Here is a 47,769-nt window from a genome sequence, read left to right on the forward strand (position 1 = left end):
GCGGCTCTTGCCGATGTAGTCGGCGAAAGCCTTCAGATTGGCCGGGTCGGGAAGCGAGGCGCTTTCGCGCGAGGCGACGCGGCCCATCTGCCCGCGCAGATTGTCGAAGCGCAGCGTGTCGAACTCGCCCCGCCCGTCGGGCATGCGCCGGCCCAGTGCGGCCAGCGCTTCGGCCCCCTGCGGCGGCAGAACGGCGCTTGCCTTCTGAACGGTGGCGAGGCGCTCGGCCTCGCCGTCGCAATTGCCGAGAATGTAGGAATAGGCCTCGTAGGAATGGGCGGGGTCGCCGCTGCGCGCCAAGGCCTCGCCCAGCGTCCAGAGAATGTCGATATGGGCGCAGGTGAGAAGGCCGGGGCGCTGGCGCGCCTGGTCCACCACCACCTGCCACTGGCCGCTGTCGGCGGCGGACGCGATCGCCGCGCGCGCCTGAGCGTCGCCCAGCTTCTCGGTGAGGTCGGCCGAGGGCTCCCAGCCGGCATTCTCGGCCCGCAGCTTGCGCAGCAGGGCGTCGGCCCCGGCATAGTCGCCGGCCCCGAACAGATCCCAGATCGGCTGCTCGTTGATCTTGACGCCGGTGGCGAAGAGATCGGCCGGCGGCTGCCAATTGGGGTAGAGCGACTTCAGACGGCGGATTTCCGTGCCGACCCGCGCCATGTCGCGCTGCGAGGCGTAGTAACGAAGGCCGCTCTCGTCCGGGCCGCTCGGCGCGGCGCCGGCGTCCTTGGCCGTCGCGTCCGGCGCCTGAAGGGTGAAGGGCGAAGCGGCGCCTGCGGCCGGCTGCGGCACGGGCGCGGCCACCGGGGCCGCCTCAAACGGATTGGCGCCAGGGCGGGCCGGCGTGGCGGCGTTGGGGATCGCGGCCGGCGCGGGTGCGGCTGTGAAGTTCGGCGCGGCGGGCGCGCCGCTCGCCAGAACCGGCATGGCGCCGACGGGCGCTGACCGCGCCATGGGCGAGGTGCCGCCGAAATTGGGCACGGATATCTGAGCATGGGCCGGCGTCAGGAAGACGACGAGCAGGCCGGCGGAGCCCAGGAGAAGCGATTTCACAGGCATCGGGGATACCTTTCTGCAAAGGCCAAGAGGCTCAGGAGGTGAAGCGTACTGGGATAGTAGGTGGTCGGCACGAAGTTGCGGGTCTCGGCGCGGGCCGGCCTCTCGCCGCTGGCGCAGGCCACGAGATCGGCGATGGCGCCGTAGCCCGGCGCCGTCATCGGTTCGAGCGTCGCGCCCGTCGGGAGGTCCACCGTGCCGAGCGCGCCCGGCCCTTGGGCGGACCAGCTGTCGGCATAGGACTTGAGAAGCGCGGGATCGGCGTCCTGGCTCCAGGCGAGATACAGGGGAACGCGCACCGCGTTGTAGCCGAAGCTCGCGGGGAAGGACCGGGCGGGCGCGGGATCGGAGGCCCCGAGCGAGACCCAGTCGCTGGGAAGCTTGGCCGGGCCGAAGCGCGCCTTGCGCAGGAGCCAGGTTCCGCTCTCGTCGAGCTTGGCCTTGGCCAGCGCCGGGGAGATCGTGGCGAGCTCCGCGATCGCGGGAAAGATCCAGTAGGACGCATTGACCACCGGCCCGTCCGGCTGCTCGCCCTTGGCGAAGCCCTCCGCCGCCGGCATGAGCATCTTGCGCCCGCGCACGTCGGAGACTGAGTGGGCCGCCAGCGCATCGCTGATCGCGCGCGCCCGCTTGCGGAACTCCGGCACGTTCCAGCGCTCGGCCGCCCGCAGCAAGGCCCAGGCGACCAGCATGTCGCCGTCGCTGGCATTGTTCCGGTCGGTGATGTGGGGCGAGGCGGCGGGGTCCCACCGCCAGGCGGCGAGCCCGTCGTCTCGGATGAACAATTCCTGCTGGGTCCAGGACCAGAGCTTATCGAAATTCGCCCGGTCGCCGGCCGCGACAGCTAGAAGCATGCCGTAGCCTTGGCCTTCGCTGTGGCTGATCGAGCCGTTGTCGTCATCCACCACGCGCCCTTCGGGCGAGACGAAGCGGCTGCGATAAAGCTCCCAGGCGCCGATCAGATAATCCTGCGGCTCGACCGCCAGCGCCGCTTGCGGCGCGGCGGCAAGATCGGGCGAGGCCGCGCCGGTCAAGGTGGCCATGCCCGCCATGGCAGCGAGCAGAAGTCCGCTCACCCGGCGTCTCACTTGCTCTTCTCCCCGACGCGGCGCAGCAGGAGAAAGGTCGAAAGCGCCAGCAGGAGCGAGGCCCCCATGACCGAGCCCGCATAACGCTCGCTGTGGCGCGAGAACCAGCCGGCCAGAACCAGACGGGCGTTGCCGACCGTCCAGCCCTGCGTCTCGAACAGGCGCTCGTCGGCACCCTGAGCGATGCGCAGCGCACCGTCCGCCGCGCTCGGGATTTCCGTGCGCGCCCCCGCGACCATGCGCCAAACACCGGGCTCGCCGAGACGGCGCGAGCCCTCCGTCAGCGCCTCGCGCGTCGGCGCGGCGAGCACCGTCCAGGCAGCGCCGGGCGCGACGGGCGCGGCGACCTGGGCCAGCACGAACGCGTCGCCCGGAAGCGGCAGAGCCTGCGGCGAGGCCGCCGCCGACCATTTCTGCGCCGCGCTGGCGATCGGCGCGACCAAGGGCTGCACGATCTCGCCCGCGCGCCCGAGCAGGTCGCCCGGTTGCGAGAAGGCGGACAGGAACCCGTCCGCTCCGGCCGGGGCCTTGTCCATGCTCTTCAGGATGTCCATTGGCGAGGGCTCGGATCCGCCGCCGGCGGCCTCCGCCGGCAGGATCGAGGCGAGGCTGGCGAAGAGCCCGGCCGAGCCTGCGTCCGCGCTCGCGCCGCGCCGCTCTACCGCCGAGATCAGTTCAGGCGGCAGCGCGGAATAGGTGCCGACGGCCAGGAGATCGCCGCTTTCCTCATGCGGCATGGCGCGCACGACCTGCACCCTGCGCACCGTGCCCGACGCGCCGGCCATGCGGGCGAGCATGGTGGCCGCCGCCTCCAACGCCACGGCGTCGCCGCCCGGCGCGTAGACCGACAAGGGCTGCTGCGCCTCGCCCTTGTCGGACAGGCCGGCCAGCGTGGCGGACAGGTTGGGATAATGGCCGATGCGCGCGAGCGAGGGAATGTCGATCCGCGTCGTGCCCAGAAGCGCGAAGCGCGGCGCCTCGTTGCTGGCCGTGCCCTCGCAGGTCGCGTCGCCGGCGCGGGGAACCAGAGCCTCGAAGGAGATCCGGTTGGCGCCAGGCTTCAGCACCTCCAGCGGCAGGCGCAGACGCTGGTCCTTGATCTGGCCGGCGCGCGGCGAGGAAAGATGGAGCGTCGCGACGATCTGATCGTTGGCCCGCACGAAGAGCATGGCCTCGGAGGAGAGACCCGCCGCATAGACAGCGTTCAGCACCACCGTCGCCGTGTCGTAATTGGCGGGGTAGAAATCGGCCGGCAGCGTCAGCGCCACCTCGTCGCGGTAGACATGCCCCGGAAAGGGCCGCGTGTCGCCGCCGAACTCTGCGAAGCTCGCCGACTGGCCGGCGTCGATCGGCCTGCCTCGGCTGTTGGCGAGGGCCGTGAGACCGGGCACCGACCCGTTGGGTCGAGCCTCCCGTGCGCCCTTGGCGAGCGCAGCGAGCGCCGAGTCGACATCGCCCTGCCCCGCGCCCGTCACCACCAGGGCCGGACGGCCGGTGGAGGGGGCAGTGGGAAGAAAGAAGACGCCGGACCAGGGCGTGTTGGGCGCAAGCTTGGTCGGCGACAGGAAGGCCAGTTCCTCGAACGTGCCGACCATGACGTCGATCCCGCCCGCAGGGGTGCCCCCGAGATGGACGCGCGGATTGGCGAAGCGGCCGAGTAGCGCCAGGGACTGGACCGCCGAAAGGGCGCGCCCCGTCGCCTCGGTGGTCGCGCCGGGCTGCGAGAGGACGTTGAGCGCGACCTCGCCGTCGAGACTGCGGGCGAGCGCCGGCAACTCGCCGAGATCGGACGGTCGCGAGGCGGTCTGGGCGAAGTGCAGGCCCGTGGTCGCTGGGTCGAGCCGCGTCCAGAGTTCGTAGGTGCCCGCCGCGCTGCAATCGACGCGGTGGAACTGGCGCACCATGATCTGGACGGCGTTGAACCCGGCCTGAAGCAGGCCGGCGGGAACCGCCACGCTGAAGCGCTGGTCGCTGCCCACCGTCAGCGGACGCTCGGCCACGACCTCGTCGTTCACCAGAACGGTGATCGAGGAGCTTTCCGGCGCGATGGTGACGGTGCTGGAATAGCCCACCGTCAGCTCCGCCGGCTTGGTGCTTTCCTCGCCGGTGACGAAGACGGGATAGGTCCGATGCGGATTCTCCTGGTTGAAGGCGAGTTCCGAGGCGCCGACCGGCAGGCGCACCAGACCCGGCGCGCCCTCCGGCCTCGCGGTGGCGGCGCCCGATGGGGCCACTGATAGGTCGAAGGGTTGGGCGGCCCCGGCCAGCGCCGGGGCTGCGGTGGGGGCGAGAAGAGCCAGGGCGGAGGCGCCGAGAAGGGCTTTCCAGCGGGGTGTCGGGCGATGCGTCATGAGCGGGGTTCCCAAGGATCAGGACTGCGCGGGCTGCGCGTCGACGGACACGGACGAAAGGGCGGGCACCGGCGGGACGGCCAGCACATCCTGAGCGGCCACCGCCACCGGCGCGGCCGAGGGCTTGTCGAACAGGAGGTGGCGGAACGCCCGCAGGGGGTAGGCGAGCGCCCAGACCAGAAGATTGGCATTGGCGAGGACCAGGGCGCGGCGGCGCTGGCGGGCCGAGCGCTGGTCGCGCACCGGGCTCATGTCGGCGAGCATCAACTCGGCGATCAGCGGATAGTCGCTATAGGCCGCGCGATAGCCGAGACCGACCACGGTCGAGGCATGGCCCTGGCCTTCCACGGCGCGGATCGCGACCGGCAGCAGCCCGGCCAGCGTTCCGTCGAGGCGCGTGACCCGAAGCGAGGCCTTGCTGCCGGGGGCGAGCGTGTCGAGCGAGCCTTCGATCTCGACGCGCACGCCGCCGGTCGAGATGTCGGTGACGCGCACCGGAAGGGAGCGTCCCTCGACCTGCAGTTCGGCCGTGCGATTGGTCAGGATGCGCGGGGCGCCGCGCCGTTCGCGCCGCTCCGTCACCACGCCGAGCGCGGCGGCGGCGAGCAGGAGGTTGATGACGTTCCAGATCGTGACGACGAAGAGGATGCCGCCGATCTCCGGCTCGGTCTGGTAGCGATAGAGGCTGTAGCCGGTGGCGCCGAGCAGCACGGCGAAGATGGCGAAATAGGGCCAGGCGATCTCGGACAGGCGATCCTCGGCCAGCGTGTCGCCCTTCGAGGTGACGTTGAAGGTCGGGCGGCGCGGATTGACGATGACGCTGAGGACTGCGCGGAAGAGATAGACCGACTGGACGTATTCGTAGAGTTCCGACATCCAGGGCCAGCGCACCTGACCGTAGAGATAGTTGCGGATCAGGGAGGAGACCGCGAGATAGGTCAGCGCATAGGCGACGAATTCCTGCGTCGACACGTCGTAGATCTTCAGGTCGAAGAAGATGAAGAGCAGGGGCGCGACCATGAAGACGACGCGCATGATCGGGAAGAACCAGACCAGGGCCGACGAGAGATAGCAGATGCGCTGTGCGAGCGAGAGGCCGGGAATGAGCGCGGCGTTCTTCAGGAACAGGATCTGCAGCATGCCCCGGCACCAGCGCGAGCGCTGACCGATGAAGCTGGACAGGGTTTCCGGCTGCAGGCCCGTGACCATGGACCGGTCGACATAGACGCTCTTCCAGCCGCGCGAGTGCAGGTCGAGCGCGGTTTCGCAATCCTCGGTGATGGTGATACCGGAGAAGCCGCCGACCTCCACCAGTGCCGCGCGGCGCAGCACCGCCGCCGAGCCGCAGAAGAAAGCCGCGTTCCACTTGTCGAGGCCCTTCTGGATCGTGCCGTAGAACATCTCGTTCTCCGAGGGCATGCGATCGAAGGTCTTGAGGTTCTTCTCGATCGGGTCGGGATTGGAGAAGAAATGCGGCGTCTGGACCAGGAAGACCTTGGGATCGGCCACCATGTAGCCGACGGTCTGCCGCAGAAACTCGCGCGCCGGTGCGTGGTCGGCGTCGAAGACCACGATGAGATCGCCGTCCGAGGCGGCGAGGCCCGCGTTCAGATTGCCCGCCTTGGCATGGACGTTGCGCGAGCGGGTGACGTAGGTGACGCCGAGCCCGGCGCAGAGGGCCTGAAGCTCGACATGCCGGGCCTGCGCCTTGGCCGCCTTGGCGGGATCGCGCGCCGTGCGCTTTTCCTGCGTGCCGCCGTCGTCGAGGAGGTAGACCTGCAGCTTGTGGGCGGGATAGTCCAACGCCTTGGCGCTGGACAGGGTGAGCGCCAGAATCTCGGCGCTCTCGTTGTAGGACGGCACGAAGATGTCGACGCGCGGCAGGGCCTCGTCGGGAACGTGGGGCGCCGGCGGGCGCTTCATCGGATCGGCCACGACGAAGAGGTTCGTGCCGAGCAGCACGATGTAGTACATCTCGGCGAGGTAGAGGATGATGGCGGGGATGAAGTTGAGGAGGTCGTCGGGCGAGGGAAGCGTCGTCGTGGTGCGCCAGTAGGCGTAGCGCAGGACGACCACCGTCGCGATGGCGAGGAACACCGTGCGCCAGACGCCTTGCAGGCGCAGGAGGTAGATCACCAGCGAGACGGAAATCGCGCAGGCCGCCAAGGCGAGCTGCGTGTCCACGCCCACGGGTTGGGCGATCAGAAAAAGGCTCAAGACGGCGGTGAACAGCCACAATGCGCCAGTTGCCATGGTACGCATTCAATGATCTCCGAGGGGTTGGGCTGGCACCGGGTTCGATCCGTGCAGCACGTCCTGAAGTCATAAGCGCTCCAATGTGACCCTGGGTTAACTAGGCTTATTCCGTATAGCCTGGGCGTCCCGGATAATTGTCTGAACGTACAGAACTGCTTGATATATGGGAACCGTGCAGTACTTGACGCAGAATTTGAAATATTGATTCTTAATTTAGCACTGAGATTAAGCGCTCCTTAATAGTAAATACTTGTGCGTGGCATCACTGCGTTAGGGATAACAGGCGCTTCTGATTGGAGGGGATCTCCGGTGTCTCAAGGCGCTGAAAGGCATCGACTGGGAAATCATGTCCAACTCTATAGGGCAGCACAGCGGAAGCTGAGCCGACGGCTTTTGCTCGCCAAGCCTTTGGGGCCGATGGGCAGCGGGGGACGGGCGAGCGTATACAGCAGCAAGAAATTTGTCCAGCTAATGATAAAATCAGAGCTGAAGGTTATACCTCTGCTGCCTGCCGCCAATGCTATAAGAACTGCCGATGATAACTGACTTGACATCGAAGAGGACTTGCAAAACTTAGCGGTCCGCACAATTATATTCCATGATTTTAATTCTAAATACAAAATATCGCAGTTGCTCCATCAGTGAAAATCGTCGCCCTTTTGCAACTTCGACAGTCTAGCCGATCGACTCCGCCTTCCCCTTTTTCGGGATTGAGCGATAGGATCGCGTGTCAGCGATCGGTTGCCCATGCGATACGTCTTCGACAGTTCCAGCGTGGATGTGTCCGACCCGATTGGGCAGCATCACGACCTCTATGCCGGCGGGACGGATGTCCGGCAGGCGGGTCCGCGCTTTCGCGCGCGCATCGAGGTGTGTCGTCTCGCTCCGCTGGTCGTGTTCGACCGTCGGCTCGACGATGTCCTTCATGAGCGCACGATCGACGGCGCTCGGCGCGACGGCTTTTCGCATTTCACGCTGCAACTCGTGGTGTCGGGCCGGATGCGGATCGAGCATCCCGGCGGCCAGGCGGAAGCGGGCCCGGGCGAGATCGTCCTGTTCGACCTGACGCGGCCGCAGCGAACGCTGGCCCAGGACGCCCGCATCCTGACTTTCGCGGTGCCACGCCACCTGATGGAACGCGCCACGATCCATGTCACCGCCCTGCACGGCACCGTGCTCGGGCCGCAGCAGTCCGGCCTCCTCGCCGACATCATGATGTCGATCGTCTCGCGCCGGTTGGACGAGGCGGGCACCGATCCCGCGTCCGTCGTGCGAATCTTCGAAACGGCACTGGCGCTGGCGCTGCGGTTCGACAGGGACGCCGCCGACCCCCCGATCGACACGCCGGCCATGCTGGACCGCGTGCGCGTCGTCGTGGAAGCTCATCTAGGCCGGCGCGAACTGACGCCCGCGCTCGTGGCCAAGCTTGCCGGCGTGTCGCGCACCCAGCTTTACGCCGCCTTCAAGCCGGTCGGCGGGGTGTCCCGCTATATCCAGGAGCGGCGCGTGACGCGGCTGCGCAGCCTTCTGCAAAGCCCGGAAAACCAAGGCTCCAGCATCGCGCAACTGGCCTTTCAGGCGGGCTTCGCCTCGGCCAGCCATGCCAACCGTTCGTTCTGCGAGGTCTATGGCACCACCCCGGGTCGATTCCGCCTCGCCCAGGACAAACCCCTGCCCAGCGAAGCCGGACAGCCGCCGTTCTATCACTGGCTGCGAGGTCTCAACTGATGAGAAGGGAGTGGGCCGACGCCTGCTCTCCCTACTGGCATAATCGCGCGGCGCAGGGCTCAAGGCGTGGTCTTCACTGCTGCCAAAGCAGGCGTGTGAAGGGCGCAGTAGCGCGCTGTCCCCCTCGGCTTAGATCAGCCAGTCGTCGCTTCGACCTTCCCCAAATCCGTTGCGGATATAGTGGAGCAAGGCTGCGTCCTCGTCGTAACCACCTTGCCCGTCTGCAAAGGCGGCGCGCAGGTCGGCGTAGCGGTTGAGATAGGCGTCGACGTCGAACCCTTGCGTCGCCCGCCCCTCGCGATAACCGATCGCCTCGTAGTGCTGGAGCCCCTTGGCCGCAACGCTTTCATGGCTCGCGCTCACCCCGCCGAAAGCGCGCGTGAGATCTTCGGAAGAGGCGACGTAGCGAAGCGGATCGCTGGCGAGGCGGTGCTCGGCGGAGCCGCGGTTGATGTAATGCGCGGTGCCCGCCTCGGTGTCGGCGCCGAAGGCCTGTCGCAGGTCGGCGTAGTTTTCGAAATATTGCTTGGCGTCGAAGGTGATGGCATCGCGACGCCCTTCTGCAAAGCCGTTCGCCTGATAATGGCCGAGCCCGCTGGCCGCCAGGCTCTCGCGCGAGCCGCCATGGAAGGCGGCGATGAGATCGGCAAAGCTTGCGATATAGGCGAGCGGGCTTTCGGGAAGCCGGTGCTCGTCCACGCCATGCGACAGGAAATGCCGCGTCGCCCCGGCGAGATCGTCTCCGAAGACGACCTTCAGATCACCGTAGGATTTCAGATATTGCGCGGCGTCGAAGCCCTGACGATGGCGGCCCTCGGCCGCGCCATGCGCGATATAGTGGGCGGTCGCGGCTTCGCCGTCCGTGCGCAGGGCTTGGGCGAGATCGTTGTAGCCGGCGGCGTAGGTCAGCGGGTCGAACCGCGCCACATGAGCGAGATCGACGGCCTGCTCCGGCGCCGCGAAGATTTCCGCTTCTACGATCGTGTCGACGAAGCCATGCCGGAGGTCGATGGCGTAGACCGTGTTGGCGCTTCGGAAGAGCTGGAAGCCGGCCCCGTCCAATCCATCCAGCACGATCCGGTCCGTGCCGGCGCCGCCGTCGATGCAATCCGACCCGGCGCCGCCGATGATCGTGTCGTCACCGTCCTGACCGAACAGGAGATCGTTGCCCGCGCCGCCGTCGATCCAGTCGTGGCCACCCCGCGCATAGACCTTGTCGTCGCCGCCCGCCATGACGAAGCGATCCCCTGCATCGCTGCCGATCGCCTCGTCGTCCGCCGCCAGCCCCTTGGCGCGAGCAGTGGCGGTCAGCTGATCGTATTGGAACTGCGCGTAGGAGTGGACCAACCCCGTCGCGGGGTCGCGCATCCATTCCACCGACTGCGAGGCGGCCAGCGCGGTTTCCGGCGTCAACTCGTAGCCCCGGCCCGACGGATCGGGCTGCACGAGGCCGACGAACTGGAAGCCGGGGTTGGCCGTACCCGTGGCGGCTTCCACGTTGCGCCATAGCCCCGTCACGTAGGTCCGATCCGCCATGCCCCTCTCCCTTTTCCCGCGCCAGGAGCCTCTCACCGCCCCAACCGGGATCGCGACTGATCAACCGGGCCGGGGCGAAGACAGGTCTCGGGCCTGAGCGCTCGCACCTGCCGAGCATAGGCAGACCCGGGAAGGAAGTAAGCCAGACGAAAGCATAACACTTGGTTGCAGTTAACGGGCTGATCTATCGACGGAACAGGTTGGCGTCGGCCAGTTCCACCACCTCGCCGCCCCGCCCGCTCATGATGGCGCGCAGCGAGTAGAGGCTGAAGCCTGCGGCGTTCGCGAGCTGGATCTTGGGCGGCAGCGCGAGTTCCAGCGTTTCAGTCACCACGTCCACCAGCGCCGGACCATCATGGGCGAAGGCGGCCTAGTGGCTGACGAGATGAGCTGGAGTAACGTCAGCTTTCTGGACGTCGAGAGTTCCTTCTGATCGACGGGAATGGGGGCAAAGCCGCCGTCCCCTCCCGATCGCAGCGCCGTAATTAGTCTTGCGTCGCCACCTCATCCATTTCGGCACTGCCCATCAGACCCTTGGCTTCGTCTCGAGCCCTTTGAATGGTCTGCCGGCTGACGCCATAGTCGCGAGAGAGCTTCGATACCGAAGCCCCATCCCCCAGCTTTTCACGAACCACCTGCTTCTGCGCCTCGGTCAGGCTTCGCGGGCGCCCCAGGACCTTACCCTGCTCCTTCGCTCGGCTTAGACCCGCCTGGGTGCGCTCGATCAGAAGGTCGCGCTCGAACTCGGCGACCGCGTTGATGACGCTCATGGTCATGCGACCGGTCGAGCTCGTCAGATCGACGCCGCCCAGCGCCAAGCAGTGAACCTTCACGCCCATGCCAGCGAGAAGCTCGACAGTCGTTCGCACGTCCATCGAGTTGCGGCCGAGGCGGTCCATCTTGGTGACGACCAGAATGTCGCCTTCCTCCATGCGATCGATGAGCCGAGCGAACCCCTCTCGCTGGGCGGCGGAGACCGAGCCGGAGACGGTTTCGGAGACCACCCGTCGCGCGTGGATGTCGAAACCGGCCTGACGGATTTCACCGATCTGATTTTCCGTAGTTTGGCCGTTGGTGGAGACGCGGACATAGGCAAAAGTTCGGGACATTGGGGCTCGAAACCGACCGAAAACGCCACGATCTTATAGGGCATGTCCGATAGGCGCGATACCTATTATTTGGCCAGGAGCGCACAAGCCTGTCCAAAACCGATCAATTTAGCACATGGATGCCACGAATAGATGCGCCCTCGCAGGCAGACGGTGACAGGATTGTCGTCGGAGGGCTAGCTGTCTTGGGTTTTACAAATTGACTGAATATGCCATTTTACAGAAAATTTGGCAGACCCGGCGTGATAGTTCGCCCATCCAGCGAATGTCAGCATGGTCAAAACATTAGGTACAGTCCCTCATAGGGGGAATCCTGATTATATCACCCATCTTTGAGGTTATGTGATGGTCGTCTACGAATTGCCACTGCAAGATAATGGGCGCGTCGTCCTACCAGCAGCCCTTAGAAAGGCCCTTGGGCTGATGAAGGGGGATAAGGTTTTAGTCGAAGCTGAGGGCGATCAGGTCACTCTGACCACGGCGCGGCTTAGACGCAAACGGGCCCAAGAGATTGCCAAGAAGTACGCTCAGCCTGGCGTCAGTATCGTGGAAGAGTTTCTGCAAGAGAAGCGAGCCGAGGCTGCGCGTGAGAACGAGCAGACCGCATCCTCACACGAGGTGTCAGGTTCGTGACGGCTTGCGTGATCGACACCTCCGCTATCCTCGCCTATGCCTTCGCCGAAAAAGGCGCGACAAAGGTCGAGAAATGGATCGATGAGGGAGCTGCGGTTTCCACTCTGACGGTTCAGGAAGCGATCTCGAAGCTCTGTCAAACCGGTATGAGTGTGGAGGAAGCCGAGCAACTCGTTTGTGCCCTCGGCCTCGTCGTTCATCCTTTGAATTTCGATCTTGCCGTGCGGGCAGGCGGCATGTTTGCTCTCACCAAACCGTTTGGATTGAGCCATGGAGATCGTGCTTGTTTGGCGCTCGGGCAAAAGCTTGCAGTGACAGTCGTCACGGCTGACAAAGCTTGGTCGAAGGTCGCACGTGATCTCGGACTGCGTGTCGAGCAGTTTAGGTAGCTGCCTAAGTGGAGAACGAATTTCCTAAGGACAAGGGAAGCGGTGTCGCTCATGACGAGACGGTCACCTCAGCCGGTCATATGACCCACCCTCGCAGCGACGAAGAAGTCAGATTACGAGCTTGCGACGGTGCGTTAGAAGGCCCAATAAATAAAACAATTCCGGTGGAACGCTAAGTGGAATCTCTCTCGCCAGGAGCTGGAAACCGAGGTCATCCGTCTGCGTGGCCAGGCAGTCGAGTCCGAACGCTTGCTCCGCCGCGAGGCCGTGTTCGACAGCGCCGTCGACTTTGGCATCGTCGTCACGGACAAGTCGGGCATCGTCACTGACTGGAATCGCGGCGCCGAACTGACGATGGGCTGGTCGGCAGGCGAGATGGTCGGCCAGTCCGCCGAACGGTTCTTCACCCCAGAGGACCGCGCCATCGGACGCATCGAGACCGAGATGCGAACCGCCCTGAGCGATGGGAGCGCCGCGGACGAGCGCTGGCACCTGCGCAAGGATGGCTCCCGGTTCTAGGCATCCGGGGAGATGATGCCCCTTCGCGATGACGAGGGAACCCACCGTGGTTTCGTCAAGATCCTACGCGACCGCACCGCCCAACGACTGGCGGGCGAGCGCCTGCGCGTGTCGGAGGAACGGTTCAGGACGCTCCTGGAGACGATCGACACGGCGTTCACGCTCGTCGAGGTTCGCTTCGACGCCGACGACCGCCCCGTGGACTACCGCTTCCTCGAAGCCAACCCGGCCTTCGAGCGGCAGGCAGGCGTCAACCTTCGCAGCAAGTGGGTGACAGAGTTCGCGCCGAACCTGGAGCAGTTCTGGTTCGACACCTACGGGCATGTGGCGCGGACCAGGGAAGCCGCGACCTTCGAGAACTATGCCGAGGCATTCTCACGCTGGTTCGACGTTCGCGCCATCTGCGTCGGTGACCCGGCCGAACGGCAGATCGCGATCTTCTTCAACGACGTCACCGCACGCAAGGAGGCCGAAGCGGCGTTGCGCGCCAGCGAGGCGATCGCCCGCGAGAACATCGAGCGGGTGCAGTTGGCGCTCGACGCCGGCACCATCATCGGCACGTGGTTCTACGATCTCGTGAACGACCGATTTACGGTGGACGAATCCTTTGCCCGTGCTTTCGGCCTCGACCCGGACTTCGGCCGAGTGGGGTTGAGCATGGCGCAGGTCATCGACACCGTCCACCCGGACGACCGCGAGGCGCTCGCGGCTGCCATAGCGGCTCCTATGCCCACCAATACCGCACGCGGCGCGCCGACGGGAACTACTACTGGCTGGAGGCCAACGGGCGCGTGAACTCCGCGTCCGACGGTACGCCGCTGAGCTTCCCCGGTGTCCTGATCGACATCGAGGAGCGGCGTGCCGTCGAGCCGTTGACGGCATACTCAGATGTTTCAGGCAAGTTGACCCGATGACCCATCAGCTCCTGCATCTCGCCTCCCTGCATTCCGGTGGATTCGTCGTAACGGCATTGGTCATCTGCGTTGTCGCGGGATGGCTCCTCGCCGCACTGCGAGGAAAGGTCGGCGAGGTGACCGCAGTTCATCGCCGGCACTGGTTGCTGGGGACAGCCCTGGTCGCCGGCCTTGGTGTATGGACGACACATTTCGTCGCCATGCTCGGTTATCGGCCAGACATGATGCTGTCCTATAATGGACCGATCACCGCAGCCTCGGCCTTGGTCGCCGTCCTGCTGGTCGGGCTGCCGCTGGCGTTCTCAGCGATCGCTCCCTCTTGGCAAGTGCGTGCCACGCTTGGTGCTGTCGGAGGGGTTGGCATCGGCGTCATGCACTACGCCGGGATGTTGGCGATCCAAGGTTGCCTGCAAAGCCATTCGATCCTTACGGGAAGCTTAGGCGTTGCCATAGGAGCATGCTGCCTCGCGTTGGCGTGCGGCCCCTCCGCACGGTTCGCGTCGCCGCGTTTCGTCTGCGCGCTGTTCACACTCGCCGTCTGCGGCACTCACTTTACGGCTGTCGCAGGGACAGAGTTGGAGCAGATCTCCGGACAGACGGTGTTCGCGCATGAGAACGTTACGCTGAGCGTGTTCACCGCCATCGGAGCAGCCGTGCTCTTCCTCGGCGCGTTCTTGACGATCCTCACAGTTAGACGCTTCGATGCCCAGGAAAGGGCGCATTCAACCGTTCTTTCGACGGCGCTCAACAACATGTCGAATGCCTTAGTTTATCTCGATGCGGAGGACAGAGTGCGCCTTTACAACAGGCGCTATCTCGACCTCTACGGCTTTGACGATCAGGCCAATCTCATCGGGAAGTCGGCCGACGAACTCATCCAACTCGTTGGAGACCGGCAAGCGTGGACGGCGGAACGACGCGACCAAGCTCGCCGCCGTCTCGACGAATGGTGGAGCGTCGGGAGCTTTACGCAAATTGACTATTCCATGGACGACGGGCGTGTCATGGAGGTTGAGATCCGTCCAGTGAGCGGGGGCGGAACCGTCATCACGTTCAACGATGTCACAAAGGACCGTGAAGCGCAGCGCCGCATCGCGGAGTTGGCATTTTGCGATCCATTGACCAAGCTTGCCAATCGCCGAGCGTTGAACGCGCGAATGGAACGGGACTACCATCCCAAGCGCAGGTTCAAGCTCCTTCTGCTCGACCTCGACCGCTTCAAGCCAGTCAATGACACCTATGGTCACGCCGTCGGCGACCTCCTTCTCATCGAGGTTGCCTCACGTCTCACCGAGATCGCCGGTCCGGACGGATTCGTGTCGCGTCTTGGCGGCGATGAGCTGGCCCTCCTTGTCTACGGGGACCTCGAGAAGGCGATGGCGGTGGCGACACAGGTGCTGCAGGCTATCGCCCTCCCTTTCCGCATCGGCGAGATTACACTCAACATCGGATGCAGCATCGGCATGTGCTGCACTGATGACGCTCGCGATGCCGCGGAGCTCATGCAGTTCTCCGATATCGCGCTGTACGAGTCCAAGCGCAACGGACGCGGCGTCGCCAGTTGCTATACCTGCGGCATGTTGGAGGCGGTCTCCGAGAGGGTTCAGTTGGAGACGGACATGCGCACGGCCATCGAGCGCGGCGAAATGCATCTGGCCTATCAGCCTGTCCTCGCTCTCTCGGACGACCGCATCATTGGCTACGAAGCGTTGATCCGCTGGGAGCATCCGAAACTGGGGAACATACCGCCCGTTCGCTTCATCCCGTTGGCGGAAGAAACGGGACAGATCGTAGCGATCGGTGCCTGGGTGTTGCAGGAAGCCTGCCACCAGGCAGCCTCTTTCGACGACGACGCGTACGTTGCCGTCAACGTGTCACCCTGCCAGTTCCGTTCACCGTTGCTGCTGTCGCATCTGACACAGGCCTTGGCATCGAGCGGCCTTCCGGCGCGAAGGTTAGAGATCGAACTGACCGAGACCGCCATCGTAGAGGACGGGCAAAAAATCGCAGATATTCTCGGAGCGATCCGTCGTCTGGGTGTGTCCGTAGCGATGGACGACTTCGGCACGGGTTATTCGTCACTTTCGCATTTGAGAGACTTCCCTCTTGACCGCATCAAGGTCGATCGTTCCTTCGTTGCGACCGCAGAGACAGACCGACACTCTATGGCTGTGTTGGAAGGCATTACACACATCGCCCGCAAGCTAGAAATCGCCATTCTAGCTGAAGGCGTAGAAACCGAATCCCAACTCACACTCCTCCGGTCCATCGGCTGCGATGCGATCCAGGGCTACCTAATTGGTCGTCCCGAGCGAATGTCTCTCGTCGACCGAAACGCCAGGCGATCAGCGTAGGCATAGGGTGCCTGTAGATATCCTTGATGCGCTTCAGACGAAGGGGCGGTGAGAGCTCAAACCTCTCTCCTTGCAGATGTTGGAAACATCGTCCTGGAACGCTAGGCTGACACCACCAATGCCATCTCCCTCGGATGCTGAGCCATTCCTCTTGGTTTCAACAACCTACCCTTAAACAACCTGGGTATACGATCGGTGAGTGTGCGGTCCGTGCAGTGAACGCCTGACCGAGGATCAGCATGGATAACGCTACCCTTCACTTCACCGACGCGCTGGTCAACCTAGCCTGCGGTCTAACCTGCATGTCGCTGTGGTTGAACCAGCGAAAAGACGCCTGCCTCACATACTGGGGCGGCGGGCTGCTTCTCTACGGCTTGGTGAACTCGCTGTTTCCCTTTGCCCCGAGCACACCGCTCTGGAGCAGCGCCGGGCTTTCGTGTCTTAAGGCCGCGGACATACTTTTGTGGGCAGGGTTCCGTCTCTTCGACGGCAAGCGACCGATAAACCGTCGGCTGACGACGCTGCCGCTCGTCCCCATCAGCACCTGCTTCGTCGTCGGCGAACTGATGGGTGATTGGGCGCTGGGCGAGCGCGGCGCCTTGCTGGCCTATTGCGCCATTGCCTTCGCACAAGTCGTCTATGTGTTCCGGCGGCGCCTTGGCGTTTTCGGTCCGCGCAGCATCTCGGCGTATGCTGTCACCTTGAACGTCGCTGCCGTCCTGGCCGTCAGCCTCTTCCAGGGCATCTGGTTTACCGCAGTGGTAGGAGACTCGTTGTTTCTACTGACTGACCACGTCGTAACGATCGTGTTCACACTCGCCGTCATCGCCATGTTGGGCGAGCGCGACTACCGCACAGTCCTGCGCACCGCACATCGTGATCTTCTGACTGGTGTCCTCAACCGTTCAGGGCTGGCCGACGCGATGACCAAGGGCGCAAACGTGCGTAGCCTCCTACTCGTCGATCTCGACAACTTTAAGCTCGTGAACGACCGCTTCGGGCACGACGGCGGCGATGAGGTCCTGCGCGACTTCGCTGGCCGCATGACTCGAGCCGTCGCCGCCGACGACCTCGTGGTGCGCCTTGGTGGCGAGGAGTTCCTGATCGCCAGCTCCCGCCCGTCGCTCGGCGAGGCGACAGCTCTTGCCGATACCATTCGCAGGGCGGCGAAGGAGCGGCCGTCGGTGGTGGGGGGGAAGCTTATTGCCTTCACCACAAGCGTTGGGGTCGCCATGAGAGTGGGGCAAGAGGACCTCGACTGCGCCATCAAACGCGCGGACATGGCGCTTTACCGGGCGAAGGAGGAGGGGCGAGATCAGGTTATCGACGACAATTTTGGCAAGCCGGGCAGGAAGGACGATCGCGAGGACGCCAACGTGATTCGACTGCAGACACTCGTTCGGGCGAAACCGGTGGCATGATGGGCGCGGGCGAGTGAGGCGACACGCTGCCACGCCTGTAGAATCGCGCGCCGCACTTGTCGTCAAGCCACAAGCTTGGCTAGTCAGTGGAAGGTTCCGGGGGCTTCGCTCTCCACATCACAGCCGCTTCCGGCTCGTAGTCGGCGACCCTAGCGAGGCGAAGGGCGCCGAAGAGCAACTAGGCGAGACGCTCGAGAACGCTGACAACCGCCCCGGGCTCAGGGCCATTGTATCCGCGCTTGTCGAGGTTTCGCGGTAGGGCCCCCCTCGAGGGGTTCGTACCAGCATCTTCGGCCCCCATGAGTTCCGTCGTATGACGTTGAGGCAGAGATGTTCGATCCGATCGTCGCGGGACAGGTGGTCGCGCCGATGAACAACCTAATGCTGGGCAATGCCGAAGTTAACCCTTCGCCAGCCTACACCTGCATCTTGGGCGGAACACCGTTCTCCGTAATTTCGGTTTTGCTAAACTGTGCCCGTCACCGTCATATTCGCAAAAGTATTTTAACCGTGGGGCTGAAGGCTGCGTTCACATCATCCTGATACGGTCTCGCCCGTCCGGCTTGAGTGTCGGGACGGAGTGTCGAACATGATCGAATGGATGAAGCTGCGAACACTTGAGCCAGAACTGGCCGTCGCCCAGTTCGCCGAGCTTCGCCAGCAAGTTCCGATGCTGTACGTGCTGCTCGCAGTCAACACCGCAGCCGCCGCTTATACCCACTACGAATTGGCACCGACTTGGCTGACGGTTTGGATTCCAGGTGCGCTGATCAGTGTCGGCATCCTCCGCTTGGTAACATGGCACCTGCGCCCGACGTCGAACATCTCGCCCGATCTGGCGATCGCCTACCTGCAACGCACGGTCGTGTTGGGCGTCGCCATCGCTTTGACCTTCGTGGCATGGGCCCTCATGCTCACGCATTATGGCGGGAGTGCCGAAGAGGCCCACATTGCTATCTACATCGCGATCACGGTGATCGGGTGTATCTTCTGCCTCTTCCCGCTTCCTCAAGCGGCGGTATCGACCACTGTCACTGTGACAATACCCTATCTCGTCTATTACGCATCGCTCGGTGACCCAGTCTACGCCGCTATTGCCGTTAATATCCTCCTCGTTACACTAGTGATGATGCGCGTTCTATTCAACAATCACCGGAGCTTCGCCGAGCGGGTTCGGCTTAACGGCGCCGTGACCGCTCTATCACTGTCCGACCATCTCACCGGGCTACCGAACCGCCGGCACTTTTTTGCCGAGCTCGAGCGCCGTGCGGCAGCACCCCGCGACATCCTCTCCTGTCTCAAGCTATCCGTCGGCGTGCTCGACCTCGACCGCTTCAAGGCAGTCAACGATAGCTACGGTCATGCGGCGGGCGACGAGCTGCTTCAGCAGGTTGCCAAGCGCCTGTTGGATGTGTTTCCCGCGGAAGCAGTGATGGTCCGGCTCGGCGGTGACGAGTTCGCCTTCATCCTCGATGCGGACGCCGCGATGGTCAAGGCGCTGGCCGAGGAGGCTTGCAGCGAACTCACGCGGCCATTCGTCCTTCAGGTCGCTACCGTGGCCCTGGGAGCGTCGTGCGGAATTGCCATGGGTCGCGAACCGCGCAGCGAGGGGAGTCTGTACGACGCGGCGGACTATGCACTGTACGCTAGCAAGCGGGACCGCCGAGGAACAGTGACCGTCTATTCGGCGGAGCATGCGCAGCGCGTTCGGGACGACCGGCAGATCGAGGCGGCACTCCAGGCCGCCGACCTCGAGCGGGAGCTTGAGGTCGTCGTCCAACCTATCGTGGAAGGCGCCGAGGCTGGCGCTCTTGCGGTCGAGGCACTCGCGCGCTGGACCAGCCCTCAGCTCGGAACCGTGTCGCCGGCTGTATTCATTCCCATCGCCGAGCGAACCGGCGCGATCCACCGCATGACGCTCGTGCTGTTCGCCAAAGCCCTGGAGTGCGCCGAAAGCCTGCCGCCAGGTGTGAGGCTCTCCTTCAATCTTTCGGCCCACGACCTCGCCAGCCCGAAAACGATGCTCAGCCTGCTCACCATGATCCGAAGGTCTTCGGTCTATCCCGGCAGTCTTATCTTCGAACTGACCGAGACTTCCCTCTTGCACGACTTGGAGGCAGCCGAGACGTCTATCGCGATGTTGAGAGCGGTTGGAGCCCTAATCGCCCTCGACGACTTCGGTACGGGCTACTCAAGCCTTGAGTACCTCCGGCGCCTGCCGATCGATAAGGTCAAGATCGACAGGGGGTTCATCGTCGACCTCGACAAGCCCGGCGGTCGCGAGATGTTGGCGGGCATCTTCGCGCTTTGCGACCGCATGGGCATGGCCTGCATCGCGGAGGGTGTAGAGGACGAGCGTCAATACGATGCATTGCTCGAACTTGGGTGTCCCTCGTTCCAGGGCTACCTCTTCGCCAGACCCATGCCAATCGATTCCTTCCTCGAATGGAACAAAGATAAACTAAGGCAGGCCGCGTCTGTAGGGAGCAGACGCCATGAGCGCTCGGAGGAGAAGCTGTAACCTATCGGTTAGAAGGTCGATATCCCCGAGCGTCATCGACAGGCTGTCAGTGCTTGAAACGCGGCACCTAGGGGCGGAGGCCGGAGCCGCATTTTACGACATTGACGTCTTCAAGTGCGGAATCGACCCCTTAGGCCATACAGCCGGAGACGATGATCTGCGCCAAGTGGACACAGGCTACAAAGCGAGCAATTCGAAGAATGTTTCGCCCCGCGCCTTGAGGGAGACAAGTTCGTGGCCATCCTGTCCCGTGCCCCGAACTGTTGGCAGGTCCACCGACTAATCCATCGGTCGCTTAGCGACTTGGACATAGTCACAGAGGTGTCCGGACAAATGGCAAGGATGTCAGGGACGGTCGGCGTCGCTTGGTTCGGTCGAGACCGCCCGAACGCGAGGGGATCCTCCGCAGAGCCGACGCCGCCCTGTACGAAGCGAAGCGTACGCGCAAGGGGACCGCTTGTACGTACGGAGATACCCACGTGAGGCGGCTTGCCGGATAGGCGTCAAGCGATCTCGCTTTGAACGAACAAACGGCGTCGTTCGTGTTGGCTTGGCAGTTGGGATCAGCTAACCCAGCCTTTGCCGCGCGAGCCATTGCGTTGGCGTCAGATGAAGTTCGGAGCGGAAGGCTGCGCGCAGGGCATGGGCGTTGGGGAAGCCGCTGCGTATGGCCACGTCGTCGAACCCGCGGGCGCCCGCTGCCAAAATCTCCTGCGCCCGCGCCAAGCGCGCATGTTTCAACCACGTCCCAAGATTGCCCCCGGTTCGCGCCCGGATATGCCGCGTGAGGCTGCGTCGACTCATACCCGCCTTCTCGGCGAGCGCATCGAGCGAGGGGGCGAGCATCGGGTCCGCACGCACCTCTTCGAGCAATTGGGTAGCGCGCCGGTTGGCCGAGGATCCGAGAGTGGGACTCTCGATCAACTGAGGTTGGGTGCCGGCTCGTTGCGGGGCCACCACGAGATGGCGGGCGACCCGGTTGGCTTCGCCCGTCCCGGACATCCGGGCAACAAGATGAAGGCAGCAGTCGACGCCCGAGGCGATGCCCGCAGAGGTTATGACCTGACCTTCATCGACGAAGAGCGCGCCGGCATCCACGGTGACGCTTGGGTAGCGTGCCGTAAGGGTCTGAGTACGCGACCAATGCGTCGTCGCCCGCCGCCCATCGAGCAGACCGGCCTCAGCCAACCCGAACGCACCCAGGCACAAGCCGACCACGATCGCGCCGTGCGCATGAGCGGCCAGCAGTGCGGCCACGATGTCGGCGGAAACGGGTTCGTCCGCGTCCCGCCAACCCGGTAGGATGACGATGTCGGCATCGTGCGTCGCTTCAAGCGACAGGTTCGCTTCGATGGTCAGGCCGCCGCTGGCGGAAAGACGTAGCGCACTGGAGCACACATCGACCCGATACTCAGATCGGAGGAATGGTTCTGCGAACACCGCGAGCGGCGTCGACAGCATGAAGGGGCTGATGCGGTCGTAAGCGATAACGGCAATGCGCATTGGCCCGATCTAGCAGAAGAATGGCCACCGGGACACTCGTTCGAGGACGATTGGCGAGGCTAAGGTCCGCCACGACAAGCCAAGGAGCCTACCATGCCTCGCACTTTTCTCGTGATCGACATCCAGAACGACTACTTTTCAGGAGGTGCCTTGCCGCTCTGGCAGGCAGCAGAAACGGAAGCACGCATCATTGCGGCAATCGCCCAAGCGCGATCGGGCGGCGACAAGGTCGTGCTTGTCCAACACGTTTCGAAAGACCGAACGGGGCTTTTCGCAGACGGCGCACCAGGCACTGCCCTGCGTCCGGCGATCCTCGCAGCGGCCGCTGACGCGCCGATTATCACGAAGCGTTATGCCGATGCCTTCCAGGACACCGAACTTGCCAAGCATCTGGACGTGGACAGTGAATTGCTGATCTGCGGAATGATGACACAGAACTGCGTCGTGTTCACCGCGATGTCCGCGGTAGCCGAGAGTTTCCAGCGACGCGTGGTCGCCGATCTCTGCACCGCGCCGACCGAACCCGTCCATCGCATCGCGGTCAGTGCGCTGCGTTCAAAGCTCGATGTCGTGACCGTTGAGGAGGCGTTTGTCTGACCGGACATCCCGCCCGACGCAGCACCCCGAGCACGTTCGGCGACCCGCGGCCGCTCAACGCCCGGGACGCTTGGATATCTCTGCCGCGCTAGTTCAACACCCACCGGCAATTCCTTTGAAGACCGAAGTCACTTCAGCTTCAGAAACCCTTCGGAAACGGCTGCCGTCACATCGAGTTCAAACTCCCGCAATTCCGAGTTTTTGATTATGGTCCGGCAACCTTCCTCCTCCAAATGGATCACGTAGCGGCTTGGAATATGTCTTATAAGATGGGAGCCATAATGGGTCGTCCATTCACGAAAACCTTCGTAGGGTCCTGCAGGGAGCATAAAACTCGTCACCTGAAATGCCTTCTCGGCATAGTACGCTTGCAGGGCCGCGATCCTATGCATGCCTATGCCAGCTTCCGATAATAAGACCAAGCGGATTTCGTATTTTTTCATCGTTCAAGCGAATTCTCCTATCTCATTTATTCTTATGCACTTAGGCGTTCAAAACTGTTATCTTCAAGCATCATCTCAAAGCCGTTAGAAATTGGTTTTGATTCTTTACGATCGGAGTAGTGCAACCCCGTCTGTTTGTTCTGGCGATTTATGGTTCTGCTAAAAGTGGCATTGCTGGACGCTACATCGTCGGGTGGTGAAACGTAGTTGGTAGAAGCTCGGGGCGATGGCTGCACGGCCGAACCGGTTTCCGCATCGTTCAGAGTGAAAAATGCGGTCCGCTCGCTGAGAACACCCGCTTCTGCCGATAGCTCGCCGGCAGTGGCAGCCATTTCGTTGGCAGACGCAGCATTGGTTTGCGTGACCTGATCGAGCTGCTGAATGGCCTGATTGATCTGCTCGATGCCGATCGATTGCTCTCGGCAAGCAGCCGAAATCTCCGACACAAGTTCAGCCGTGCGCCGGATGTCAGGGACAAGGACGTCGAGCATATGTCCTGCTTCTTCTGAAGAGGCCAATGTTTTGGCTGACAGTTCCCCGATCTCGAGGGCTGCATGCTGGGACCGCTCGGCAAGCTTACGCACTTCGGAGGCAACAACGGCAAACCCCTTGCCATGGCTACCGGCTCGTGCGGCTTCAATTGCTGCGTTCAGTGCGAGAAGATCGGTCTGACGAGCGATTTCCTGCACGACTCGAATCCGTTCGGCAATGGTTCGCATCGCTTCCACCGCCTCCGATACGGCGACGCCGCTCTTCTCAGCACTGTGTGAGGCTTGGACGGCAATTTTCTCAGTCTGAGTGGCGTTGTCGGAGTTCTGACGCACGTTAGCCGTCATCTCTTCGACAGCAGCTGAAGCTTGTTCGGACGCTGCGGCCTGCTCCGTCGAACCCGACGAGAGTTGGTCCGCCGTCATAGCTGATTGCGAAGATCCCCCCGCAACTTGAGAGGCGGACGTGCGAACGCTATGAACGATGGTGACCAAACGCAGGCGCATCTGGCAAAGATGATCCAGAAGATCACCGATCTCGTCACGCCGTGAATGGACAATCCGCTGGGACAAATCCCCGGAGGCCATTCGATCGACATTCTCTTCGATTTGGCGTACGCCTCTCATAAGAGACATCGCCATCCAGATCGCAAGGCCAGCGCCAACCGCAACTGCCGCTGCGATCATGGATATGAGTTGATTACGAGTCGTCTCGTAGTCCGCTCGTGCTTCGTTGACGAAAGCGACAGCACGGTCCTGAGAGCGCTTTGTCAGCTGATTGAGGCGCTCACCGAGAGCGACGGCCGCTGGCTTTTGTTGGTTTTGAAGAAAAGCGATTGCTGTTTGAAAGGCTGTTTGCCCACTGGGATTGGAAAGCGCATCAATATCCACAGCTGCGACCAAGGCAAACGCGTCGTCCGAGACCGCCTTCAGGGACTCGACTGTCGGTTTGAAATCGGCGATCTCAGCTTTCCCGGCGGCGCTTTGCACTGAGTTGATATAGACCTCGGTCTCCTGAATGATCCGCGTCCATGTCGCCTCGTACTCGGTTTTCAATGTCGCCCGGTCCGCAACCGGTGTCGTTATATCCGTACGCAGAATACGACGAACCCGCTCGAATTCGGTCGATAAGTTGCCGATCGCCTGAACTTGCTGAAACGGTCGATTAGCAAACTGCTCGAAGTGTTCGGCGTTGGCAGCCAGTGACCGCATCCCAACCACACCGACGCTGCTGGTAAGGACAAGAACGGCACCAAAGCTCAAGGCGAGCCGGGTTCGAAGAGAGAAACGCATGATCAACTCGCCGAGTGAGGTCTATCGTGCGTTCCTTATCGCCAAAAATGTTCGTTCGGACGTTAAAATCCAAACTCGAATGCAATGCTTAGGGAAAGACCTCTCGCCATGCTTTCCAATAAGTTATTTATCAACCATAAATAGTTTAAACCCCGAAGAGTTGTATTTTAGACAAGATTCCTAAATTTCGTCCGCTTCCATATGCAGTTTTATTTATAATTAAGAGGATAAACAATACTCCTGAGACGTTCACGCACGAAATGAATCGTAATAATGAATTTTTATATATTTTAATTCCTCGTGTTAGTCGATCAACTCCGAAAAGGCAAATCTGTTTTCAACATAAAACAAATTATTTCTTCAACAATGATTAATATACCAATATATTATGAGAAAACTATTCGAATATTACTGTAAATTCTCTTTATGATAATTAGCTCCGCAGGAGCAACATGCAGCCGCAGGTCATGGCAAACCTATCTGATGAGCAAGTCGGGTTGACTAGAATTTGAAATTCAGCAAAAACCATCAATGCCCTGGAGCTGACCCGTTCAGGGACGTCATCGCTTCCCGCATCCGTTCGGCCAACTGTCGGAGCGAAACTTCCGATTTGGAAAGGATTTGGTCAGCAGCAGTGCTCAGAGCATGCCGCTCGTCCGTCGTTAAGTCCTTAGACGACAGGACGACCACCGGGATGTCCGCCCATTCTGCTTGGGCGCGGAGCTCCTTCAGGAAGTCGAAGCCGTCCATGACGGGCATGTTGAGGTCGAGCAGGATCAGAGCCGGGCGGCGTTCAGCGACACGCTGGAGACCCAGCCGCCCGTTGGTGGCAGAGGCGAACTCGAAGCCGAGCCGTTGCAGCATCGACGCGTAGCGGCCGAGCGTGTCTTCATCGTCGTCGATGGCGAGGACGAGGGCGCCCGGAGGCTCCCGGTATCGATCCATGACATCCTTCAACCGATCCCAATCAACGGGTTTCACGAGATAGTCGGAGGCACCCAGCGCGTAGCCGATCCGCTTCTCGTCGAGGCTGGAGACCATGACGACCGGGACGGTGGAAAGTCGCGGATCGGCCTTCAGCTCGGCGAGCACGGACCATCCGTCCTTCTTCGGCATGGTGACGTCGAGGAGGATGACGTCGGGGACGATGGCACGCGCCATCTCCAAGCCCGCGACGCCGTCAGACGCGGTACGCACTGCGAAACCCTCCTTCGTGAGGAACCGCGTGACCAGGTCGCGGGCATGGGGGTCGTCGTCGATCGCCAGCACAGTTCCCGCAGGACCAGGCACCGTCGCATCGCCGCCGGTCGGCGCGATCGGCTCGTCCTGGCCTTCCTCCTCCGCAACTGCTGGGATTTGGATCGTGAAGGTCGTGCCTTCTCCCTCGACACTGGCGACACCGATATCCCCACCGAGCAGGCGGCAGAAGGCGCGGGTGATGGCAAGCCCAAGGCCCGTACCGCCGAACTTGCGGGTCGTCGTTTCGTCGGCTTGCGCGAAGCGCTCGAACAGGCGCTCGACCTGCTCGGGCGTCATCCCGATGCCGCTGTCGGTGACAGCCAGCGAGATCCAGTCCCGCGAGCCATCCGACGAGCGATGTGCGGAAAGCGTGATCGTCCCGTTCTCGGTGAACTTGGAGGCGTTCGAAAGGAGGTTCAGGAGGCACTGCCGGATTTTAACCTGGTCGCTGTGCATCTCCCCCAGCGTCCCGACGTGCTCGATGACGAGACGGTTGTCCTTCTTGGCGATCAGAGAGCCCACCGTCGATCCGACCTCCTCCAGAACCGTCGCGAGGTCGAAGGTCTCGGCGTAGAGATCCATGCGCTCGGCCTCGATCTTGGAGAGGTCGAGGACGTCGTTGATCAGGCTGAGAAGGTGACGCGCATTGCCTTCGATCTTCTTGAGGTCCGGCAGGAGATGGGTCTGGCCAAGATCCTCGACCTCTTCCTCCAGCATCTCGGCGTAGCCGATCACGGCCGACAGCGGGGTGCGCAGCTCGTGGCTCATGTTGGCGATGAACTGCGACTTGGCACGATTGGCGTTCTCGGCCACTTCCTTGGCGGCCAGGAACTCCTCCTCCAGGGCTCTTTGTTTGGTCACGTCGGTGTTGGTGCCGAACCAGCGAAGGATCGCCCCATCCACGTCCCGGATCGGAACGGCCTGCGTCAGGAACCAACGAAACGTCCCGTCGACTGCCCGTAGGGGGAACGTGTCTTCCCAGGGTTCGCCGGAGGCGATCGCGGAGCGGTAGCCTTCGTCGACCCGTTCGGCATGCGCGGGCTCGATGATGGACGACCACCCCTCGGCAGCCATGTGCTCCGGCGTCGTCCCGGTGTAGTCGAACCAGCGACGATTGTGCCAGACGATCTCGCCGGAAGGCTGGGCCATCCAGCCAAGCTGCGGGATGTTGTCGGCTATGGCCGTCAGGCGATGGCTGGTCTCGTCGAGTTCGCTGGCGGTCCGATGCAGTTCCGTGGTTTCCATCACGAACACGCCGACGCCGCCGGTGCCCTTGGTGGCTGCGCGGGTCGGGAAGGCCGACACCACCGCGCGACGCTCATTCGCGTCGCCGAAGACGAACTCGCGGTCAGTGTGGGTCTGCCTGTTTGCCAGGACGCGTTCGATGACGGGCAGGAGCCAGCGACCAGGTGACGTGGCGGCGTTGGCGGACACGATCTGCGCGAACTCCGCGTTCGCCCTGAGCAGCTTGCGGTCCGAGCCGAAGAAGGCCGTGCCGACGGGTGCGGCGTCCATGAGGTCGCTGAGAAGATCGGCCCCGGCCCGGAGCTGGCGTTGACGACGCGATGCCAACATTGCCAGATATGCCGCGGCCGCGATGGCTGGCACGAAGACCCCGAGCTGGAGCCATGTCAGGAACCGCTCGAAGCGTGTGTTGTCCGCGATGATGGCGGCGGAGGCAGTTTTCAATTCTTGCGTCGTCCCTCGAAGGTCGGCCATGAACTGCCGACCGACCCCGCCCGTCACCAAGCCTGATGCGGCATCGAACCCCGTTTCCGTCCGCGTCGTCACGACGGTCTGGAAGAAGTCCATGGCCTGCTGGGCGCTGTCCTCGGCGACCTCGATTTGCTCGCCGTCCGCGCGAGCGGTTGCCAAGGTCTGCGTGACGGCGTCCAAGTTGGCGGGGAAGTCGGCCACCGCCTGTCGGTACGGGCTCAGGAACGCATCGGTGCCGGACAGGACGTATCCCCGCATGCTGCTTTGCGCGGTCGTAACGGTTGCCAGAAGTTCGGAGAGCGATCCGTTTAACGCTGCCTGAGCGTCGCTCGACGCCGAGCGCGAGTGAGCTGCCCACAACGTCCAGGCGAATACGGGGACGGCAAGGGTCAGCACCACGGCGCTGACAAGGAACCCGTTTGATCGATCCCGACGAACGGCGGCTGCGCCGATAGGTGCCGATCCGATCATGTTGATCGCCATAAACGTATGTCCTTGTCAGCCAGATGGGGCTGTCACTAAAGTGCGAGGCCGCAGAAACGTTGCGCCGCTAGTGTTTTGCAAACTTTCGACTATACGCCTTGAATTGACCGTCCAAGCTGTCAAACGCAATTGAGAGAAAACGACCGGCATCGGGTTGGGTATGCTCAAGATTGCCATTCTGTCATCTCACCGGGAACGGCCTGTCATCAGATCGCTTTAGCGGTCTGTGCGGTCAGCGACCTAGCTTCTTGACGCTAGCTGGCAGATGATGAAGGGCCAAAAGCATGCGAGTTCTGAGGGTTCTGATCGTCGAGGATGAACCTCTCATCGCGTTGGATCTGCAGGATATTCTGCAGGACGCTCATCATGAGGTCGTTGGTATCGCCAACAGCATGACCACTGCGCTCACTTTGGCTGAGGCTCATGTACCGTTCGACGTTGCTATCATGGACGTCGATCTTGCCGATGGCTCCAACGGCATAAAGACAGCGCAACGTCTCCGCGACGAGCACAATGTCGCGTCGCTTTTCGTCAGCGGTCGACTGACGGAAGAGAACCGAGCCATGGCCGCAGAATGGCGACCCGTTGGCTTTGTCTGTAAGCCGTTCCTATCGAGCCAGATTCTTGGCGCCTTGGAGAAGGTCCGCATTTAGACAATCAGGTTCGATTATCACGTTGAAATTTCTCTCGGGAACGCTCATTCACCAAGCCCATCGTGCACAAGACAATCCGGGTTCGATGCGTGAGCGGACGTGAGACTGAGATGACTGATCTTCGGCCGACCGATGGGCGCGAGTTGCGCAATCGTCAGATCATCCAAAGCATTACCGAGTTCGCGATCATCGTGACCGATCGCGATGGGATTATTACGGACTGGAACACCGGCGCCGAACAGATCCTTGGCTGGACGCGGGCAGAAATGATCGGCCGATCGGCCGAGGCGTTCTTCACGCCCGAGGACCGTCTCAAAGGACAGATCGACCGGGAAATGATGGCGTCTCTTCAAACGGGACGTGGGATCGACGAGCGTTGGCATCTGCATAAGGACGGCTCATGTTTCTGGGCGTCCGGCGAAATGATGCCGCTTCTTGACGAAGCCGGTGAGCATACGGGCTTCGTCAAAGTGCTCCGCGACCGGACGGAACAAAGGCTTGCAGGGGAAGCGCTGGAAGCCAGCGAGCGGCGTTACCGTTCGCTCTACGACGCGATCGACGAAGGGTTCTGCATTCTCGACCTGCGCTTTGACGATGACGGCCATCCGATCGATTACCGTTTTCTGGAGGTGAACCCGGCTTTCGAGCGCCAAACCGGCCTGCAGGGCGTTGTCGGTCAATGGATGAAGTCGCTGGCTCCAGGACACGAGGCCTACTGGTTCGAAATCTACGGACGCATCTCCAGAAGCGGCAAAGCCGAGCGGTTCGAGCAGTTCGCCAACGAGCTCGGTGGTCGTTGGTACGAAGTTTATGCTTACCCGGTCGGTGATCGATCTGACGGGCAAGTCGCCGTCCTATTCAACGACGTGTCCCAACGCAGGCATGACATCCAAGCCCTCGCTGAGAGCGAGGAGAAGTGGCGTGGCCTGTTCGAGAACCTCGAGGAGGGGTTCATCCTGGGCAAGGTGCAGCGAGACGCCTCCGGGCGTGTCGTCGACTGGCGCTATGAGGAGGTCAACAACGCCTGGGGCAAGCTGGTGGGCATCGAACCATCGACAGTAGTCGGTCGGACGGTTCGCGACCTCATCCCTGGCGTCGAGGACGCATGGGTCAACGAGTTCGCACAGGTCGTCGAAACCGGCCAAGCCATCCGGTTCACGCGCAAGGTCGATACGCTCAGCCGATGGTATGATGGAACCTGCCAGCCTGTCGCGGGGGACCGGTTCAGCGTCATCTTTGTCGAGGTCACCGAGCGCGTTCGATCCGAAGTTCGCAGCAAAGCCCTTTTGGAACTCAGCGAAACCCTGGCGGACCTCGACGATCCAGATGCGATGCCCGGCGCCGCCGCTCGGATCATCGGGAAGGCACTCGGTGTCGGGCGCGTGGGCTATGGCACCGTTGCCGATGATGGCGAAACCTTCACCGTCCCGTCGGATTGGACAGCGGACGGCTATCCCAGCCTTGCCGGCACGTACCGAATAGATGACTACGGTGGATATGCAGAGAATCTGCGACGAGGCCGTACCGTTGTCATCCCCGACATCCGCCTGGATCCTAGAACATCATTCAACACCGGCCCTCTTGAGCGGGTTGGCGTGCGCTCGCTGATAAATCATCCGATCGTCGAGAACGGGCGAACGGTCGCGGTTTTTTATGTAAACGACGACCGGGTCCAGCCATGGACCGCCGAAGAAGTGGCGTTCATTCAGAGCGCCGCCAACCGTACTCGCGACACGGTGGAGAGGCGAAGGGCCGAAGTGAACCTGAAAACCAGTGAGGAGCGGCAGCGTTTGGCTATCGCGTCTGGCGAGGTGGGGATCTTCGACGTCGATTTGGCGACTGGTAGCCTGACCTGGGACGAGCGTGCTCGCGCCGCTTTTGGCGTGGCGACCGGTCATCTCGTTGGCCAAGCTGAGAAGCTGTCGACTCTCCATCCCGAAGACCGGGCTGCGTTCGATGCTGCCCTTGCCGCTGCGATGGAAGGTGCTCCGTTTGATCTTCAGTTCCGCACGATCGGCCTCGACGATCGGCAAGTGCGGTGGGTAAACGTGCAAGGGCAGGTCGCCGGCTCGAAGGGCGCGCAGCACTTTATCGGTGCTGTTCGGGACGTGTCCCAGCGGGTCGCAGCCGAACAGCGGCAGACCGTTCTCAACCACGAACTGGCTCACCGGCTGAAGAACACACTGGCCGTCGTGCAATCGATCGCGACGCAGACCCTGCGCAACGCACCGGACATGACAACGGCTCGTGACAGCCTGACCAAACGCATCCAGACGCTGTCCAAGGCGCACGACATCCTGCTGTCGGGGCAGACCGATGCGGGTTCGATCGACGCCATCATTCGCAGCGCCGTTGCCTTGCACGATCCGGATGAACGCATTGTGCTGCGGGGGCCAAGCCTCGATATCGGTCCCAAGGCGGCATTGACACTCGCCCTTATCATGCACGAACTCGCCACCAACGCAGTGAAGTATGGTGCGCTCTCCGTGCCGGAGGGACGCGTCCATGTCGCTTGGGTAGTGGATATCGACGAGACCACGAAGCTTCCGACGCTCGCTCTCAGCTGGCGGGAGGTCAATGGTCCTCCGGCCTCTCCCCCGACCCGAAAAGGCTTTGGAAGCCGACTGATCGAAATGGGGCTGTCAGGGTCAACTGGGGGCTCGGTCGAGCTCGACTATGCCAGCGACGGATTGAAATGCCGCATCCGCGCCTCGCTGACAGAATTGCAAGCTGACGACGCATGACCTCGGCGTTCTTTGACGATCCAGAGAACCGTATGGTTCTTCGGATCTGCCAAACCTCACCGGGCTTCATCCCGATCGTCCTCAAAGGCAAGTTGCACCCGGTCCGGGAGAGCAACATCGCTCACTATCCCGTGTCGGAAAATCTCTCGTCCGAGGACTTCGCCTTGGGGCTGGAGGTGCTGGGGTGTCGGTTAGTGAGAACAGCGGTCGATGATGTCGTAGTGCGGGAGCCGGCTGCGTTTCGAACGCCGGTATGGCGAGACCGCGCCCGACAAATCCAAGCTCTCATGAACGACTTCTGGGAAGGGCGCCAGACCGCGTTGTCGGAGTACCTGAAGCAGCGAGCCTGATACGTTGCTCGGCTCAACGCTCAAACGCAAGAGGAACCAATATGATCTCGCCGGCTCAATGCCGTGCTGCACGGGGCTTGATCGATTGGCCTGCATCCAAGCTATCCCGTCGCTCAGGCGTCAAAACCTATGACATTCGCCAATTCGAGCGTGGCTCTACCAAGCTTCGGGAACGTGAGAATGCTGCGGTTCGCTCAGTGCTAGAGGATGCAGGGATCGAGTTTATCGATGGCAATGGTGGTGGTGCTGGGGTTCGGTTCCGCGCGCCGAACAACGATGCTCAGACTTCTCAGATGAGCAGCTAAACACCCTGGCGGTCTTTTAGCTGCCGAATCTTTTCCTGAGAGAAACATCGTAGACCATGCACAGCGCCATGCCATCTTGTCGCAGACAGATGGGTTGGGAGATGACGAATGACGCCTCAGCATCGCGAGGGCCAGGCGGCGCACGACGAAGGTAAGGATAGACGCGGCAATCCCTACGATGTGAACTCAAATGAATGGATGGACTGGATGGATGGCTTCGATCAAGCCGCCACCGAGGCTGAGCTTAAGCGGAATTCCAAGATTGTAGACACGGCAGCAGAGAGCGTGGAAACGCTGACTGTCTATCGTTCCTCCAACGGCGATGACTGGATGGTGGAGCGTAGCCAATCGGGTGCCATCACAGCCGTCCTCCATCGCGCCAACCTTTCGTCAGGAGGCACACAAACGCGCATGACTGTGGAAGAGTTTTTCGAGCGAGGTAGCAGCGGCCCGGAAATAGCAGCTGTGCGATCAGCGATAGAGGGGTAGTGGCTCGGTCCTCTTTCTCACCGCAGGAGAGCCTGCTCCGCCCCACCGCGTTCTTGCTCCTTTCTGAAACTCCGCCAAAAAGCATCGGGCTGTGCCCGGCCGAGTAAAAAGCCTTGGAGATGGTCGCAGTTCTGACGCTGCAGCTCAGTCAGCTGTTGTGCCGTCTCAACCCCCTCGGCAGTCGTCGACAAGCCATAGGCTTCGCAAAGCGTAATGATCGAGCGTATGACACTGGTGGATTTGCTCGTCTCATTGATTCCCGACACGAAACTACGGTCGATCTTGATACGGGTAAGGGGTAGCTCCTTCACCATGCGCAGCGACGAGAAGCCAGTCCCAAAATCATCGAGCGCAATTCCAACACCCAAGTCGCGCAGCTCGGACAGGATCTCATTTGCCAGGGTAGGATCCGCTAAGACGGCGGTTTCAGTGACTTCCAGTTCCAACCGACACGCTGGCAAACGCGTTGCAGCCAATGTCGCCTTGACAACTTCTACAAAACCCCGGTCCCGCAACTGCATGGCCGACACATTAACGGCAACAACGAGCTCGGTAGGCCAAGAGGAGGCGTCGCGGCAAGCGGTCCGAAGGACCCAGGCGCCGAGTTCCGGCATGAGACCAAGCTCTTCCGCTAGCGGGATGAAGTGTGCGGGCGACACCTGCTTGCCGGTTTGGTCCTGCCAACGCAACAGGGCCTCATATCCGACGACAACCAGCGTGCGCGCATCGACGACTGGCTGATAGTGAAGCTCGAAGTCGTGCAGCTTCAGGGCTTGGCGAAGCTTTAACTCCATGACCCCACGCGAGAGCGCCTGGGCATTCATGCTGGGGTCGTAGATCTCAAACCGCCCTCGCCCATTCTGTTTGGCGGCATAAAGAGCAAGATCCGAATTTCGCAGGAGTTCTGCTGCCTCGCAGCCGTGGATCGGCGCGTGCGCCACCCCGACGCTGGCTCCAACGACTACTATGGCGTTGCGAACAGAAATGGGTTCGGACAGCGTCTGGACAATCCGGCAACTCAGTTCTGACGCATCCTCAATGGTCGGTGAGCCAAACTGCAAAACAGCGAACTCGTCACCGCCCAACCTGGCGACAATGCTGCCAATCGGGATGACGGCCTGGAGGCGTTCACCGATCGTGCGCAAAACCTGATCCCCAACGGCATGACCGAAAGCATCATTGACGGGCTTGAACCGATCGAGATCGATGTAGTGGACCGCTAACCGCGCACCGTAAATGAGCTGCGGTACTTCATCATCGAGGCGCTCGAGGAATTTGGAGCGATTGAACAGGCCTGTCAGGGCATCATGCCCCGCTTGATGGGCAAGCTGAAGCTCGGTCTCCCGTTGGGCCGTCAAATCGCGGGTAATTTTCGTGAAGCCAACAAGGCCTCTGTTCTCATCGTGGATCGCGTCGATCACGACATTCGCCCAAAACTTGGTTCCGTCCTTCCGTAATCGCCAGCCATCTTCAGTAAATCGGCCGTGGTCGCGGGCATGCTGCAGGTTCAGCTCAGGGATGGATCTGAGGCGCTCCTTTTCTGAGTAAAATAAAGCGAAGCTACGGCCCACAATCTCATCGGCGTCGTAACCCTTGGCTAGCCGAGCCCCCCTGTTCCAGCTTTGAACCACACCGTTCGGATCAAGCATGTAGATCGCATAATCGGTCACAGCTTCAACCATGAGACGATACATGTGATCGCTGATGGGTAGGTTCGTCACGGTCAGTCTCCGATTTGCTTCCAGAGTTAGCACGTGTTCGTGACCGGTCGGTTTATATCGTCTACAGACTTCGCCGATCGCGTCGAACTCACTTCTGCGATCGCGATCCGCTGCGAAGTCCTTGCGAGCCAAGCGCTCGGATGGGGCCGAATGCTTGGGCGTGTAGTCCAACGTAATCTCCTTGCACCTGTCACGCCCAGGTCGCGCCTAAGAACCGCAACGTCCCGGAACTCACTCTAGCCAACATGAAGGCTGACGCCGTCTTGATGGCGCGTCTTCTCCATATAGGTCGGGTGCCGGTCCATCGTCGAGGAGGCCAGCATCAGCCCGGCCCCCGGTTTAGCCTTTCGTTTTGGGATCGTCATGACATAGCCATAGCCAAAGGCTCAGGGGTCGTTCATGGTCTCACAAATCCGCTAGCGACCGATCAGGTCTGGGCGGCCCTCCCGCTCGTCCGCACATTGTCGCCCTCGCCGAGCGCCGAGGGCGCTTGCAAGCTGCAGGCGACCCCGGATCAGCTCGGGTTTGGTATCCAAAACGGTAGAGGCGTCTACGAACCGTTGGAGCGCAAAGCGGGTTGAAGTCCCCTCCCCTTCCAGAATCTCCATCCATCAAAAACATGCTTTGCAATGCATGCTTACTTTTGGACATGGTCATAATCGTTCTTTTCTGGCCATGGCGCGAGAAGCGATGACGCCCGCTGTTGGCCTTTGTCATCGCGTACGCCGTGGGTTTTATGATATCATGGACATATGGCACACACATGCTCATGTTCCTACAATGCCATTAACGCGGCAATGTCATCTTATCTCACTCTGAGAACAAACGTAATGTCAAAGACTGATTTTGTAACCGATGTGCGCGTTGGCCCAAACGGCAGATTGGTCCTTCCTCTTCCTGTGCGAAAAGCCATGGGATTGTCTGGGGATGCGCGGGTGATCTTGACCGTTGAGGGCGACGAGGTTCGCCTTTCCCCGATCAAGCATGTGGTTTCCCGCTTGCAGGGTTTATACCGAGACAATGCCACCAAAGATGCTGATTCAGATGCATTCCTTGTGGAGCGGCGCTCAGACGATGGCCTCTCACGTTGAGCGCACTTGTCGTCTTTGACACGTCGGCCGTGATTGCTCTTCTGCGCGACGAGCCTGGAGCTGACAAGGTGGCGTCGTTGGTCGGCCAGGCGGCTATATCAGCGGTCAATCTGCAGGAACTCGTCAAAAGCCTGCTTCTGCGCGGGCTGGCCTTGCCCATTATCGAGGAGATCGTCTCGGACCTGCGTATGGAGATCCATGACCACGATCGAGACGCGGCCTTTGCCGCAGCGACACTGGTCGAGGCGACCAAGACTTATGGCAGCGGCTTGGGCGACCGGTCCTGCATGGCGCTCGCGATTAAACTCGGGGTGCCCGCCCTCACCACTGACAAGGCATGGACTCAAATTCGCGTAGAGGGCCTTCGCGTAGAAACGGCTCGATAGATGGTTTGCAGCATCAACATCTGACACATCGAGTCTATTGCTTCAGATCAATAAAAATAATTCTATCCAGAAAAATACTGATGATCCGGCTGTTAATTTATATATATTTCCCCCTTTTTTTATTATAAATTACATTTCAATAACGAGCGCTGATCAGAACCGATGCGCTCAATCGCGCATGCCGATGGAGATTATTCCCTCAAGGCTGATTGACGAGCTTGTTCCAGGTTCTGCAACAGTGGGCGACGATGTCGTCGTAGTCGTTGAAGACGCGGTTGGAGAGTCAGTTGTCGAATAGGAACTGCCAGACGTTCTCGACCGGGTTCAGTTCGGGCTCTTGCGGCAGCAGGAAGAGCAGCGTGCTATTGGCGGGCACGACGAGCTTGGGCATCCTTATGCCAAGACGACGCTGCATCTCATGCAACGCGATGTCATCCCTGCTGTCGACCAGGTTTCGCAGGAACTTGGCCTCCGCTTCGATGCGACCTGAGCGGTGGTCCCGCCCACCGGCAGCGGATCGCTCCGGCCAACCCGATCCTGCGAACGCCAGCGCACCGCTTTTGCGATCGCGATTCCAAACCACTCGGCCGTCGCATGGGTCGAGGCGCCATCGCACATCGCCCGCAAAACTCGGTGCCGAAGATCAATCGACAGTGCTCTTGCCATCCCTGCTTCCTGCCAAGAAGCGATTAGAATCATGGATCAATTCGCGACTCTACCCGCCAGGAAAACGCTCTAGCATGAGCGAGCTGCATCGGAAATGTCGAATTAGTTCTCAGTTCCATCTGACAAGGAACTGAATTGGAATTAAGTCAGAACCGACCTGGAACCGATTCGGAACTCACTTCCTTCTGGACAGCATGCTAGTTCTCAGCTAGTTCCTTTTGGCTTCTGTGTCGGTTCGTGGTCGCTTTCTGGTAACCACATTTCGGCATCATGGCTGTTGCGAACCGTAAGGGAACTGAGAAGATGCCGGTGATTGTCCTGTGCTCAACAAAGGGTGGCGTTGGGAAATCCACAACTGCTCTCCTGCTTGCGCAGGTGTATGCTGAGGCCGGATCGAACGTGACATTGATCGACGCCGATCCCAACCAACCACTTGCCACCTGGGCTTCACGCTTTGCGAAGAGCGTTCCGAAGCGTCTCGAGATAATCGGTGACGTCACCGAGGAAACGGTCGTTGAAGTGATTGACGATGCGGCTGAGCGCAAACCGTTTGTGATTGTCGATCTTGAGGGATCGGCAAACGTGACCGCGAGCTATGCAATCTCACGCGCCGACCTAGTCCTGATCCCAATGCGCGGGAAACAACTCGACGTAGATCAGGCGGCAAGGGTGGTTTCACTGATCGAGCGGGAAAGTAAAGTTTTCAGGCGCCAGATCCCTTACCGGGTTATGTTCTCGATGATCGGTATGATCCAGAGCCGAGAGCAGAAGCACATCCGCACAACGCTCGATGAGAAGGGCATTCCGGTGTTGGATAGCGCTTTGTTCGAACGTGCAGCCTTCAGCGCTATCTTCCAGATTGGCGGCACGATATTCGACCTGACTGTCGAGGATGTCTCTAATCCAAAAGCGGCTCAAGAGAACGCAACCGCTGTTGCCCAGTCCGTGATTGCAGCACTCAACGAGGAGAACGCACGATGAGCCGTGAACGCATCCCCCTAGATCTGCCAGACGTCACAAGCTTCCGCCCGCGGACTGAACGTCCCGCCCTACCGTCACCAGAGGTGGTTAAGGCTGCGGAGAAGGCAGGTTTCCGAACTCGACATGCTCCCATGCCGAACGCGAAGGCCGAACCCACGAAAGAAGCCTTCGATGCTCGCGCGCTTCGCCGTTCGAACCGCACTGCCAAACTCAATATCGCGACGTCGCCAGAGGTGCGGGAGCGCTTCTGGAGACTGGCTCAGCAACATGACCTTTTATCCGGAGAAGAAATGCTCGTCGCATTGATGGATGCTTTTGAGCAGGCCTCGTAAGGAATCTCTTCGATGTCAAAGATTGATAGCGTCAGTCTGTCCGACAAGCTCGGAGCCATTCGCGACGAAGATTTACTCGCTGAATTAAGAGAGTTCGAGGGTCGCAGCACCTACGCTATCATGGTCAAAGAGCTGACGCGCCGACAGGGCAAACGCGATCGGGAGGCGAAGGCTGCACAAGCTATCGAGAAGCTCCCGGTTGGCGTCCGTCGGCGCGCTCGCGCTCGTATCCAAGTCGAAAGCGAGAAGCCATCAGCCGATTATCTCCGGTTTCTCCCAACCCCTCTAGCCATCTGCAGCCTACCTTATCGAGCGCTCCCCGCAGATGTGACACGCTACGAGCGCCGACAGGGCAAAATGTCCTTGGTGGTTTCGTCCGGCACACTCATGGCTCCGAACGGAGAGTGGACTCCTCAGCCGGTTCCCTGGGGACCGAAGGCGCGTCTGATAATGGCTCACCTCTCAACGGAAGCTCTACGGAACCAGAGCTCCACCGTAGAGACTGGCGCATCGTTCTCGGAGTTTATGCGCGAGATCGGCTTCGAGCCGACCGGAGGCAGGGAAGGGAACATCCGCCACTTCAAGGACCAGCTTAGGGCCTTGGCCGCATGCCGTATGACGTTCGGTGCGTGGGATGGCCACCGCTCCGCGACGATGGAGATGAAGCCGCTTGAGAAGGTCGAGCTTTGGTACGAGGGCCATCCGGATCAACGCAGCCTTAGTCCCAACACTATCCAGTTCTCCGAGAGTTTCTATAACCAGCTGAAGAAACATGCTCTGCCTATCGACGTTCGGGCTTTGAAGGCCTTCTCGAACTCTGCGCGCAAGCTCGACCTACTTTTCTGGATCACCTATAGGGCCACCCGCCTAGACGAACCCCTGATCCTAGACTGGAAACCTCTGAAGGAACAGTTCGGAGAGGGGATCTCGCGCGACCGGAAATTCCGCGAGCAGCTCACCGAGGATCTTGCTGCTATCAAAGAGGTTTTTCCAAAACTCCAGATAAAGGTCACCACACAAGGGTTGGAGATGAACCCTACGGACCCCTCCCTTTTAGCTCTTCCAAAAAAACGTTAAATTTCAGCACTTTAAGTTCGCATGTTCGGGGGCACCCCCTAAAGAACTCACGCATGTCCGGGGGCGCATAGCCCCACGCATGTTCGGGGGCGGCCTAATATAAGACAGGTCAAACAAAATCAGTGACTTATATAAACATTACGCATGTTCGGGGGCGCTTCCACGCATGTTCGGGGGCGGTTGGTCTGAGTGACACGCATGTTCGGGGGCGCTCGTACGCATGTTCGGGGGCGTTTCCACGCATGTTCGGGGGCGCCCCTATATAAGGAACAGAAATATTCAGAAACGTCTCCAGAAAACCACCTTCAGAATCCTGTCAGAATCCCAGAAATACAGCTTCGATGAAAAAACCCGTGAAAAGCGAATAACGGGCCAAGGAATGCATTCCATAAATTTTTGCGAGCCGGAGGTGCCTTCCCCTACGAACGAGCGCCTACAGCCATTTTCAAGAGAATTAGACGTATCCCACGGTAGACCGCCTCATATTCTTCTCGAATCCGGAAAATAAGCCGTTCAGAGAACGAATGGTTGCGAAGCGGGTGCTCCGGATCATGCAGCATCCGACCGATTTACCACCGCCGGCAGTTCCGTGATCCACTGGATAAGCGATCAATTTTGTATCGATCAGGTCGTTAGTCCTCCTCGCCCCAGATTTCGTCCATGAACCGCTTCTCTTCCTCCCAGGTGGTTGGGGCGTAAGGTCCCGCTGCCTGGGCCATGGCGAGGACCGGAGCCAGGCGGTCGCGGATGCGGATGGGGTCGCAGATCTCGCGCGCTGGCATCGTCAGGGCGGGGTCGAAGCTTGAGTTGCTGAACCGCGTCCCGGCGGGGTTGCACCGAATAAGCGTGCCGCTCGCAAGGGCCATCTGGACGCTGTGGTGCAGGTGCCCGTGCACCCAAAGATCGATCCGACCGGTGTCGAGGAGAGGGGACAGATCGGAGGCGCCGTTGCCGGCCAGGAAGGTGCCGTGGTCCTGCGGCGGCACGCAGTCGGGATGGGGGGCGTGATGCGTGACGACGACGAGCGGCTCGGGTCCGGTGTGGGCGTCGATCAGCTCGACGAGGCGTGCCCGCTCGATCCGGTGCTGCGCAACGGTGGCGCCGATCGTCAGCAGGGCCGTGCCGGGTCCGTGTTCGACTTCCTGTTCGACCCGGATCGCTTCGCCGGTCTCTCCGTCCGGCTTCACCGTGTCGCCGGCGAGCGCGTAGTCGCTCCACAGCGTCGTGCCGACGAAGCGGCATCCCGCCAGCGTCACCGCATCGCCCTGCAGGAGGGTGACCCCGTAAGCTTCGGCAGCTTTGCGGGCAGCGGGCAACCGCTCGCCCAGCACGCTGTTCCAGTGCTCGTGGTTGCCCAGCACGCAGACCACGGGCTTCTGCCCGGCCAGGCGCCGCAGGACGCGGAAGCCATGCGTGGGATCGGCGCGCCAGACGTCGCCGGCGCAAACCAGGACGTCGAAGTCGGGGGGCGTGGGCGCGAAGGCATCGGGGTGGGGAAGGGTCTCCAGATGGAGATCGGACAAGATCCAAAGCCAGGCGATCGTGTTGGTCATCCGCGTCATCCGATGGCGTGGGGGGCGGCGGCTCTCGCCAGCGCTCTTGTTCCGCTTCGAGACGCCTCGGATCGCGTCCGATGTCGGCCGCTGGACCGGTCCCGACGGGCGGGTGCCGACGCAAGCGGTTTGTCACCGGCGCGACGCTCAAAGAGCGGCATCAGGGCATCGTGGTGTCGGCCACGCAATGGCCACCCGAGAGCGATGTGGCGGTCGTCGACGCGGGAGGGGAGGGCGCATCCGCCGAACGGCCGGATGCTCGCCGCGTGGTCGCACACAGGGTCGGACAGGGGGAAGGCGGAACGCTGTTGATCCTCGGCCTGCAGCATGAGCCCTCGTCCTTCCATCCAAGGCCAGGCAAAGCGTAGCGGCTGACGGTTCTTGGCGCCACCAGGATCGGCGCGCGATCCGATGCATCGGCCACATCGTGGACGCGAAGGTTCGGGCCCGATCGGAGCGATGCGGTTGAGAGAACGAGACAGGGAGGGAGAGGGGGAACTTCGTTCAGGAGAGAGAGGAAGACCCCATGCCCTGTTTGGCCTTTTTGGAACCGCATGAACTGGCGATCGAAGACCTGTCGGTGGACGGCAGCCTGTTGTTTGACGAGGAGGATCTGCGCTCGCTTGATGATGCGCGTCTGTGTGCCTACGCGATGGGTTACGCAGGCACGGCGGGCACGTTCCACGACGCTCCGGATCCCTACGCTCCGACGTATTGGGTGTACGCGATCTGCCGACCGGATGGGACGCCGTTCTATGTCGGGATGACGACGTGTCTGGAGCGTCGCTGGCAGGAGCATCGCGCCAGCATCGACGAGTTGCCAAAGCTGCGTGAGGATCTGGCCGGTGAGCCCAATCCTCACGCCGACACGGTGCTGAGGTATCGTCGGATCCAGCAGATCGCGACCTACCTCGCAGACGGCACGGGGCCGATCTTCCGGCAGCTGGGCGAGGCGGGGTCGTGCAAGGAAGTGCTGGCGCTGGAAACGACCTGGGTGCACCGGATGACCGCACAGGGGCACAAGCTTCTGAACCCCGGCGAACACCGGGCCATTCCCAAGCACTACCGCAGCCATCGCCGCTACGAGCGGAAGTACCATTGCGACGCCGCTCAGGCCGGGACGCGGTGAGCGATCCCCTCCGATCCGTTCGGGATGGGCATCGGGGCAGGGAACAGGACGAGGAATGGGCCAGGGAACGGGCCAGGGAACGGGACGGTGGAAAGCGCTTTCGCCGTCTCAGTCGCTGGCGTGGGCAAGCGTCTCGAGAGCGGCGGCGAACTCGGTGGCGAGGAGGGGCTCGCAGCGTTCCGCCTCCTCACGCCGTTGCCGGGCTCGCATCCTCTCCTCGACCCACCGCTCGGTCGCCTCGTGCAACCCGGCAGACGCGCCAGCCTGAACCGGATTCTCCGTGTCACCGCCGCCAGCTTGGTGAAGGGCGGCCTGCATCAGCATGGCCAGGCGTCCCGCCGCCTCCGGTTCGTTGGCTCGGCCAACAGGCCGGAGCATGCGCTCGACGATGTGAAGCAGGGGGAGCGACCCATGCTTCATCCAGCCCTCCAGAACAAAGCGCAGGTGCAGGGACACGGATGCCAGTTCGTCGAACCCGACGCGGCCATCGGCATCGGTCTGCAAACTGAGAACGCTCGCCATGCGCTCGGCGCCCATCCCGAAAGCGGCCTGCAGGATGGCGGGATCGAACACGTCGATCGCCCCTTGGTCAGAGGCATGCAGTCCGATGCGTCGCTCGCGAAGAGCCTGATCGATCCAGCGATCGCAACGAGGGCCGACGGGGCCACGCTCGGGCATCAGCCAGACGAAGCACTTGGTGTCGTAACGCGAGTCAAACCCGCACGTGATCTCATGCTCGTCCGCGAAGGCGAACGCCCCGCCTTCTCCCGTTTCCTGGCAGACACCGGGCTCGCCACGAGCAAATCGCCGATAGGCGTCCATGGGAGCGTCCTTCATGCGGTGGCTCCTTCCCTTTGCGTCGGGTTCTCACTGCGGTTTTTCGGGCTCGCTCGGACGAGCAGCGGATCGTGCCTCGACATCCCGGCGCGTCAGCACGAGCGGCGTGTCGAAGGCGCCCGCCCGCCGGCTGCTTCTTTCCTGTTTTCTTGGCCAATCTGACCGGGGTTTGGAAGCTGCTCAAAGGGTGTTTCGCGGCGATCCCGGCGACGCATGCCGTGCCTCGCAGGACCCGGCTGTTTCCTCTCTTCTGTTTTTTCCTTTCGGTCGCTTTGCTGCGGAGCGACCGCTTTCAAACGGAGACCGCTTCGCGGTCGCGCTGGCATCTAGTAGCGAAGCTAATAGCGCACTTAGCTGTTGCTTTTCGCAACAGACCCTTGCTAGGCTTCAAAACATGCCGCTGACGCGGCCTTTTCGCGTTTTGGGTACGGTTTGGCGATCTACAGTTTCCGCCAGTCTGCGATTTCGGGGGGGTACGGCCAATCGGCCGTGGCCGCTGCTGCCTATCGTCACTCCGTTCGTATGGAACGTGAGCGCGGCAATCAGATCGAAGATTATTCCCATAAGAAGGGGACCATTCACTCCGAGATCGTCCTCCCGCCCAATGCGCCAGGCTGGCTGCTATCGGCACTGCACGTTCGGACCTACGATCCAGACTCCGCTGCCAACCGGGTCGAAGGCCCAGCCGCCGCTGTGGCCTCCGAGGCTCTTTGGAATGCGGTCGAGACCGGGGAGAAGCGGCGGGACGCCCACTACGCCACGGAACTGGTTCTGGCGCTTCCGGTCGAGCTGACGCGCGAGCAAAACATCGAACTCGTTCGCGCCTTCATCGAGCAGAACTATTCCGCCAAGGGGCGGGTTGCGGATTGGGCCTATCACCTTCCGGAAGGGCGCGAACACAATCCCCATGTTCACATCCTTTCGACCGTCCGACCTCTAACAGAACAGGGGTTTGGACCGAAGGCGACGATTGCCTACAACGAAGATGGAGAGCCGCGCAAAACCGCCCGGGGCGATGTGGTCTACGAGAAGTGGTCGGGGACCAAACCCGAGCTTTATGCGATGCGCGCGTCCTGGGCCGAGGAGGTGAACCACGCTCTCTCGATCGCAGGTTACGACATCACCGTCGATCATCGCTCCTTCATGGAACGCGGCATCCACGAAATCGAGCCGACGCTCCACCGCGGCAAGACCCATCACATGCGGGAGATCACCCCCGAGCATGAGGTTCCCAAGTTCGATCAGGAAGACCGCGCCGCGAACTTCCAGGCGTTCTGCCAGAACCCCTCCCTCGTGCTCGAACACATCACCCGCGAGCAGTCGACTTTCGACACCCGCGACATCGCCAAGGTGCTTCACCGCTACGCCGGTCGAGGAAACGACATCCAGGGCCTGATGCAGCAGGTCGGAATGCTCCCCGAACTGGTGACGGTGCAGGCTCAAATCCACGATCCCGAAAGCGATCGTATCGTCCAGCGCGAGCGCTTCACCACCACCGCCGTTCTGGAACGCGAAGCCCTTTTGCAGGAGCGCATCCACTCCCGCCATCATGACCACAGCTTCGCTGTCGCGCCCGAGGTTCGCGAGGCCGCGTACCTTCGATCCGAGGAAGCCCAGGGTTTCTCCTACTCGCCCGAGCAACGGGCCGCCATCGAGCGCCTGACCCGGGACGAAGGCGTCGGCGTCATGGTTGGCATCGCGGGCGCCGGCAAGTCCACTGTCATGCGCGCGGTCAACGAGATCTACCACTCCGAGGAAACCCGTGTTTGGGGCGCGGCGCTGGCCGGAAAAGCCGCTGACAATCTCCAGCAGTCTTCCGGCATCGCGAGCCGAACCCTGGCCTCCTGGGAAAGCTCATGGTCGCGTGGCTTCGATCACCTGAACAAGGGCGACGTGTTCGTCATCGACGAGGCCGGAATGGTCGCGTCCGCGCAGATGCTGCGGGTGATGGAACGCCTGGACGAGTTCGGCGCCAAGGTCCTCCTCGTCGGTGACGCTCGCCAGCTCCAGCCGATCGAAGCCGGCGCCGCCTTCCGGTCCATCGCGCATGAGGTCGGTTACGTCGAACTGACCGAGGTTCGCCGTCAGGAACGCGACGATCATGCCCAGGCCAGCGTCCTGTTCGGCGCGGGGCAAACTCGCTCCGCGCTGAGCATCTACCATGGCAACGACGCGTTCCAATTCCACGAGTCTGTCAACAGCGCCTATCAGTCCGCCATCGAGGGTTGGAAACATGATTGGACTGCCGGCGCCGATGTCGTGATGTTGGCTCACACGAACCGGGACGTGTTGGCTCTGAATGCCATGGCTCGCGAAGCCATCAGGCTCGATGGTGGTCTGGCTGACGGCGAGCGTTTTGTGACCGCGCGGGGCGTGCGCGAGTTCGCGGTTGGCGATCGCGTGCTCTTCCTCGAAAACGACCGACATCTCGGCGTGCGCAACGGCACGATCGGCATCGTGGAAGAAATCGTGGAAGGCCGCCTCAGCGTGTCGGTGCCGGATCGTCTGGAGCCCGTCACCGTGTCGCGGGAGGGCTACAACAACATCGACCACGGCTACGCCACGACGATCCACAAGTCGCAGGGCGCCACACACGACCGCGTGCATGTCGTCGCGAGCGGCATGATGGACGCCCAGCTCTCCTATGTCGCCCTGTCGCGTCATCGTGAGGAGGTCACGATGCACGTTCCGCTGGATGCCTTCACGCATCCCTCGCGGCCTGAGCTGGCGACCCCCGATTACGCCCTCAACCGTCTGGCCATGGACCGGCTGAAGGACACCTCGCTCGATTACGCCCCTACGCTCGACTACACGCAAGCCAGACAGGCTCTGGATGAGCGTCGGGCCTACGAGCAAAGCCTGGCCGGTCGCTTCGATGCCTTCCTCGAACAGCGGGGCTTGCCGCATCCCTCCGACGTGCTCCAATCCGTGCGCGAGTTCGCGAACCAGTTCTTCGAGCGGGGACGCGCCATTCCCGCGCACGAGCAGATCCGCCTTCCCATGGAGCGTACCGTTCCCGAACGCGACCCTTCGCATCAGTTCGAACCGGGCGAAGAGCTGCGTCATGCCCTGAACCGGCTGGAGCATGTTCAGTCCCATTCCGCCGCCATGAACCACGAGGGCCTGGCACGGCGCTCGGCCTTCTTCACTGCCGAGAACGAGCTGACGCGATCGGTCACGGCCGAGCCGCTTCGCGCCTATGCGGAGACGGTCGCAGCGATCGTTCCGCCCTCTCTCGTCGTGTCAATCGGTCCCCACCTTCCCGACGCGCAAGACGAGCCTCGGTTGGCGCACCTGTCGCCGCCGGTTCTGGACGCTCTCCAGGCCAATTGGCGTGACGTCCACGCGGTCTCGCGAGGGACCTGGGAGCTTGGCCTTCTGGAAACCGTGCGTGCCATCGATACGAGCTACCGTCAGGAACGAGAAGATCGCTCTGTGCTGCGAGACTACGAGCGGATGGTTGCGGACCAGCTCAAACGGCACGAACGCGTTCCTGAGCCCGTTTTGGAGCCTTCCGTGCCGGTCGCGCCTCGACGCGACTTCCTTCCCGCCGTGACGTCATGGTTGCTCAGCGTCGATCAAGTCGTCGCCCAGGCCGTGGCGCGTGATTCAGACGTTCTTTACTTCGAGACGCTTGTACGCAAAACGGCTCTCCATGTTTGGCGCGACGTTGAAAGCGCATGGGCTCAGGCCAAAGCGGAAATTGTTGCCTCTCCGAACAACGTGATGGTGACCATCAATCGGATCGAACGGGAGCCGCAGAGCTTTGGTGAGCTGCTGGGAGGTCGGACCTGGCTGCTTCGCCCCGATGCCGAGCGTCAAGCGGCGATCGAGCATGTGCCTCGCCTTGGGTCCATCGTTTACGAATACGCTGGGTCGCTTGCCAGAATGGAACCGATAGTGCGCGAGCGGGAAATCGCGTGGCGCCAAGCCATGCGGCAGCCGCTTCCGGCCCTGTCGCGCGACGCTCGCTCCCTTCTGGACGACCTCAATCAAGCCCATTCGATGCGGATGTCCGGCAAGCGGGAGCAGTCCCAGGAATTGTCTTTGAAGGCGCTTGAGAACAAGCCGGCGTGGGAGGAGCTACAAAGCTGGAGCCGCGACCTCTCCAGCCGCCTTACCATGCCCGACGCCATCCATCGGATACCCGGCCTGTCGCGCGAGGATCAAGCCACTGTCCAGCACACCATCGAGGCTGTGAGCGTCGCCGAACGTCAGGCCGATGCCGCGCAGAAGCATGAGCGTTTGCGCGTGTGGCAGATCGAACAGGAGCGCATCTATGGACATGAACGCGGGCACCAGTGGGAGTACTAGGCCGCAACGATCGCACCCTTTGCCCTCGCAACTTCCCGCGCAACAGCTCTACAAGCCCGAATTGTGTTCCCGAGCTAATTGAGTTCTCAACGCCGTCCAATCGTCAGAGGGGAGATTTCAAAAAGCGCGACCCACCTGACTCGACATCACCCTCCGGCTCGGCCGTCTCCTGGTACACCGCTGCTGGCCCTTAACCCGCTGTTCGTCGCCCAGCATCCTCGACCTCCGTCACCAAAAAAGCCCGCGACGTAGAGTCGAGTTCAGACGCTGATAGGCCCTAGCCATTCGCGCTGGGAAGCGTCACCTTGGGAAACCCAATACAACCCTGAGGCTAAAAATGGGTCTGAGAATCGTCGGCGCCCTCGTTGTGACAGCCGTCATCATCATTGGTGTTCAAGCTATCTATAAATGGGCTCGGGAGAAGACGCGTGATCAGTAAGATTGCCTTTGGCGTCGGCGCTGCGCTTCTCATTCTGGCAGTGTTCGGATCGTTCTACACGGTGGACGAAGGCGAGCGGGCCGTCGTGCTCTACAACGGCCGCGTCAGCGAAGTCGCGGAGCCAGGTCTCCATTACAAGATCCCTGTGGTCGAGGAGACGGTCCCGATTTCCATCCGGCAGGAGAACTACCGGTTCGAGCACGTCACGGCCTACAGCCAGGACCAGCAGATCGGAACGCTCGTCCTGTCGGTGAACGTTCAGCCGACCACGAGCGAGGTGGCGCGGATCTACAGCGAGTTCGGGTCGGTCCAGGCTATGGTGAGCCGTGTTCTGGCGCCACGCGTCAACGAGGAGGTGAAGACCATCTTCGGGGGCTTCACAGCGGCCAGCGCCATTCGCGACCGGGGCAAGCTTAACGCCGATATCGAAGCCGCGATCCGCTCGAACATCGAAGGCGCACCATTCCAGCTGATCTCTTTCCAGCTCGAAAACATCGACTGGTCGGACAGCTATGAGCAGGCGGTGGAAGCCCGCGCAACGGCCGAGGCCGGAGTCGCAACACAGCGACAGACCTTGGAGCGCGAGAAGGTCCAAGCCGAGATTGCCGTGACGCAAGCGAAGGCGCGGGCTGACTCCTCCGTGGCCGAAGCCAAGGCGCGTGCGGAGGCCACGCGCCTGGCCGGTGAGGCGGAGGCTGCTGCGATCCGCGCTCGTGCTGCCGCCTTGGCCGACAACCCCAACCTCATCGAGTTGACGAAGGCAGAACGGTGGAACGGGGCCTTGCCCACGACCATGGTTCCCGGCACCGCGACACCGTTCGTCAATCTGCGCTGAGCATCAAAACCTGTTCAGGCAAGCCGTCTCTGGCGTACGTCCGACCTTCGACAGCTCTTTGGTGCGGTGTGTCTTTCCAGAATGAGCAGACGGTCACCGCTGGCAACGTTTGGCACACCTAGGATCTGATGATCTGGGTGTCTCCGTATGCTCTCCAGCGGCGGTGGACTACCGGCTCAAGCCGCCACGTTTTGGCGCGGCTGGATCTTCAGCAGCGCTTCGCGCTTTGCCTCGCC

General features: G+C 61.7%; 33 protein-coding genes and 3 pseudogenes. 21 read left to right on the top strand and 15 right to left on the bottom strand.

Translation table 11 applies throughout. The features are described from left to right. The 4 genes and pseudogenes from AUL32_RS23130 to bcsA form a co-directional block, all read right to left on the bottom strand. Positions 1-1,053 (bottom strand): annotated as a pseudogene (locus AUL32_RS23130) (hypothetical protein); the annotation flags it as partial. After that, positions 1,044-2,126 carry a glycosyl hydrolase family 8 gene (locus AUL32_RS23135; RefSeq protein WP_062120614.1) on the bottom strand — a complete coding sequence of 361 codons (1,083 nt, stop codon included), beginning with the start codon at positions 2,124-2,126 and terminating at the stop codon, positions 1,044-1,046. The gene AUL32_RS23135 and the pseudogene AUL32_RS23130, both read right to left, overlap by 10 nt. 8 nt (positions 2,127-2,134) lie before the next feature. Beyond that, positions 2,135-4,489, bottom strand: coding sequence for a cellulose biosynthesis cyclic di-GMP-binding regulatory protein BcsB (locus AUL32_RS23140; protein WP_062120618.1), 2,355 nt, complete (start codon positions 4,487-4,489; stop codon positions 2,135-2,137). A gap of 18 nt (positions 4,490-4,507) precedes the next feature. Then, positions 4,508-6,751: a UDP-forming cellulose synthase catalytic subunit gene (gene bcsA / locus AUL32_RS23145; protein ID WP_082660050.1), complete on the bottom strand. Its 2,244-nt coding sequence runs from the start codon at positions 6,749-6,751 to the stop codon at positions 4,508-4,510. Positions 6,752-7,492: 741 nt separating this feature from the next. Between bcsA and AUL32_RS23150 the strand changes: the two genes are divergently transcribed. Continuing rightward, positions 7,493-8,473, top strand: coding sequence for a helix-turn-helix domain-containing protein (locus tag AUL32_RS23150; protein ID WP_062120623.1), 981 nt, complete (start codon positions 7,493-7,495; stop codon positions 8,471-8,473). Positions 8,474-8,602: 129 nt separating this feature from the next. Here the strand turns inward: AUL32_RS23150 and AUL32_RS23155 are convergent, their stop codons facing one another. From AUL32_RS23155 to AUL32_RS23160, 3 genes are all read right to left on the bottom strand, one after another. Then, a complete protein-coding gene (locus AUL32_RS23155) occupies positions 8,603-10,009 on the bottom strand; it encodes a calcium-binding protein (RefSeq protein WP_062120626.1) in 1,407 nt (468 codons plus the stop codon). Positions 10,010-10,193: 184 nt separating this feature from the next. Next, on the bottom strand, positions 10,194-10,349 hold the full coding sequence (locus AUL32_RS24760) for a hypothetical protein (protein WP_202814444.1): 156 nt from the start codon (positions 10,347-10,349) through the stop codon (positions 10,194-10,196). Positions 10,350-10,494: 145 nt separating this feature from the next. After that, entirely contained in the window at positions 10,495-11,118 is a 624-nt protein-coding gene (locus AUL32_RS23160; RefSeq protein ID WP_062120629.1) for a recombinase family protein, read from the bottom strand. Positions 11,119-11,463: 345 nt separating this feature from the next. Between AUL32_RS23160 and AUL32_RS23165 the strand changes: the two genes are divergently transcribed. From AUL32_RS23165 to AUL32_RS23195, 7 genes and pseudogenes are all read left to right on the top strand, one after another. Then, positions 11,464-11,751 carry an AbrB/MazE/SpoVT family DNA-binding domain-containing protein gene (locus tag AUL32_RS23165; RefSeq protein ID WP_082660052.1) on the top strand — a complete coding sequence of 96 codons (288 nt, stop codon included), beginning with the start codon at positions 11,464-11,466 and terminating at the stop codon, positions 11,749-11,751. 8 nt (positions 11,752-11,759) lie between these two features. Beyond that, entirely contained in the window at positions 11,760-12,140 is a 381-nt protein-coding gene (locus AUL32_RS23170) for a PIN domain-containing protein (protein ID WP_192847510.1), read from the top strand. Between the two features lie 213 nt (positions 12,141-12,353). Next, positions 12,354-13,525 (top strand): annotated as a pseudogene (locus AUL32_RS25395) (PAS domain-containing protein); the annotation flags it as partial. 44 nt (positions 13,526-13,569) lie between these two features. Further along, positions 13,570-15,927: a bifunctional diguanylate cyclase/phosphodiesterase gene (locus AUL32_RS23185; protein WP_062120643.1), complete on the top strand. Its 2,358-nt coding sequence runs from the start codon at positions 13,570-13,572 to the stop codon at positions 15,925-15,927. Positions 15,928-16,166: 239 nt separating this feature from the next. Further along, positions 16,167-17,348 carry a GGDEF domain-containing protein gene (locus tag AUL32_RS23190; protein ID WP_062120646.1) on the top strand — a complete coding sequence of 394 codons (1,182 nt, stop codon included), beginning with the start codon at positions 16,167-16,169 and terminating at the stop codon, positions 17,346-17,348. A 330-nt stretch (positions 17,349-17,678) separates the two neighbouring features. Further along, the gene (locus AUL32_RS25400) at positions 17,679-17,891 is read left to right on the top strand and encodes a hypothetical protein (RefSeq protein ID WP_156421593.1); all 213 of its coding nucleotides are present in this window, start codon (positions 17,679-17,681) and stop codon (positions 17,889-17,891) included. 46 nt (positions 17,892-17,937) lie between these two features. Then, a complete protein-coding gene (locus tag AUL32_RS23195) occupies positions 17,938-19,869 on the top strand; it encodes a putative bifunctional diguanylate cyclase/phosphodiesterase (protein WP_062120649.1) in 1,932 nt (643 codons plus the stop codon). A 567-nt stretch (positions 19,870-20,436) separates the two neighbouring features. On the opposite strand, the gene AUL32_RS23200 is transcribed toward AUL32_RS23195, so the two are convergent. After that, positions 20,437-21,372: a GlxA family transcriptional regulator gene (locus AUL32_RS23200; RefSeq protein WP_062120652.1), complete on the bottom strand. Its 936-nt coding sequence runs from the start codon at positions 21,370-21,372 to the stop codon at positions 20,437-20,439. A gap of 93 nt (positions 21,373-21,465) precedes the next feature. On the opposite strand from AUL32_RS23200, the gene AUL32_RS23205 reads away from it, so the two are divergent. Further along, positions 21,466-21,969: a cysteine hydrolase family protein gene (locus tag AUL32_RS23205; RefSeq protein WP_062120655.1), complete on the top strand. Its 504-nt coding sequence runs from the start codon at positions 21,466-21,468 to the stop codon at positions 21,967-21,969. 128 nt (positions 21,970-22,097) lie between these two features. On the opposite strand, the gene AUL32_RS23210 is transcribed toward AUL32_RS23205, so the two are convergent. The 3 genes from AUL32_RS23210 to AUL32_RS23220 form a co-directional block, all read right to left on the bottom strand. Next, the gene (locus AUL32_RS23210; RefSeq protein WP_061979042.1) at positions 22,098-22,412 is read right to left on the bottom strand and encodes a hypothetical protein; all 315 of its coding nucleotides are present in this window, start codon (positions 22,410-22,412) and stop codon (positions 22,098-22,100) included. A 32-nt stretch (positions 22,413-22,444) separates the two neighbouring features. Beyond that, the gene (locus tag AUL32_RS23215; protein ID WP_062120658.1) at positions 22,445-24,193 is read right to left on the bottom strand and encodes a methyl-accepting chemotaxis protein; all 1,749 of its coding nucleotides are present in this window, start codon (positions 24,191-24,193) and stop codon (positions 22,445-22,447) included. A gap of 528 nt (positions 24,194-24,721) precedes the next feature. Then, positions 24,722-27,631 (bottom strand): response regulator, encoded by a 2,910-nt coding sequence (locus AUL32_RS23220; RefSeq protein ID WP_082640087.1) that lies wholly within the window; start codon positions 27,629-27,631, stop codon positions 24,722-24,724. A gap of 284 nt (positions 27,632-27,915) precedes the next feature. Between AUL32_RS23220 and AUL32_RS23225 the strand changes: the two genes are divergently transcribed. The 4 genes from AUL32_RS23225 to AUL32_RS23240 all read left to right on the top strand — a co-directional run bounded on the left by AUL32_RS23225 (position 27,916) and on the right by AUL32_RS23240 (position 32,172). Beyond that, the gene (locus tag AUL32_RS23225; protein ID WP_061979045.1) at positions 27,916-28,284 is read left to right on the top strand and encodes a response regulator; all 369 of its coding nucleotides are present in this window, start codon (positions 27,916-27,918) and stop codon (positions 28,282-28,284) included. 110 nt (positions 28,285-28,394) lie between these two features. Beyond that, complete coding sequence (locus AUL32_RS23230) at positions 28,395-31,028, top strand: PAS domain S-box protein (protein ID WP_062120661.1); 2,634 nt, start codon at positions 28,395-28,397, stop codon at positions 31,026-31,028. Then, complete coding sequence (locus tag AUL32_RS23235; protein WP_062120664.1) at positions 31,025-31,378, top strand: hypothetical protein; 354 nt, start codon at positions 31,025-31,027, stop codon at positions 31,376-31,378. Before AUL32_RS23230 ends, AUL32_RS23235 begins: the two co-directional genes overlap by 4 nt. Before the next feature lie 413 nt (positions 31,379-31,791). After that, positions 31,792-32,172, top strand: a complete 381-nt coding sequence (locus tag AUL32_RS23240) for a hypothetical protein (RefSeq protein ID WP_062120667.1) — start codon at positions 31,792-31,794, stop codon at positions 32,170-32,172. 17 nt (positions 32,173-32,189) lie between these two features. Here AUL32_RS23240 and AUL32_RS23245 read toward each other — a convergent pair whose 3' ends face one another. After that, positions 32,190-34,064, bottom strand: a complete 1,875-nt coding sequence (locus AUL32_RS23245; protein WP_156421594.1) for a putative bifunctional diguanylate cyclase/phosphodiesterase — start codon at positions 34,062-34,064, stop codon at positions 32,190-32,192. Positions 34,065-34,723: 659 nt separating this feature from the next. Here AUL32_RS23245 and AUL32_RS26480 point away from each other — a divergent pair. Next, positions 34,724-34,984: an AbrB/MazE/SpoVT family DNA-binding domain-containing protein gene (locus AUL32_RS26480; RefSeq protein WP_082640089.1), complete on the top strand. Its 261-nt coding sequence runs from the start codon at positions 34,724-34,726 to the stop codon at positions 34,982-34,984. After that, positions 34,981-35,370, top strand: a complete 390-nt coding sequence (locus tag AUL32_RS23250) for a PIN domain-containing protein (RefSeq protein WP_061979050.1) — start codon at positions 34,981-34,983, stop codon at positions 35,368-35,370. The genes AUL32_RS26480 and AUL32_RS23250 overlap by 4 nt, the downstream gene beginning before the upstream one ends. Positions 35,371-35,569: 199 nt before the next feature. Here AUL32_RS23250 and AUL32_RS26145 read toward each other — a convergent pair. Beyond that, positions 35,570-35,758: pseudogene (locus tag AUL32_RS26145) on the bottom strand (IS630 family transposase); the annotation flags it as partial. A 581-nt stretch (positions 35,759-36,339) separates the two neighbouring features. On the opposite strand from AUL32_RS26145, the gene AUL32_RS23260 reads away from it, so the two are divergent. The 3 genes from AUL32_RS23260 to AUL32_RS23270 all read left to right on the top strand — a co-directional run bounded on the left by AUL32_RS23260 (position 36,340) and on the right by AUL32_RS23270 (position 38,426). Next, positions 36,340-37,017, top strand: a complete 678-nt coding sequence (locus AUL32_RS23260; protein ID WP_061978979.1) for a ParA family protein — start codon at positions 36,340-36,342, stop codon at positions 37,015-37,017. 131 nt (positions 37,018-37,148) lie between these two features. Next, positions 37,149-37,349, top strand: a complete 201-nt coding sequence (locus tag AUL32_RS23265) for a hypothetical protein (RefSeq protein WP_061978980.1) — start codon at positions 37,149-37,151, stop codon at positions 37,347-37,349. Between the two features lie 12 nt (positions 37,350-37,361). Beyond that, positions 37,362-38,426, top strand: coding sequence for a replication protein RepA (locus AUL32_RS23270; protein WP_061978981.1), 1,065 nt, complete (start codon positions 37,362-37,364; stop codon positions 38,424-38,426). Positions 38,427-39,058: 632 nt separating this feature from the next. On the opposite strand, the gene AUL32_RS23275 is transcribed toward AUL32_RS23270, so the two are convergent. Further along, positions 39,059-39,979 carry a metallophosphoesterase gene (locus AUL32_RS23275; protein ID WP_244498023.1) on the bottom strand — a complete coding sequence of 307 codons (921 nt, stop codon included), beginning with the start codon at positions 39,977-39,979 and terminating at the stop codon, positions 39,059-39,061. Between the two features lie 526 nt (positions 39,980-40,505). On the opposite strand from AUL32_RS23275, the gene AUL32_RS23280 reads away from it, so the two are divergent. Then, entirely contained in the window at positions 40,506-41,108 is a 603-nt protein-coding gene (locus AUL32_RS23280) for a GIY-YIG nuclease family protein (protein WP_062120673.1), read from the top strand. 108 nt (positions 41,109-41,216) lie between these two features. On the opposite strand, the gene AUL32_RS23285 is transcribed toward AUL32_RS23280, so the two are convergent. After that, entirely contained in the window at positions 41,217-41,930 is a 714-nt protein-coding gene (locus AUL32_RS23285; RefSeq protein ID WP_156421596.1) for a hypothetical protein, read from the bottom strand. Positions 41,931-42,377: 447 nt separating this feature from the next. On the opposite strand from AUL32_RS23285, the gene traA reads away from it, so the two are divergent. Beyond that, complete coding sequence (gene traA / locus AUL32_RS23290; protein ID WP_082660056.1) at positions 42,378-46,259, top strand: Ti-type conjugative transfer relaxase TraA; 3,882 nt, start codon at positions 42,378-42,380, stop codon at positions 46,257-46,259. Between the two features lie 389 nt (positions 46,260-46,648). Next, entirely contained in the window at positions 46,649-47,533 is an 885-nt protein-coding gene (locus tag AUL32_RS23295; RefSeq protein ID WP_244498025.1) for a prohibitin family protein, read from the top strand. Positions 47,534-47,769: the final 236 nt, after the last annotated feature.

The organism is Aureimonas sp. AU40, from assembly GCF_001463785.1.
GTDB lineage: Bacteria > Pseudomonadota > Alphaproteobacteria > Rhizobiales > Rhizobiaceae > Aureimonas.

Excerpts from the sequence above, each read along its gene's own strand:
- AUL32_RS23200 (WP_062120652.1), bottom strand. The coding sequence starts at position 21,372 with ATGCGCATTGCCGTTATCGCTTACGACCGCATCAGCCCCTTCATGCTG.
- AUL32_RS23205 (WP_062120655.1), top strand. The coding sequence starts at position 21,466 with ATGCCTCGCACTTTTCTCGTGATCGACATCCAGAACGACTACTTTTCA.
- AUL32_RS23285 (WP_156421596.1), bottom strand. The coding sequence starts at position 41,930 with ATGGACGCCTATCGGCGATTTGCTCGTGGCGAGCCCGGTGTCTGCCAG.
- AUL32_RS23210 (WP_061979042.1), bottom strand. The coding sequence starts at position 22,412 with ATGAAAAAATACGAAATCCGCTTGGTCTTATTATCGGAAGCTGGCATA.
- bcsA (WP_082660050.1), bottom strand. The coding sequence starts at position 6,751 with ATGCGTACCATGGCAACTGGCGCATTGTGGCTGTTCACCGCCGTCTTG.
- AUL32_RS23215 (WP_062120658.1), bottom strand. The coding sequence starts at position 24,193 with ATGCGTTTCTCTCTTCGAACCCGGCTCGCCTTGAGCTTTGGTGCCGTT.
- AUL32_RS23185 (WP_062120643.1), top strand. The coding sequence starts at position 13,570 with ATGACCCATCAGCTCCTGCATCTCGCCTCCCTGCATTCCGGTGGATTC.
- AUL32_RS23190 (WP_062120646.1), top strand. The coding sequence starts at position 16,167 with ATGGATAACGCTACCCTTCACTTCACCGACGCGCTGGTCAACCTAGCC.
- AUL32_RS23235 (WP_062120664.1), top strand. The coding sequence starts at position 31,025 with ATGACCTCGGCGTTCTTTGACGATCCAGAGAACCGTATGGTTCTTCGG.
- AUL32_RS23260 (WP_061978979.1), top strand. The coding sequence starts at position 36,340 with ATGCCGGTGATTGTCCTGTGCTCAACAAAGGGTGGCGTTGGGAAATCC.
- AUL32_RS23265 (WP_061978980.1), top strand. The coding sequence starts at position 37,149 with ATGCCGAACGCGAAGGCCGAACCCACGAAAGAAGCCTTCGATGCTCGC.
- AUL32_RS23165 (WP_082660052.1), top strand. The coding sequence starts at position 11,464 with ATGGTCGTCTACGAATTGCCACTGCAAGATAATGGGCGCGTCGTCCTA.
- AUL32_RS23150 (WP_062120623.1), top strand. The coding sequence starts at position 7,493 with ATGCGATACGTCTTCGACAGTTCCAGCGTGGATGTGTCCGACCCGATT.
- AUL32_RS23195 (WP_062120649.1), top strand. The coding sequence starts at position 17,938 with ATGATCGAATGGATGAAGCTGCGAACACTTGAGCCAGAACTGGCCGTC.
- AUL32_RS26480 (WP_082640089.1), top strand. The coding sequence starts at position 34,724 with ATGTCAAAGACTGATTTTGTAACCGATGTGCGCGTTGGCCCAAACGGC.
- AUL32_RS23240 (WP_062120667.1), top strand. The coding sequence starts at position 31,792 with ATGACGCCTCAGCATCGCGAGGGCCAGGCGGCGCACGACGAAGGTAAG.
- AUL32_RS23220 (WP_082640087.1), bottom strand. The coding sequence starts at position 27,631 with ATGGCGATCAACATGATCGGATCGGCACCTATCGGCGCAGCCGCCGTT.
- AUL32_RS23160 (WP_062120629.1), bottom strand. The coding sequence starts at position 11,118 with ATGTCCCGAACTTTTGCCTATGTCCGCGTCTCCACCAACGGCCAAACT.
- AUL32_RS23280 (WP_062120673.1), top strand. The coding sequence starts at position 40,506 with ATGCCCTGTTTGGCCTTTTTGGAACCGCATGAACTGGCGATCGAAGAC.
- AUL32_RS23225 (WP_061979045.1), top strand. The coding sequence starts at position 27,916 with ATGCGAGTTCTGAGGGTTCTGATCGTCGAGGATGAACCTCTCATCGCG.
- AUL32_RS23230 (WP_062120661.1), top strand. The coding sequence starts at position 28,395 with ATGACTGATCTTCGGCCGACCGATGGGCGCGAGTTGCGCAATCGTCAG.
- AUL32_RS23275 (WP_244498023.1), bottom strand. The coding sequence starts at position 39,979 with ATGACCAACACGATCGCCTGGCTTTGGATCTTGTCCGATCTCCATCTG.
- AUL32_RS23270 (WP_061978981.1), top strand. The coding sequence starts at position 37,362 with ATGTCAAAGATTGATAGCGTCAGTCTGTCCGACAAGCTCGGAGCCATT.
- AUL32_RS23155 (WP_062120626.1), bottom strand. The coding sequence starts at position 10,009 with ATGGCGGATCGGACCTACGTGACGGGGCTATGGCGCAACGTGGAAGCC.
- AUL32_RS25400 (WP_156421593.1), top strand. The coding sequence starts at position 17,679 with ATGTTCGATCCGATCGTCGCGGGACAGGTGGTCGCGCCGATGAACAAC.
- AUL32_RS23140 (WP_062120618.1), bottom strand. The coding sequence starts at position 4,489 with ATGACGCATCGCCCGACACCCCGCTGGAAAGCCCTTCTCGGCGCCTCC.